This is a genomic window from Streptomyces sp. NPDC091376 (assembly GCF_044757085.1).
GTDB lineage: Bacteria > Actinomycetota > Actinomycetes > Streptomycetales > Streptomycetaceae > Streptomyces > Streptomyces pratisoli.
On the sequence record NZ_JBIVUF010000002.1, the window covers coordinates 279,013 to 335,376 of the forward strand.

Annotated in this window: 55 protein-coding genes and 1 pseudogene (2 of these 56 cut by a window edge); 39 read left to right on the forward strand and 17 right to left on the reverse strand. The window is 71.0% G+C overall.

The genetic code is table 11. From position 1 onward, the window contains the following. Positions 1-471: the final stretch of a UDP-glucuronic acid decarboxylase family protein gene (locus tag ACIQMR_RS05550; protein WP_401383202.1), read on the forward strand. 510 nt of this gene lie to the left of the window's left edge; 471 of the gene's 981 nt are visible here — the last part of the coding sequence; its start codon lies off the left edge, out of view; its stop codon occupies positions 469-471. An 88-nt stretch (positions 472-559) separates the two neighbouring features. Here the strand turns inward: ACIQMR_RS05550 and ACIQMR_RS05555 are convergent, their stop codons facing one another. Continuing rightward, on the reverse strand, positions 560-1,555 hold the full coding sequence (locus ACIQMR_RS05555) for a LuxR C-terminal-related transcriptional regulator (protein ID WP_401383204.1): 996 nt from the start codon (positions 1,553-1,555) through the stop codon (positions 560-562). A gap of 218 nt (positions 1,556-1,773) precedes the next feature. On the opposite strand from ACIQMR_RS05555, the gene ACIQMR_RS05560 reads away from it, so the two are divergent. The 8 genes from ACIQMR_RS05560 to ACIQMR_RS05595 all read left to right on the forward strand — a co-directional run bounded on the left by ACIQMR_RS05560 (position 1,774) and on the right by ACIQMR_RS05595 (position 10,195). Continuing rightward, positions 1,774-2,097 carry a hypothetical protein gene (locus ACIQMR_RS05560; protein ID WP_401383207.1) on the forward strand — a complete coding sequence of 108 codons (324 nt, stop codon included), beginning with the start codon at positions 1,774-1,776 and terminating at the stop codon, positions 2,095-2,097. A gap of 221 nt (positions 2,098-2,318) precedes the next feature. After that, the gene (locus ACIQMR_RS05565; protein ID WP_401383210.1) at positions 2,319-2,534 is read left to right on the forward strand and encodes a hypothetical protein; all 216 of its coding nucleotides are present in this window, start codon (positions 2,319-2,321) and stop codon (positions 2,532-2,534) included. Continuing rightward, entirely contained in the window at positions 2,522-4,558 is a 2,037-nt protein-coding gene (locus tag ACIQMR_RS05570) for a BTAD domain-containing putative transcriptional regulator (protein ID WP_401383212.1), read from the forward strand. The genes ACIQMR_RS05565 and ACIQMR_RS05570 overlap by 13 nt, the downstream gene beginning before the upstream one ends. 54 nt (positions 4,559-4,612) lie before the next feature. Continuing rightward, a complete protein-coding gene (locus ACIQMR_RS05575) occupies positions 4,613-4,843 on the forward strand; it encodes a hypothetical protein (RefSeq protein WP_401383214.1) in 231 nt (76 codons plus the stop codon). A 71-nt stretch (positions 4,844-4,914) separates the two neighbouring features. Further along, positions 4,915-6,228 carry a UDP-glucose dehydrogenase family protein gene (locus ACIQMR_RS05580; protein ID WP_401383217.1) on the forward strand — a complete coding sequence of 438 codons (1,314 nt, stop codon included), beginning with the start codon at positions 4,915-4,917 and terminating at the stop codon, positions 6,226-6,228. A gap of 149 nt (positions 6,229-6,377) precedes the next feature. Continuing rightward, on the forward strand, positions 6,378-6,626 hold the full coding sequence (locus ACIQMR_RS05585) for a hypothetical protein (protein WP_401383220.1): 249 nt from the start codon (positions 6,378-6,380) through the stop codon (positions 6,624-6,626). 228 nt (positions 6,627-6,854) lie between these two features. Then, the gene (locus ACIQMR_RS05590; protein WP_401383222.1) at positions 6,855-8,987 is read left to right on the forward strand and encodes a SpoIIE family protein phosphatase; all 2,133 of its coding nucleotides are present in this window, start codon (positions 6,855-6,857) and stop codon (positions 8,985-8,987) included. Between the two features lie 290 nt (positions 8,988-9,277). Continuing rightward, entirely contained in the window at positions 9,278-10,195 is a 918-nt protein-coding gene (locus ACIQMR_RS05595; RefSeq protein WP_401383224.1) for a hypothetical protein, read from the forward strand. Here the strand turns inward: ACIQMR_RS05595 and ACIQMR_RS05600 are convergent. Together ACIQMR_RS05600 and ACIQMR_RS05605 are read right to left on the reverse strand one after the other, a co-directional pair. Continuing rightward, positions 10,154-10,768 carry a flavoprotein gene (locus ACIQMR_RS05600; protein WP_401383227.1) on the reverse strand — a complete coding sequence of 205 codons (615 nt, stop codon included), beginning with the start codon at positions 10,766-10,768 and terminating at the stop codon, positions 10,154-10,156. The two genes, ACIQMR_RS05595 and ACIQMR_RS05600, sit on opposite strands and share 42 nt — an antisense overlap. 53 nt (positions 10,769-10,821) lie before the next feature. Then, a complete protein-coding gene (locus ACIQMR_RS05605) occupies positions 10,822-11,244 on the reverse strand; it encodes a hypothetical protein (RefSeq protein WP_401383230.1) in 423 nt (140 codons plus the stop codon). 434 nt (positions 11,245-11,678) lie between these two features. On the opposite strand from ACIQMR_RS05605, the gene ACIQMR_RS05610 reads away from it, so the two are divergent. The 4 genes from ACIQMR_RS05610 (at position 11,679) to ACIQMR_RS05625 (ending at position 16,408) form a co-directional block, all read left to right on the forward strand. After that, positions 11,679-13,631, forward strand: a complete 1,953-nt coding sequence (locus tag ACIQMR_RS05610) for an amino acid transporter (RefSeq protein ID WP_401383233.1) — start codon at positions 11,679-11,681, stop codon at positions 13,629-13,631. A gap of 129 nt (positions 13,632-13,760) precedes the next feature. Next, complete coding sequence (locus ACIQMR_RS05615) at positions 13,761-14,216, forward strand: hypothetical protein (protein WP_401383234.1); 456 nt, start codon at positions 13,761-13,763, stop codon at positions 14,214-14,216. 92 nt (positions 14,217-14,308) lie between these two features. Then, on the forward strand, positions 14,309-14,992 hold the full coding sequence (locus ACIQMR_RS05620; protein WP_401383237.1) for a DUF305 domain-containing protein: 684 nt from the start codon (positions 14,309-14,311) through the stop codon (positions 14,990-14,992). A gap of 378 nt (positions 14,993-15,370) precedes the next feature. Further along, complete coding sequence (locus ACIQMR_RS05625; protein WP_401383239.1) at positions 15,371-16,408, forward strand: serine hydrolase; 1,038 nt, start codon at positions 15,371-15,373, stop codon at positions 16,406-16,408. On the opposite strand, the gene ACIQMR_RS05630 is transcribed toward ACIQMR_RS05625, so the two are convergent. Continuing rightward, positions 16,356-17,417 (reverse strand): PucR family transcriptional regulator, encoded by a 1,062-nt coding sequence (locus tag ACIQMR_RS05630; protein ID WP_401383242.1) that lies wholly within the window; start codon positions 17,415-17,417, stop codon positions 16,356-16,358. The genes ACIQMR_RS05625 and ACIQMR_RS05630 overlap by 53 nt on opposite strands. Before the next feature lie 206 nt (positions 17,418-17,623). Here ACIQMR_RS05630 and ACIQMR_RS05635 point away from each other — a divergent pair, with 206 nt between their 5' ends. Together ACIQMR_RS05635 and ACIQMR_RS05640 are read left to right on the forward strand one after the other, a co-directional pair. Next, on the forward strand, positions 17,624-18,127 hold the full coding sequence (locus ACIQMR_RS05635) for a hypothetical protein (protein ID WP_401383245.1): 504 nt from the start codon (positions 17,624-17,626) through the stop codon (positions 18,125-18,127). 119 nt (positions 18,128-18,246) lie between these two features. Further along, entirely contained in the window at positions 18,247-19,677 is a 1,431-nt protein-coding gene (locus ACIQMR_RS05640) for a flotillin family protein (protein ID WP_401383247.1), read from the forward strand. Between the two features lie 123 nt (positions 19,678-19,800). Here the strand turns inward: ACIQMR_RS05640 and hisS are convergent, their stop codons facing one another. Next, positions 19,801-21,120, reverse strand: coding sequence for a histidine--tRNA ligase (gene hisS, locus ACIQMR_RS05645; protein ID WP_401383249.1), 1,320 nt, complete (start codon positions 21,118-21,120; stop codon positions 19,801-19,803). A 254-nt stretch (positions 21,121-21,374) separates the two neighbouring features. On the opposite strand from hisS, the gene ACIQMR_RS05650 reads away from it, so the two are divergent. After that, positions 21,375-23,162, forward strand: coding sequence for a sulfatase (locus ACIQMR_RS05650; protein ID WP_401383252.1), 1,788 nt, complete (start codon positions 21,375-21,377; stop codon positions 23,160-23,162). On the opposite strand, the gene ACIQMR_RS05655 is transcribed toward ACIQMR_RS05650, so the two are convergent. Further along, positions 23,092-23,868, reverse strand: coding sequence for a CDP-alcohol phosphatidyltransferase family protein (locus tag ACIQMR_RS05655; protein WP_401383255.1), 777 nt, complete (start codon positions 23,866-23,868; stop codon positions 23,092-23,094). The genes ACIQMR_RS05650 and ACIQMR_RS05655 overlap by 71 nt on opposite strands. A gap of 114 nt (positions 23,869-23,982) precedes the next feature. On the opposite strand from ACIQMR_RS05655, the gene ACIQMR_RS05660 reads away from it, so the two are divergent. The 5 genes and pseudogenes from ACIQMR_RS05660 to ACIQMR_RS05680 form a co-directional block, all read left to right on the forward strand. After that, positions 23,983-24,981, forward strand: a complete 999-nt coding sequence (locus tag ACIQMR_RS05660) for a zinc-binding alcohol dehydrogenase (RefSeq protein ID WP_401383257.1) — start codon at positions 23,983-23,985, stop codon at positions 24,979-24,981. A gap of 158 nt (positions 24,982-25,139) precedes the next feature. Further along, positions 25,140-25,538, forward strand: coding sequence for a 6-pyruvoyl trahydropterin synthase family protein (locus ACIQMR_RS05665; protein ID WP_401383259.1), 399 nt, complete (start codon positions 25,140-25,142; stop codon positions 25,536-25,538). Then, complete coding sequence (locus ACIQMR_RS05670) at positions 25,535-26,695, forward strand: glycosyltransferase family 4 protein (RefSeq protein WP_401383261.1); 1,161 nt, start codon at positions 25,535-25,537, stop codon at positions 26,693-26,695. Before ACIQMR_RS05665 ends, ACIQMR_RS05670 begins: the two co-directional genes overlap by 4 nt. After that, positions 26,692-27,567, forward strand: a complete 876-nt coding sequence (locus ACIQMR_RS05675; protein ID WP_401383264.1) for a methyltransferase domain-containing protein — start codon at positions 26,692-26,694, stop codon at positions 27,565-27,567. Before ACIQMR_RS05670 ends, ACIQMR_RS05675 begins: the two co-directional genes overlap by 4 nt. An 83-nt stretch (positions 27,568-27,650) precedes the next feature. Continuing rightward, positions 27,651-28,430: pseudogene (locus tag ACIQMR_RS05680) on the forward strand (lysylphosphatidylglycerol synthase transmembrane domain-containing protein); the annotation flags it as partial. A gap of 36 nt (positions 28,431-28,466) precedes the next feature. On the opposite strand, the gene ACIQMR_RS05685 reads toward ACIQMR_RS05680, so the two are convergent. Continuing rightward, positions 28,467-29,387 carry a RibD family protein gene (locus ACIQMR_RS05685; protein WP_401383266.1) on the reverse strand — a complete coding sequence of 307 codons (921 nt, stop codon included), beginning with the start codon at positions 29,385-29,387 and terminating at the stop codon, positions 28,467-28,469. Then, a complete protein-coding gene (locus ACIQMR_RS05690) occupies positions 29,384-30,199 on the reverse strand; it encodes a creatininase family protein (RefSeq protein ID WP_401383269.1) in 816 nt (271 codons plus the stop codon). Before ACIQMR_RS05690 ends, ACIQMR_RS05685 begins: the two co-directional genes overlap by 4 nt. Positions 30,200-30,395: 196 nt before the next feature. Here ACIQMR_RS05690 and ribA point away from each other — a divergent pair, with 196 nt between their 5' ends. The 5 genes from ribA (at position 30,396) to pstB (ending at position 34,923) form a co-directional block, all read left to right on the forward strand. Beyond that, positions 30,396-30,995: a GTP cyclohydrolase II gene (gene ribA / locus ACIQMR_RS05695; protein WP_266380799.1), complete on the forward strand. Its 600-nt coding sequence runs from the start codon at positions 30,396-30,398 to the stop codon at positions 30,993-30,995. 203 nt (positions 30,996-31,198) lie between these two features. Further along, on the forward strand, positions 31,199-32,173 hold the full coding sequence (locus ACIQMR_RS05700; RefSeq protein WP_401383272.1) for a PstS family phosphate ABC transporter substrate-binding protein: 975 nt from the start codon (positions 31,199-31,201) through the stop codon (positions 32,171-32,173). Continuing rightward, on the forward strand, positions 32,170-33,120 hold the full coding sequence (pstC, locus tag ACIQMR_RS05705; protein WP_401383274.1) for a phosphate ABC transporter permease subunit PstC: 951 nt from the start codon (positions 32,170-32,172) through the stop codon (positions 33,118-33,120). The genes ACIQMR_RS05700 and pstC overlap by 4 nt, the downstream gene beginning before the upstream one ends. Then, a complete protein-coding gene (gene pstA, locus ACIQMR_RS05710; RefSeq protein ID WP_401383275.1) occupies positions 33,117-34,019 on the forward strand; it encodes a phosphate ABC transporter permease PstA in 903 nt (300 codons plus the stop codon). The genes pstC and pstA overlap by 4 nt, the downstream gene beginning before the upstream one ends. Positions 34,020-34,068: 49 nt before the next feature. Continuing rightward, positions 34,069-34,923 (forward strand): phosphate ABC transporter ATP-binding protein PstB, encoded by an 855-nt coding sequence (pstB, locus tag ACIQMR_RS05715; protein WP_401383278.1) that lies wholly within the window; start codon positions 34,069-34,071, stop codon positions 34,921-34,923. Positions 34,924-34,930: 7 nt separating this feature from the next. Here the strand turns inward: pstB and pstS are convergent, their stop codons facing one another. Next, the gene (pstS, locus tag ACIQMR_RS05720) at positions 34,931-36,001 is read right to left on the reverse strand and encodes a phosphate ABC transporter substrate-binding protein PstS (protein ID WP_401384078.1); all 1,071 of its coding nucleotides are present in this window, start codon (positions 35,999-36,001) and stop codon (positions 34,931-34,933) included. 326 nt (positions 36,002-36,327) lie between these two features. Here pstS and ACIQMR_RS05725 point away from each other — a divergent pair, with 326 nt between their 5' ends. Together ACIQMR_RS05725 and ACIQMR_RS05730 are read left to right on the forward strand one after the other, a co-directional pair. Next, on the forward strand, positions 36,328-37,602 hold the full coding sequence (locus ACIQMR_RS05725; protein WP_401383281.1) for a PP2C family protein-serine/threonine phosphatase: 1,275 nt from the start codon (positions 36,328-36,330) through the stop codon (positions 37,600-37,602). Positions 37,603-37,760: 158 nt separating this feature from the next. Then, the gene (locus tag ACIQMR_RS05730; RefSeq protein WP_401383284.1) at positions 37,761-39,374 is read left to right on the forward strand and encodes an alkaline phosphatase family protein; all 1,614 of its coding nucleotides are present in this window, start codon (positions 37,761-37,763) and stop codon (positions 39,372-39,374) included. A 23-nt stretch (positions 39,375-39,397) separates the two neighbouring features. On the opposite strand, the gene ACIQMR_RS05735 is transcribed toward ACIQMR_RS05730, so the two are convergent. After that, positions 39,398-39,805, reverse strand: coding sequence for a YybH family protein (locus tag ACIQMR_RS05735; protein WP_401383286.1), 408 nt, complete (start codon positions 39,803-39,805; stop codon positions 39,398-39,400). Between the two features lie 90 nt (positions 39,806-39,895). Here ACIQMR_RS05735 and ACIQMR_RS05740 point away from each other — a divergent pair, with 90 nt between their 5' ends. The 3 genes from ACIQMR_RS05740 (at position 39,896) to ACIQMR_RS05750 (ending at position 42,020) form a co-directional block, all read left to right on the forward strand. Beyond that, positions 39,896-40,756: a maleylpyruvate isomerase family mycothiol-dependent enzyme gene (locus ACIQMR_RS05740; protein ID WP_401383289.1), complete on the forward strand. Its 861-nt coding sequence runs from the start codon at positions 39,896-39,898 to the stop codon at positions 40,754-40,756. Positions 40,757-40,835: 79 nt separating this feature from the next. Then, complete coding sequence (locus ACIQMR_RS05745) at positions 40,836-41,600, forward strand: DUF72 domain-containing protein (RefSeq protein ID WP_401383292.1); 765 nt, start codon at positions 40,836-40,838, stop codon at positions 41,598-41,600. 54 nt (positions 41,601-41,654) lie between these two features. Then, positions 41,655-42,020, forward strand: coding sequence for a PH domain-containing protein (locus ACIQMR_RS05750; protein ID WP_358663696.1), 366 nt, complete (start codon positions 41,655-41,657; stop codon positions 42,018-42,020). Positions 42,021-42,095: 75 nt separating this feature from the next. Here the strand turns inward: ACIQMR_RS05750 and ACIQMR_RS05755 are convergent, their stop codons facing one another. Beyond that, complete coding sequence (locus ACIQMR_RS05755; protein WP_401383295.1) at positions 42,096-43,397, reverse strand: phytase; 1,302 nt, start codon at positions 43,395-43,397, stop codon at positions 42,096-42,098. A gap of 223 nt (positions 43,398-43,620) precedes the next feature. Here ACIQMR_RS05755 and ACIQMR_RS05760 point away from each other — a divergent pair, with 223 nt between their 5' ends. The 5 genes from ACIQMR_RS05760 (at position 43,621) to ACIQMR_RS05780 (ending at position 48,300) form a co-directional block, all read left to right on the forward strand. Next, complete coding sequence (locus ACIQMR_RS05760; RefSeq protein WP_401383298.1) at positions 43,621-44,172, forward strand: DoxX family protein; 552 nt, start codon at positions 43,621-43,623, stop codon at positions 44,170-44,172. A 121-nt stretch (positions 44,173-44,293) separates the two neighbouring features. Continuing rightward, positions 44,294-45,463: a magnesium and cobalt transport protein CorA gene (locus ACIQMR_RS05765; RefSeq protein WP_401383301.1), complete on the forward strand. Its 1,170-nt coding sequence runs from the start codon at positions 44,294-44,296 to the stop codon at positions 45,461-45,463. A gap of 13 nt (positions 45,464-45,476) precedes the next feature. After that, positions 45,477-46,217 (forward strand): PP2C family protein-serine/threonine phosphatase, encoded by a 741-nt coding sequence (locus ACIQMR_RS05770; protein WP_401383304.1) that lies wholly within the window; start codon positions 45,477-45,479, stop codon positions 46,215-46,217. 329 nt (positions 46,218-46,546) lie between these two features. Further along, positions 46,547-47,029 (forward strand): tetratricopeptide repeat protein, encoded by a 483-nt coding sequence (locus tag ACIQMR_RS05775; RefSeq protein WP_401383307.1) that lies wholly within the window; start codon positions 46,547-46,549, stop codon positions 47,027-47,029. After that, positions 47,026-48,300, forward strand: coding sequence for a glycosyltransferase (locus ACIQMR_RS05780; protein WP_401383309.1), 1,275 nt, complete (start codon positions 47,026-47,028; stop codon positions 48,298-48,300). The genes ACIQMR_RS05775 and ACIQMR_RS05780 overlap by 4 nt, the downstream gene beginning before the upstream one ends. Positions 48,301-48,391: 91 nt before the next feature. Here the strand turns inward: ACIQMR_RS05780 and rfbD are convergent, their stop codons facing one another. The 6 genes from rfbD to ACIQMR_RS05810 all read right to left on the reverse strand — a co-directional run bounded on the left by rfbD (position 48,392) and on the right by ACIQMR_RS05810 (position 53,597). Further along, entirely contained in the window at positions 48,392-49,294 is a 903-nt protein-coding gene (gene rfbD, locus ACIQMR_RS05785) for a dTDP-4-dehydrorhamnose reductase (RefSeq protein ID WP_401383312.1), read from the reverse strand. Then, positions 49,291-50,265, reverse strand: coding sequence for a dTDP-glucose 4,6-dehydratase (gene rfbB / locus ACIQMR_RS05790; RefSeq protein ID WP_401383315.1), 975 nt, complete (start codon positions 50,263-50,265; stop codon positions 49,291-49,293). The genes rfbD and rfbB overlap by 4 nt, the downstream gene beginning before the upstream one ends. A 145-nt stretch (positions 50,266-50,410) precedes the next feature. Then, positions 50,411-51,265, reverse strand: coding sequence for a hypothetical protein (locus ACIQMR_RS05795; protein ID WP_401383318.1), 855 nt, complete (start codon positions 51,263-51,265; stop codon positions 50,411-50,413). A gap of 290 nt (positions 51,266-51,555) precedes the next feature. Further along, positions 51,556-52,188 carry a dTDP-4-dehydrorhamnose 3,5-epimerase family protein gene (locus tag ACIQMR_RS05800; protein WP_401383320.1) on the reverse strand — a complete coding sequence of 211 codons (633 nt, stop codon included), beginning with the start codon at positions 52,186-52,188 and terminating at the stop codon, positions 51,556-51,558. Beyond that, positions 52,185-53,117 carry a glucose-1-phosphate thymidylyltransferase RfbA gene (gene rfbA / locus ACIQMR_RS05805; RefSeq protein WP_401383323.1) on the reverse strand — a complete coding sequence of 311 codons (933 nt, stop codon included), beginning with the start codon at positions 53,115-53,117 and terminating at the stop codon, positions 52,185-52,187. Before rfbA ends, ACIQMR_RS05800 begins: the two co-directional genes overlap by 4 nt. 66 nt (positions 53,118-53,183) lie before the next feature. Continuing rightward, entirely contained in the window at positions 53,184-53,597 is a 414-nt protein-coding gene (locus tag ACIQMR_RS05810; RefSeq protein ID WP_266380734.1) for an STAS domain-containing protein, read from the reverse strand. 225 nt (positions 53,598-53,822) lie between these two features. On the opposite strand from ACIQMR_RS05810, the gene ACIQMR_RS05815 reads away from it, so the two are divergent. From ACIQMR_RS05815 to ACIQMR_RS05825, 3 genes are all read left to right on the forward strand, one after another. Continuing rightward, complete coding sequence (locus tag ACIQMR_RS05815; protein WP_401383327.1) at positions 53,823-54,230, forward strand: hypothetical protein; 408 nt, start codon at positions 53,823-53,825, stop codon at positions 54,228-54,230. 114 nt (positions 54,231-54,344) lie between these two features. Continuing rightward, positions 54,345-55,250, forward strand: coding sequence for a hypothetical protein (locus ACIQMR_RS05820; RefSeq protein WP_401383330.1), 906 nt, complete (start codon positions 54,345-54,347; stop codon positions 55,248-55,250). Positions 55,251-55,288: 38 nt separating this feature from the next. Then, positions 55,289-56,364: the 5' portion of a sulfite oxidase gene (locus ACIQMR_RS05825; RefSeq protein WP_401383332.1), read on the forward strand. The gene runs 64 nt beyond the window's last position; 1,076 of the gene's 1,140 nt are visible here — the first part of the coding sequence; it begins with the start codon at positions 55,289-55,291; its stop codon lies off the right edge, out of view.

Consider the following 56,364-nt stretch of genomic DNA (forward strand, 5'->3'; position numbering starts at 1 on the left):
ATCGTCCGGATCTTCAACACGTACGGGCCGAGGATGCGCGCCCACGACGGCCGCGCCGTGCCCACCTTCATCCGGCAGGCACTCGATCAGCAGCCGATCACGGTGGCCGGCGACGGCTCACAGACGCGCTCACTGTGCTACGTGCCCGACCTGGTCGACGGCATCGTGCGGATGGCGGAGTCGGAGGTGGCGGGACCGGTCAACCTCGGGAACCAGGAGGAGATATCGGTCCTCAGGCTCGCCGAGTGGATCCGGGAACTCACCGGATCCACCTCCGACATCGTGCACGTGCCACGCCCCACGGACGATCCGTCGCTGCGCCGGCCCGACACCGCGAAGGCGCGCGAAGAGCTCGGCTGGACGGCGCGGTTCACGACGGAACGCGGTCTGACCGAGACGATCGACTGGTTCCGTACCCGGCTGGACACCGGGCTTCAGGGCCTGCAGCTCGCCGGTGCAGAGGAAATGTAGAACCTGCTGGCACCGTTCGGCCCGAGGTTCAACCGGATCGGGGGCAGGCGTGGTGCGTCGGGCGTCGGCGGTCGTGGAACGGCAGCGGTCAGAGGTTCACCCAGCCCTTGCTGGTGGCGAGCACCCCCGCCTCGAACCGGCTGCGCGCTCCCAGGCGTTGCGACAGATCGGCGGTGACGCGCCGGATCGTCCGGACGGAAACGCCCAGTTGGCGGGCGATCGCCTCGTCCGTCATCCCCTCCGTGAGCAGATCGAGCACGGCCCGCTCCGGCGGGGTCAGGTCGTTGCCGCTGTCGGCCGCGGCCTCGGCCGCGCTCTCACCCAGCGGCTGCGCCTGCTGCCAGGTCAGATCGAAGAGGGCGAGCAGTGCGGTCAGCGCGCCGGTGCCGTCCAGCACCAGCGCCCCCATGTCGGCCGCGGCCGGGTCCATCGGCACGATCGCCCTGCTGCGGTCGTAGATGAGCATCCGCAGCGGCAGCCGGGGCACGGTGCGCACCAGACCACCGCGCTCCCCCAGCCAGGCCACGTACTCCCTGGTCGCAGGAGAGTTACGACAACTGTCGAGGAAGATGTACCGAAGGCGTACGCCTCGGTCGCTGGTCGAGGTGTCCAGCGGCCGGGCGGCCTCCAGATGTTCCTCGCTCTGGCCTCCGCCCGGGACGAACGCCGCTATCTCAGTGGTACAGGTTTCGGCCAGATGCTCGATCTTCGACTGGATCTGGTCCATGGACCGCAGCTTCTGCACCTCGGTGACGTCATGCCCGCCGGTGGCGCGGATGTCGGCGAGCATCCCCGCCACCGCGACCCGGCTCGCCCTGATCTGTCTCTCGCGCTCCAGGAGTTCGGTCTCCTGGCTGGCGAGCAGCGACGTCAGGCCCAGCTCGGGGTCGACGGGACGGTCCGGGCCGCCGTCCGCCGAAGGCCGTACGAGCGACAGTGCGGCCAGCCGGTCCAGGGCCGAACGCGCACGCTCCTCGGTCCACCCCAAAGCCTCGGCAAGGCCGGAAACCGCCCCCGGCCCGTCCTTGAGCATGACGCGATACACCGCTTCTTCATCCGGGCCGATCCCCAATCGACCAAGCATGATTCCCCTCCCCCAGGGTGGCGGTGGGTCGCACCGCACATCATTCCCGAGCCCGCGTCCGTGGTCGGGGACGCGGGCGCACACGATACGCGATGGCGGAAACCGGACGGCGCTGTTTCCGGCCTCGGCGACACGGTTGTTACCGCCGGTGCCGATGACGGAAACACGGGCGGCGTGGTGTTCGGGGAACCGGTCGGGGGCGGCACGGCGGGGCGGTCATGTATCTCGTAGACGTCCGGCTGGAGTCCACCGCGCGCCTCTCCCCGACCGACGTCCGCACCCTGCTCTCGGAGGCGGCCCGTCCGGACGACGGGGTGGAGCACATCTACGTCCAGCCGGCGCCCTCGCCCACGGGACCGCTCCCCCGGGGCGCTACGCCTTCCCTCGACGTGGTGCTCTTCCTCTCCCACCTCACGCTGACCGAGTCGGAACGGGCCGCGGACGCGGTGCTGAGGCGCTGCACGGTCCGGGGCCTGCGGTTCAGGAGGCTCTCCGCGATGCCGCTGACGCTGCTCGTGGACCTGCTGGCCCTGGAGGGCTGACGAGAGGGGCGCCTGGCTGCGCCGGGGCCGGTGGGCGTGTCCTCGTCCTGCCATTGCAGGTCCCTGACATGGGAAACCCCTGGGCAAAGCTTCCGGCTCCGAGCAGAGTGGTCTCACCGGGACAGAGCGCCGGTCAAGGGGTAAAGGCGCGCAAACCTGGCCGATGCGGTCGGCCGGGGGGCCCGGATCACTCTGCTCAGCCGATGTTTCCAGGGGGACCCATGCAGACTTCCATCCGTGCCAAGCGCAAGACGGCGTTCGCGGCCGCCACGCTCGCCGCCGTCCTGGTGGGGACCGGGACGGCGGCCGGGGCGCTCGCCACCGCGGCGACCGGCGCCCACGGAGGACCCACGGGACACCCGGGCACGATCGTGGCCGACGGCACGCACGGCAAGCCCTCCCACGAGGCGAGGAACGGCAACATATGGGGCCCGTGACCGCGGTGACCTCCGCGGAGACGCTTCATCTGAACCTCCTCGGGCCGGTCGAGGCCCACCGCGGCGGCACTCCGGTCAAGCTGGGCGGGCCCAAGCCCCGCACGATGCTGGCCGCGCTGCTCCTCGCCCGGGGCCGGGTGGTGAGCGACACCAGACTGACCGCCCTGCTGTGGGACGAGCGCCCGCCCACGACCTGCCCGGCCCAGCTCCACACGTACGCCTCCCGGGTGCGGCATCTGCTCGGCCCCGGCGTCGAGGTGGAGCGCCGCCGCCCGGGCTATCTCCTCGGACTCCCCGACCGGGGCGTACGCGTCGACCTGCTGGAGTTCCAGGAGCGGGCGGCGCGCGGCGCCGAGGCCCTGGCCGCGGGCCGTGCGGCGACCGCCGCCGACGAACTGCGCCGCGCCCTCGCCGTCTGGCGGGGCGTGGCGCTGGGCGGAGTCTGCGACGCGCTCGCCGATGTCGAGCGCGACCGGCTGGAGGAGGAGCGCCTGGTCACCCTGGAGCGGCGTATCGACGCCGATCTGGAGCTGGGGCGGCACGCCGCACTCATCCCCGAACTCATCGCGCTCATCGCCGCCGACCCTCTGCGTGAGGGACTGCGCGGCCAGCTGATGACGGCGCTGTACCGGTCGGGACGGCAGGCCGACGCGCTCGCCGCCTACCGGGCAGCCCGGGCTACGCTCGCCGACGAGCTGGGCCTGGAGCCATCGGCCGCACTGCGCCGCCTGCACCAGGCGTTGCTGTCCGGCGATCCGGCTCTGCCGCCGCGTGTCCCGCGGACCTCGCGGGGCGCCGCGCCGAAGACGTCCGCGAAGCCGGCTCCCACCGTGGCACCGACGGCGTGGGAGCCGGAACCGGCCGCGGTGGTGGCGGCGGCGACCGGGCGAGCGTCCGTTCCGGCAGGTCAGGTGCCGGCCACGGCCCCGGCGCCGCACGGGGAGCGTCCTCTCAAGCCGGCCGAACTGCCGCCCCCACCCGCCGACTTCACCGGACGGGACCAGGAAGTGATGCGGCTGGGCACCGCGCTGACCGCCCGCCGGCCTCGCCGCCCCGATCAGGCGGTCCACGTGGTGACCGGAATGCCCGGCATCGGCAAGACGGCCGTCGCGCTCCAGACGGCACACCGCGTCAAATCCTCCTACCCGGACGGGCAGATCCACCTCGATCTGCGCGGCTCCGGCCCGCGGCCGCTGGACACGGCGGACGCGGTCGCCGCACTGCTGCGGCTGCTCGGCGTTCCCGCGGCGCGGATACCGGGCACCCTCGACGAGCGCGTACGCGCCTGGCGCACCCGTACCGCGGACAGGCGAGTGCTCCTGGTGCTCGACGACGCGGCCGACGAACGCCGATTGCGTCCGCTGCTGCCCGTCACCGACGGGTGCGCGGTGCTCATCACCAGCCGCTCGGGTCTCTACGCGCTGGAGGGGGTGAGCCGCACGGTACTGGGGCCGCTCTCGCCGCCCGAGTCCCGGAGCCTTTTCGACAAGCTGGCGGGGCGCCTGCGCACGGGCGCCGAACCCGCCTCCGCGGCCGCCGTCGTCGACGCCTGCGCCGGGTTGCCGCTCGCCCTGCGCATCGCCGGCGCGAAGGTCGCGGCACGGGAGCACTGGCCCCTGTCCCGGCACGCCGACCGGCTCACCGACCCCGGCCGGACGCTGGCGGAACTGGCCTTCTCCGACCTGTCGTTGCGCGACCGTCTGATGGAGGCGTACCACCGCCTCACGCCCTCCGCGCGCCGGGCCCTGCGATTCCATTCCGAGCTGGGCCCGCATCCGGTGCAGGCCCGCACGGCCGCCCGCGCCCTGGGGACCGGCCACGAGGAGGCCGAAGAACTGCTCGCCGACCTCGCGGCCGCCCACTGGGCCGACGTGGTCCGGCAGCCCGGCGGCTACGCGTACCGGATGCACCCCTTGGTCCGGCTCTTCGCCCGCGACATGCTGGCCGACGAGGAAGGCGCCGTCCCCCACGTGTTGCCGGTGCGCTCCTCCTGGGCACTGGCCAGAACAGGCGACACGGCCTGACGTCCGGTCCGCGAGCCCACCGAAGAACCCCCGAGAAACGAGGCAGGTCCGCTCATGCCAAGCCCTTCCGGTTTCAGCTATGAAGCCCGCGCCGACGGCACGATCGTCATCACCCATCGCGGCCGGAAGGCCGCGACACTGCGCGGCGACCGTGCCGCGCAGTTCGCCGCGGAGGCGGAGTCCGGCGACGCGCAGGAGGTGATGGCGCGCTGGACGGGCTCGTACAAGTTCGGCAACGAGCGCACCGCCCGCAACCACCCCAGGAACAAGGGACGTCGTGCCTGAACCGCCCCGGCGGCGCGGGCGGTCCCACCCGGACAACGGTGTCCACCGGAACAAGAGAATGGAATCGATTGATGACTGGCACGTCCCGCAGAATCGCCGTCTTCGGTGCGGGCTACATCGGCCTGGTCACGGGAGCGTGCTTCGCGGAGCTGGGTCACCGTGTCGTCGTACGTGACATCCGGCCCGAGCGGATCGGGCTGCTGAACTCCGGCGAAGTGCCCTTCTTCGAACCGGGCCTGGGCGACCTGATCAGCCAGAACAAGGAGCGGCTGGCGTTCACGCTGGACGTGCACGAAGCCGTACGCGACGCCGAGGTGGTCTTCGTCTGCGTCGACACCCCGCCCACCGCCTCCGGTGACGCCGACCTCTCGCGCGTCTGGGCGGTCGTCGACGCCCTCCGTGACGCCTCCCATCTCGTCGCGGTCGTCGTCAAGAGCACCGTGCCGGTCGGTACGGGTGCGCGCGTGCGCGCCGCCCTCGACGAGCGGGGGCTCGGCCACGTGGGATACGCCTCGAACCCCGAGTTCACCGCGGAGGGCAGGGCGGTCGAGGACTTCCTGCGCCCCGACCGCGTGGTGATCGGTGCCTCGGACGCCGGTGTCGCCCGGTGGGTGGCGGACCTCTACGCGGCGGTGGACTCCCCGGTCGAACTGATGGACGTCGCCTCGGCGGAGATGGTCAAACTCGCCTCCAACGCCCTGCTCGCCACGAGGATCACCTTCATCAACGAGATCGCGACCGTCTGCGAGGCGACCGGCGCGGACATCGGGCACGTGTCCCGCGCCGTGGGCCTCGACCACCGCCTCGGGCCCCACTTCCTGAAGGCGGGGCTCGGCTACGGCGGATCGTGCTTCCCGAAGGACTCACGCGCGCTGCGGGCCATGGCCAGCAACTCCGGCTACCCCTTCCAGTTGCTCAACGCCGTCATCGAGGTGAACGAGCTCCAGCCGAGGCGCGCCATCCAGCGGCTCAAGACCGAGCTCAACGGCCTGAAAGGCCGTCGGGTCGCGCTGCTGGGCATGACCTTCAAGCCGGGCACGGACGACATGCGCGAGGCCCCGAGCGCGATCATCGCCTCCCGCCTTCTCGCCGAGGGCGCCGCGGTCAGCTGCTGGGACCCGATGGCGCCGTACGCCGACGGCCGGCAGGAGCCCTGGTCCTCCACCACCCGCGTGCCGGACCCCCTCGGGGCGATGACCGACGCGGATGCGGCGATCCTGGTCACCGAGTGGCCCGAGCTGACCGATGTCGACTGGCCGGCCGCCGCCCGCCGGATGCGGAACCCGCTGCTCCTCGACGGCCGCAACCTGCTCGACCCCTCCGTCCTCCTGGCCGCGGGCTTCACCCACATGGGCGTGGGGCGGGCCACGCGATACCCCCGGTGACACACCCGGTCGTCCCGCTGCCCCAGGCTGTCGCCGGGCTGCCGGTACCGGACGACGCGATGCTTTCGTCGGTCCTGTGGGAGTGTCGGGCCGGCGTGCGGTCCGGCCGCGCGGTAGACGTCAAAGGGTGAGCGAACCCGAAGCCGGCGGTGAGGCTCCGCGACGCGCGGTCGACTACGAGGCGGTCTTCCGCGCGTCCCCCGGACCCGCGCTGCTGCTCACCCCCCGTCGAACGCCGCGACGAGGGCATCGGCGCGGGACCGGAGCGCCTCGCCCGAAGCCCCGCCGGGCACGGCGGCCTCGCGCCCGACAGCCTCGCCGACGCCCTGTTCGTCGTCCTTCCTCCCGCCGCCGACGGCCCTGATGACGACACCGCTCTCGTCGTCGTACGGCTCTGATCAGTGGCGTGACCATCACGCCGCCCGCGTGAGCGAGCGCCCGAGGCCCGGGAGCCGGAGCCGCGGGGGCCGGGACGGGCTCGTTCGTTCGTGCCACCGCGGCGAACGTCCCGCCGGTAACTCCGACGGTCGGCGCCGGTGGCGATCGACGGTGATGCGGTGGTTTGCTCGTACTGGTCGGGACGGATGTCCGGCACCGGCGTCCGTGAGGGAGAGCAGGCGTACGTCGTGAGTACTCCGCAGCACTCGTCGGGTCCTGCAGGGCCGCGCCTGGACGAGGCCGTGCTGGCGGCGCTCTTCTCGCAGTCGCCGATCGGCCTGCACATCATGGACACCGAGCTGCGGCTCGTACGGGTCAACGCGGCCGCACGGTTCATCCGGGAGATTCCCCTCGACCGGATGCTCGGCCGGCCGCTGCGGGACGTACTGGACGCCTTCGGCGTCGAGAACGCCGAGCACATCGACAGCCTGGCCCGCAGCGTGCTGGAGACCGGAAGGCCCCTGCTCGATCTGCGGTTCCGCGTGCGAAGCCCCCGGATCCCGTCCGTCGAGCGCATGGTCTGCGCGCACTGCTTCCGCATCCAGGACACCGACGGCACCGTGCTCGGTCTGGCCAGCGCCCTCACCGACATCACCGAGCGGACCAGGGCCGAGCGGCGGCTGAAGCTGCTGAACCGCGCCGGAACCTCGATCGGGACGAGCCTGGACGTCTTCCGCACCGCCGCGGAACTGTGCGAGGTGGCCGTGCCGGAGCTGGCCGACTCGGTCGCCGTGGACGTGCTGGACTCCGTCCTGCACGGCCAGGCCCCGACTCCCGGCACGGTGCCCGGGAACCTCACGCTGCGGCGCGCGGGTTTCCGCTCCTGCGCCGACAAGGCCCGGCACGGGGTGCCCGAGGTCGGAGAGGTGAGCGCCTACCCCCTCGGCAGCCCGTTCCGGGACGCCATGTCGAGTCTGCGGCCGTACCTCGGCCACCTGGATGCCGACGCCCCCTGGCTGGACCCGAAGCGCGACCGCGACGCACGGCTGCTCGCGGCGCGTGCCCACTCGATGCTGGTGGTGCCGATGTGCGCCCGCGGAGTGGTGCTCGGGCTCGCCTGCTTCTACCGATGGCGCAACACGACCCCGTTCGGCGAGCAGGACCTGGCGCTCGCACAGCAACTGGCCGCCGGCACCGCACTGTGCCTGGACAACGCCCGCCTCTACAGCCGCGAACGCTCGGTGGCGGGATTCCTTCAGCGGGGCCGGCGCTCCTCGGAGCTCCAGACGTGCACGGCCGTGGAGACCGCGCAGAACTCCCTGCCGGCCGGGGCGGGCAGCACCTGGGCGGACGTGATCCCGCTGTCCGGAGCCCGGGTCGCACTCGCCACGGGCGGCACCGCCGAGCACGGCATCGAGGCCGTCGCGGCCACGGCGGAACTGCGTGCCGTGATCACGGCGCTGTCCGACCTGGAGCTGCCGCCGGACGAGCTTCTGGAGCGGCTGCACGACCTGGTGAGCAGACCGACGCGGGGCTCCCGGGGTGATCCCGACGATCGGGCCCCCCGTCCCCTCACCTGTCTGTACGCGGTCTACGATCCGGCGACCCGTCGCTGTGCGATGGCCCGGGCCGGGCACCCCGCACCGGCCGTCGTGCACCCCGGCGGCGGCGTGGAACTCGCCGACATGCCCGAAGGCCCGCCCCTGGGTGAGGGGCTCGCCCAGTACACCGTCGCCGAGTGCGAACTCCCGGAAGGCAGCTCCCTGGTCCTCTACAACGAGGCCATGCTCCCGGCAGGCCCTGACGGTGCACGGCTTCCGCTGGACCGGGTACGCCACGCCGTCCGGTCCGCGGCACCCCGGGAGTCACTGCAGCAGATCTGCGACGCGATCTTCGACGAGGTGTCCGCTGCGCACCCCCGGCAGGACGCCTTCCTGCTCCTGGCCCGCACCCGGGCGCTCGACGCCGACCACACCGCCTTCTGGTCGCTGCCCAACACTCCCGAAGTCGTCGCCACGGCACGGAGACTCACCGTCGGCCAACTCGGCCGGTGGGGCCTCACGGACCGGGCGGACACCACCGCGCTGATCGTCAGCGAACTGGTCACCAACGCCGTACGGTACGCCGACGGCCCCATCGAACTGAGACTCGTCCGCGACCGGGCACTGACCTGCGAGGTCACCGACGACAGCAGCACTGCCCCGCATCTGCGCCGCGCCCTGGACAGCGACGAGGGCGGACGCGGCCTCTACATCACCGCGCAACTCACCGACCGCTGGGGCATCCGTCCCGGCCGCCGCGGCAAGACCATCTGGGCCGAACAGGCAGTGCCGGACGCCGCTCCCGGCCCGGGCACCGACGCCGATCCCGCGGGCGGGTGACCTACGTCCCCGGCCCTGAGGCGTCACGGCCGGGAACCGCGGTCATGACCGAAGTGTGAGGGGCCCACGGACGCCGCACCTTCACGTCCCGTCTCTCATCCCGGCATTCGTGACGACATGTCCGGGAGCACGGGATGCCACCGGCGGCAAACCTTCGCAGCAGCGTCACAAGCGCTGCGCAACAACGCCGGGGGCCGCCAGTAGCGTTACTGCCCACTCGATCCCGCGTGCGAACGCGAAACAGGTCGTCGGCGTCCCTGGCGACGCAGTCGGACCAGAAGGATTCGCAGATGGACTACTGCTCCACGTGCCGCCGGAACCTCAACGGGGCACTCGTGTGTCCGGGGTGCGGCGCATACGCTCCGGACATCGCCCCTGTCGGCGCTCGCCCCCACGGCGGGTTCGCCGACACCGGAACGGCGCGGCAGGCATGGCGTCCGCAGGAATTCCCTGCTTCGGATCCCTACTTCGGCACTCGTCATGCCGGCGCCGCACCGACCGGCCTCAGCGCATTCGACGACACGGAGGAGCAGGCTGGGCCGGCGGCGTCGCGCACCGATTCGGACGACGGCGACGGCCTCGATGGCACCGCGTCCACCGGCCAGGGCCGGGCGGCTCGGCGCCGGCAGCTGGCCCGCTGGAAGAAGAACCGGCGCCGGGCCCTGGCGGCGACGGCCGTCGCCCTCGTCGGCGGCGGCCTGACCGTAGCCGCGCTGCCGTCCGGCAAGCCCTCCACCAGCCACGCGCACGCGGCTCCGCCGCCGGAGCCGGTGACCGCGGAGACGTCCCGGACCGTGCCCACCGGCTCGTCGACGGAGCAGCCGGACACCACGGGGGCGCGGCATCCCGGCAGTCGGCCGCCGACCACGACCGGCCGGCAGCAGAACGCGACCGGCGTCACCCCGCCCTCCGCCGCGGCGACGAGCCGTCAGCAGGACACCGGCGCCACGGTCCTGCCCACGGCGCCGGCGGGCACCGGGCAGCACACCACACCCTCGCCGGCGCAGGGAACGCACGCGGGCAACGCCGAGGCCCCGGCGGCCGTCACGACCCCGGCTCCCGAGACGACGGCACCGGCGGGGTCCGACGACGCCCCCGGCACCGGCACCGGCACCGGCACACCGATCCTGGGCATCCTGCCGACATCGCCGCCGGGGCAGCCGTCCTCACCGGTGCAGGTGTGCCTGATCGGTGTGTGCATCGGCTGAACCGAGGTCCGTGGGGCCGGCCGGCGCAGGACGACCGGGCCGGAGGCGCGGTGCCAGCAGTTCGAGCGCCTGCTCCCAGCGGAAGTGGCCGGCGCCGCCGGCTGCCTCGGGCAGGCCGCGCTCATGGTCTCCGATCAGGACGCCCATCTCGCGCAGCCCGTCCAGGCTCCGCCGGTACGCGGGGTGGGCGGCCTGCGCCGCGTTCAGACACGGCAGCGCGGCGATGGGGACGCCGACGCCGTACGCCTCGCACAGGATGCCCAGCGCGAGGGTGTCGGAGATGCCGGCCGCCCACTTGTTGATCGTGTTGAACGTGGCCGGTGCCACCGCGATGGCGTCCGCCGGCGGCAGCGGCCGCGGGTCGCCGGGCCTGCGCCAGGCGGAACGGATCGGGTAACCCGTCTGCTCCTCGACGGCGGTCCGGTCGAGGAAGCCGAGACCCTGCGGGGTGGCGACGACGCCGACGTCCCAGTCCCGCTCCTGCGCGGCGGTGATGAGCGTGCCGACGTCCCCGGCGACACCGGCCGCGCACACCACGACGTACAGGAACGGCTTCTTCGGCCGATCACTCACGCGGCGACTCCCTTCGACGTCCTCAGCGGGCTGTTCGGTTCGGTGCGGGTCGGTCAGGGCGTGCCGACGCCGCTGAGGTAGAGCGCCCAGAGGACCGCGTACGGGACGAGGAGCAGGCCGGCCGCGCCCAGGCACGAGCGCAGTCGGCGTCCCGGTGCGAGCGGCAGCGCGAGGTTGACGAGCACCGCAAGGGCCAGGACGAAGACGCCGGTCAGCAGCAGGAGCATCATCATCGGACCGGCGTGGTCGAGCGTCTGGTAGTCGCAGTTCGTCGCCACGGGCACGTCGGCGGAACTGCGGCAGTCCATCGGCAGGTACTCGATGAGCAGCCACTGGACGCAGTACAACGGGGCGAGCGCGGGCACGCCCAGCACGAGGTTGGCCAGGGCGGAGGCCCACGGCGCCCGCCGTCGCGGCGTGCCCTCACCCGCTGCCGCCTCGCCAGGCGTCCGCACGGTGCGGTTCGTTGCCCTCATCCGCTCCCCCTCCGCCCGCGTCCCTGGCCGGTACTGATGATCCAGCATGTTCGGGCATCCGCGGTCGGCAGGACGTCACATCGGAACCACCGGTGGACCTATGAGCGCGATTGCGCCATATGTGCGCCCTCGCGGGAATCCCTAACGCTTTCTTGACACCCTCCCGAATCGCGGGATCGGGCGTACGGCGCGGCCACACACGCGCCGATCACCGACAGCCGCGAGGCGGCGCTATGCCCGGAGTTGAGGCGATTCATCGGCCTCGTAGCCCTCCTCCTCGCCCTTCCGCACCGTCTCACGCCTCCTCGCGGGCGCCCGGCATCCGCCCCTCGGCCCACGTGGGCTCACGTGGGTCGGCGAAGCCATCCCTGCCTACGCTGATCGAGCCGTCTTCCGCGATGGCCGAAAACGTTCGTCGTAGGTCAGGAGCACCGATGGCCACGCCCCTCCCCACTCGTACGAGCCGCTTTCGTGCGTGGATGCTGGAAGGCCTGTCCGACATGGCCAGGCACCAGAAGGGAGTGCCCGCCGCCGGGCCGCCGGCCGCGCACAAGGGGCAGCGGTGGTGGCGGGTCATGTGCCTGACCGGCGTCGACTACTTCTCCACGCTCGGCTACCAGCCGGGCATCGCCGCGCTCGCGGCGGGCCTGCTGTCGCCGATCGCCACCATCGTCCTGGTCGTCGTGACCCTGGCGGGCGCACTGCCGGTGTACCGGCGGGTGGCCGAGGAAAGCCCGCACGGCCAGGGCTCGATCGCCATGCTGGAGCGGCTGCTGTCGTTCTGGAAGGGCAAGCTGTTCGTCCTGACCCTGCTCGGCTTCGCCGCCACCGACTTCCTCATCACCATCACCCTGTCGGCCGCCGACTCCTCCATCCACCTGGTGGAGAACCCGCATGTGCCCGGCTTTCTGCACGGGCAGCAACTGCTCGTCACCCTGCTGCTGATCGCCCTGCTCGGGGCGGTGTTCCTCAAGGGCTTCCTGGAGGCGATCGGCGTCGCCGTCGCGCTGGTGGGGGCCTATCTGGCCCTGAACGCGGTCATCGTGGTGGTGGGCCTGTGGCACATCGCCACCGAGTCCCATGTCGTCACCGACTGGTCCACCGCCCTGACCACCCAGCACGGAAACGTTCTGGCCATGATCGGAGTGGCGCTGATCGTCTTCCCCAAGCTGGCGCTGGGCCTTTCCGGCTTCGAGACCGGTGTGGCGGTCATGCCGCACGTCGAGGGCGAGCCCGGCGACACCGAGGAGAAGCCCGCCGGCCGTATCCGGGGCACGAAGAAGCTGCTGACCACCGCCGCGCTGATCATGAGCGTGTTCCTGATCGCCACCAGCTTCATCACCACCCTGCTCATCCCGGCGAAGGAGTTCGAGCCGGGCGGCCAGGCCAACGGACGTGCGCTCGCCTATCTGGCGCACGACTACCTCGGCAGCGCCTTCGGCACGGTCTACGACGTCGCCACCATCGCCATCCTCTGGTTCGCCGGCGCCTCCGCCATGGCAGGACTGCTGAACCTGATGCCCCAGTACCTCCCCCGCTACGGCATGGCCCCGCACTGGGCGCGCGCCGTACGCCCCATGGTGATCGTCTTCATCCTGGTGGCGTTCCTCGTCACCTGGATCTTCGACGCCGACGTCGACGCCCAGGGCGGCGCGTACGCCACCGGTGTGCTCGTGCTGATCTGCTCCGCGTCGATCGCGGTGACCATCGCCGCCCACCGCGCCGGGCAGCGCAACTGGACGATCGGCTTCGCCGTCATCTCGGCGGTCTTCCTCTACACCACCGCACTCAACATCGTCGAACGCCCCGACGGCGTGAAGATCGGCGCCTGTTTCATCGCCGGCATCATCCTGCTCTCCCTGGCATCGCGGCTCGCCCGCGCCTTCGAACTACGGGTCACGGGCATGACGCTGGACCCCATGGCCGAGCGGTTCGTCCGCGACGTCTCGAATCGCACCGCACGCTTCATCGCCAACGAGCCCGGCCCGCGCGACATCGCCGAGTACCGGGACAAGATCCGCCAGATCCGCGCCGACAACGACATCCCGGCCGAGGACGACCTCGTCTTCGTCGAGGTCACCGTCGTCGACCCCTCGGAGTTCGAGGCGCATCTGGCCGTACGCGGAGAAGTGCTCCACGGCCGCTACCGCGTCCTCACCCTGGAGAGCTCCTCCATCCCCAACGCCCTGGCCGCGCTCCTCCTGCACGTACGCGACGCCACCGGGCGGCGTCCGCACATCTACTTCGAATGGTCCGAGGGCAACCCGTTCACCAACTTCCTCCGCTTCTTCCTCTTCGGGCAGGGCGAGGTCGCCCCCGTCACCCGCGAGGTGCTCCGCGAGGCCGAGCCGGACCGCGCGAATCGACCTCGCGTCCACGTCGGCTGAGCCGCGCAGCAGCCCGACGAGCGGCGTCGGTTATCGTCGGCGGAGGCCTGCGTTCCTGCATGCGTGCAGGGAGGCAGGCAGGCGGCGGAGGTGAACGTGACGGTGCGGCGGTACGGGCGAGCGGTGGGCGTGACGACGCGCCTCCTGCTCGTCGTCGTGCTCGCCCTCGGCGTGTTCGTCATGCACACCGTCGGGCACCCCGGCGAAGGCTCCGGCTCGGGGATGTCCTCCGCCACGCACACGACTTCGCACACGGCCGCCACGGGTGCGGTGCCGGCGCACGGGCACCCTGCGGACGCCCCGGGCATCGCCGTCATCATTCCCGGCGGCGGTCCCGTCACGAGTCCCGTCACGAGTCCCCTCACGGACGCGCCGCGACATGAGCCCGGCGGCATGGCCATGGACATGGCCTCGCTGTGTCTGGCCGTCCTCGGCGCCTGGGCCCTCGCCGCACTGCTGCACGCCGCGTTCGCGGGCCGGCGCGACCGGCTCGCAGGGCTCGCCTCCGCAGTCGTCGCCCACGTACGCGCCGATCCACCGCCACGCGCCCCTGACCTCGCACAACTGTCGATTCTGCGGACATAGGCCGGTCTCCCTGCGCGGGCGGTCCCTTTCGGACTGCCCGCCGAGACGCCTTTCCCTCAACTCGTTCGGAATCGACCACGAGGTACACAGTCATGACCACGTTCAAGCGCGCCACTCTGTCCGGCCGTGCCCATCTGCCCCGTATCCCCCGTCCGGCCCGTCGCGCCCACCTTCGGCCACCGCACCGCCGCATGGTGGTGACGGCAGCCGTCGCCGCCGGGGCCCTGCTGCTCGCCGGCTGCGGCGGGGACGGGACCACGGACTCCCGCGCCGCCGCCCCGAAGGCCACCGCGCCGACCGCCGTCGGCGCGTTCAACGACGCGGACGTCGCGTTCGCGCAGGGGATGATCCCGCACCACCAGCAGGCTCTGGAGATGGCCGAACTGGCCCCCGGGCGCGCGTCCGACCAGGAGATCAGGACGCTGGCGCGAGCGGTCGAGAAGGCCCAGGACCCCGAGATCAGGACCATGCGGTCCTGGCTCGGCGCCTGGGGTGAGCCCGAGTCGTCCGGCTCGGAGCACGGGGACCACGGCGGCGCAGGCACGGCCGGGATGATGTCCGAGCAGGACATGAAGGACCTCGGCGCGGCCAAGGGCCCGGACTTCGACCGCACGTTCGCCCGGATGATGATCGACCACCACAACGGCGCCATCGAGATGGCGAGGACCGAGCAGGCCGACGGCCGCAATGCCGACGCCAAGAAGCTCGCCGACGCTGTCGTGAAGGCCCAGTCCGCCGAGGTCGAGCAGTTGCGGAGCATCCTCGACCGGCTCTGACACCGGTCTCCCGTCGCTGTTCCGGGCCTTCGGCACGAGGCCCCGGAAGCCCGGATGCCCGGATGCCCCGGATGCCCGGAACAGCGGCACCCCCCTCCACACCCGGCCGACCGACACCGGCCAGGCGTCGCGATCCCCGGCCCCGGTGCCTGACATTCGCCTGATCGGCCGCCTTGAAAAGGGCCGGTACACCTATTGGCTGGCCCGGCGGGCAAGGCGCGTACCCGGCTTGTAGCGTCGGGCCACAAGCGGTGAAACGACCGAATTCTCCAGTCGGTGACCACCCGGCCGGCAACGGATCGGAACGACCCGGACGTGCTGCGGTGCCCACAGCCTGTGGACCGGAAGCGGAAAGGGAGAGAGTTGACACTCAGCAGGGTGACTTCCGCGGCGACCTCTGGGGTAGTTGCCCTGGCGATCTTCGTCAACCCCGTGCTCCCGGTCGCCGTCAAGGCCGCTCCCGACCATGCCCGCAGAATCGAGACGGCGACGCAGCGGCTCAAGGGTCGGCTCATCGAATGCACCTCGGGAAAGACCGGCCTGGCCGGGTCTCTCGTGCGGAGCATGGCGAAGTCGTTGAAGAATCGGGAGAGTCGATCCTCGATCACGCTGTACGACCGGACCACCCGTACGTCGTGCACCTATCGCGCCGACGCGCACTACGACTCCGCGAGCACGGTCAAGCCGATCGTCCTGGGAGCTCTGCTCCTGGCCAGAGGCACGCGCCTGACCAGGAGCGAGCGGGAACTCGCCAGGGAAATGATCGTGAGCTCGGACAACGACGCGACGTACGCCCTGTGGAAGGTACTGGGGCGCCACCACATCCAGGAATTCCTGGACGAGGCGGGAATGGACGACACCGGTCTGAACAGGGCGGGCGTCATGGGACTGACTCAGATCACCGCGAGGGACCAGGCGAAACTGCTTCGTCTGCTCACCGGTGACGACGACTCGGTACTGGATTCCGAAGAGCGCGCCTACATCCTGCGCCTCATGCGCGATGTGCAGGACGACCAGCGGTGGGGAACTCCGGCAGGGGCGCCGCCGGACGCCGTCGTCCAGGTCAAGAACGGATGGCTTCAGCGTTCCGAAAGCGGGATCAAGAACCCCTGGGACCGCGGGGACTGGAAAGTCCACAGCATGAGCGCCGTCACCGGATCCTCGTACGACTACGGCCTGGTGATCCTCACCGAGAACAACAGGGTCCCTGAAGGCGAGTCGCCGGATGTCGGCTACGAATACGGCACGCGGACGATCGAGCGCGTGGCGAAGGCCATCCACCACGAACTGAACCCGGAGCGGACACCCGCGCTCCACCAGGCGTCACGGCCCGTGGGAGCGACGCCCTCCGCGGCCGCGACGGTCAGTCCTGGCCTGGGCCCTCAGCGGGCCAGTCGAGGAAGCGGGCGCCGATGACCGCGGTCTGCAGGGTGTAGCGCTGCATCGGGTCGGCCGGATCCGAGCCGGTGAGGCTGTGGATGCGCGCGAGGCGGTACGTCAGCGCCCTGACGCTGAGGTTCAGTCTGCGGGCCGCCTCCGCCGCGACACAACCGGCGTCGAAGTAGACGTTCAGCGTGTCGAGCAGCGGACCGGCGCCGCCGCGGGCCCGCTGGAGAGGCCCGAGGACGCTGCCTATGAGATCGATCATCGCTGTCCGGTCGCGAGTGAGGACGGGGAAGACGAGCAGGTCGGCGGCGCGCAGCACGGGTGAGTCCAGGTTCATGCGGCCGGCCAGGTCGAGGGCGTTGAGAGCTTCCTCGTACGAGTGGACCACGCCGCCGGGGCCGGGGTGGGGCCGGCCGATGGCGACCTGGCCGCCGTCCGTGGCGGCGTGCGCGTGCTTGGCGAAGAAGGCCAGGATCTCGTCCTGGTCGCCCGGGGCGATGCAGACCAGCCTGCCGTCCTTGGTGGTGAGCAGTATGCGGCGGTCGGCGAAGCGGGTGAAGACGGCCTGCTCCACCCGGCGCAGGACGGAACCGGTCTCGTCGTAGGAGGCCGGGTCACCGGCCACCGCGACGGCGTGGGCGTGGGAGAGCCACAGCCCGAAGCGCTCCGCGCGCTCGGCGAGGCGGCCCAGGTCGCTGCCGCCGTAGAGCAGGTCGTCGATGAACTCGCGCCGGGCGGCCTCTTCCTGGCGTACGGCGAGACGCTGCGCACGTTCGTAGCCTTCGGCGAAGGCGTCGATGGCCTGTTCCACTGCCACGAGGACCGTGTCGGCGGCGGTGTTCGGCCAGGCGGCGCGGGTGGCGGCGAGGTGTTCGCCGACGAGGGTTCGCAGGCTGTATCCGGCCTCCGCGGCCTTTTCACCGAGCGCTCGGCGGGACTGCAGCTCATCCCGGTTGGGCCGGCGGCCCGTTGTGGCGACCTCGGCCAGGATCCGGGCATAGCCGACGAGGTACTCCTCCGCAACGGACTGCCGTGTCACGCGTCCCCCTGAATCTTGATGCGCCGATGACGAGTTCCGGACGCGAGGTTTCACCAGGGTGTCAGACCGGCGGAGGCACGTCCCCGTTGCGACTGCGGCATCAAGAACGCGTAAAGATTGCCGGAACCAGGCAATGTTCGAACCACCCCTCCTGTGTCAGCATCGAGATGGCCTCGGGAGTCCACGAGTACGGGAGGCGGGGGGAAGTGGGCTGGTTTCTTGGTCTCGGCATCGCCGGGCTCGTCCTGCTGGTGCTGGCGCTGATCTTCGACGGGGTGCTCGAAGGGATCTTCGACGCGCCGGCAGGTCTCGACGGGCTGCTGTCTCTTCCGGTGATCGCCGGGTTCGTGTCGATGCTCGGTTTCACCGGCGCCCTCACGCTCGGCGCCACGGGCCTGGGGACGGCCGCCGCGTCAGGGATCGGGGCCGTGGCCGGAGCCGGGGCCGGCTGGGCGACGTGGCGGTTCAGCCGGGCGCTGATGAGCGACCGTGGCGCCGACGCGCCACGTGGCGAAGACCTCGTGGGCAGCACGGGCACGGTGGTCACGGGCATCCCTGCCGACGGATACGGCGAGGTGCTGCTGTACCACGGGGGCCGGCCCACGAAGTTCGCGGCGAGAAGCTCGGCACCGGTGGCCCGCGGCGCCGAGGTGTGGGTCGAGTCGACTCCGTCGGCGACGTCCGTCGTGGTGCGACCCGTCGAACACTGACCCGGCGCCGAAACCCGGCGCCGAACCCGGCTCGAGGGCCTGGGCCCTGCCCGGCCGACCCGGCCGACCCGGCCACTGCGGCCTTCTGTCCGAACCGTTCTTCACGCTAGGGGATTTGCATGAGCCCAGTTCTCGCCGCCGTGGTGGGCATCGTCGTACTCGCCGTACTGCTCGCCCTCGTCGTCATCACCCGCTACAAGGTCGCAGGCCCCAGCGAGGCGTTCATCATCACCGGACGCCGCGGCAAGAAGGCCACCGATCCGGCGACGGGCCGGGTCTTCACCGACAACAGCGGCCAGAAGGTCGTCGTCGGCGGAGGTGTCTTCGTCGTCCCCTTCGTCCAGCAGAAGTTCACGCTCGACCTGTCCAGCCGGCACATCCCCGTCGCCGTGCGGGGAGCGGTCACCCTGCGCGGTGTGAAGGCGAATCTGGAGGGCGTGGCGATCGTCAAGGTCGGCGGGACCGAGGACTCCATCCGGGCCGCCGCCCAGCGCTTCCTGATGCAACAGAACGGCATCGTCGGCTTCACCCAGGAAGTGCTCTCCGGCGCGCTCCGGTCGATCGTCGGCCGGATGTCGGTCGAGGACATCATCCGCGACCGTGCGGCGTTCGCCGGACAGGTCGCGGAAGAGGCCGAGGCGAGCCTGTCCGGGCAGGGCCTGGTGCTCGACGCCTTCCAGATCCAGGACATCACCACCGAGGGCTCCTACCTGGAGGACCTCGGCCGGCCCGAGGCCGCCCGCGCCAAGCAGGAGGCGGACATCGCCGAGGCCGTCGCACGGCGGGCCTCGGAACAGGCGCGGCTGAAGGCCGAGGAGGAGATCGCGATCGCGCAGCGGACGTTCGCGCTCAAGCAGGCCGAGATCAAGGCGGAGACGGACGAGGCGGCCGCGAGGGCCGCCGCCGCCGGTCCGCTCGCCGAGGCCGACCGCCAGCAGGAGATCCTGAGCCAGCAGGAGAAGGTCGCCGAGCGGCGGGCCGCGCTGACGGACCGAGAGCTGGACACCCAGGTGCGCAAGCCCGCCGACGCCGCCCGCTACCAGGCGGAACAGGAGGCGGAGGCCCGTCGTATCGCCCTGGTGAAGGAGGCGGAGGCGGACGCCCAGCGCGCCCGTCTGACGGGTGAGGGCGAGAAGGCCCACCGTGCCGCGCTCGCCGACGCCGTACGCATCGAGGGTGAGGCGCAGGCCTCCGCCATCGCCGCCAAGGGCTCCGCCGAGGCCGAGGCCATGCAGAAGAAGGCCGACGCCTTCGAGCGGTACGGCGACGCGGCCGTCCTCCAGATGCTGGTCGAGGTCCTGCCGCAGGTCGTCGGGAAGGCGGCCGAGCCGCTCGGCGCGATCGACAAGCTGACCGTCATCTCCACCGACGGCGCCGGCCAACTGCCACGCACGGTCGCCGACAACGTCGCCCAGGGCATGGAACTGCTCGGCGCGACCACCGGTGTCGATCTCGCCGAGCTGCTCAAGGGCCTGACCGCACGGTCGGGCGGCAAGGCCACCGCCTCGCCCTCGGCGAGCGCGAACGGGTCGATCGAGATCACCGGTTAGTCCGGCCCGACGGGGGACGGGGGATAGCGGGGGGACGGGGGAAGCCCGGGCCCGTGCGCACGCCGACGCGAGCGCACGGGCCCGACGCACACCCGCTGCGGCGGACACCCGACGGGACCGCCCTCAGGGGCGCCGCCAGGTCTCGACGTCGGACACGACCTGCTCGCCGGTCGCGAGGTCCTTCACCTCGTGCGGACGGCCCTGCGCGAACGGAGGGAACCACACGAACGGAATGCCCTTGCGCGAGGCGTACCGCACCTGCTTCGCCACCTTGTCCGGCTGGTGGTACAGCTCCACGTTGAGCCCGCGCCCACGCAGTCGGCCCGCAGCCTGCGCGGCGGCACCGCGCTGCTCGTCGTTCGGCACCACGACCAGCACGTCGCTCGGGGACGAGGGCCCCGTCTCGAGCAGTCCTTCCGCCAGCAGCTTGGCGAAGATGCGCGTCAGTCCGATCGACAGACCGATGCCGGGCAGGCTGCGGCGGATGAAGGAGCCCGCCAGGTTCTCGTACCGTCCGCCGGAGCAGATGCTTCCGTAGGCCGGCCAGTCGGTGAACTTTCCCTCGTAGACCGTGCCCGTGTAGTAGTCCAGCCCGCGGGCGATCGACAGGTCGGCCACCACGCTGCCGCGGGGCAGGTCGCCCAGCGAGTCCATGACGAAGGCCAGTTCGTCCAGGCCCTCGGAGAGCAGCTCCGAGCGGACGCCGATGGCCGTGATGTCCTCCACGACCTTCGCGTCGGTTCCCCGGAGCCCGGCCAGCTCCATGCACGCACCGATCTGCCTGTCGGTGAGACCGACCTTCTTGGACAGCAGCTCGCCGACGCCAGGGACCCCGATCTTGTCGATCTTGTCGACCGTACGGATCACCTCCAGCGGATCGTCGATGTCGAGGCCCTGGTAGAAGCCCTGCAGGACCTTCCGGTTGTTGACGTTGAGGGTCCAGGCCGGGAGGCCGAGGCTCGTCATGACGTCGTGGACGATGCGCGGCAGTTCGGCGTCGAAGTGCAGCGGCACCTGGTCGACGTTGATGACGTCGATGTCGCACTGCGTGAACTCCCTGAAGCGCCCTTCCTGGGCGCGCTCGCCGCGCCAGACCCGCTGGATCTGGTAGCGCTTGAAGGGGAAGACCAACTCGTTGAAGTGCTGGGCCACATATCGCGCGAACGGCACCGTCAGATCGAAGTGCAGGCCGAGCCTGGCGTCGGACCGGTCGTCCGCGTCCTCCTGGAGCCTGCGCAGCGTGTAGACCTCCTGCGAGGTCTCCCCTTTCGCCATCAGCGCGTCGAGGGACTCCACGGACGGGGTCTCGACGGAGCAGAAGCCGTACCTCTCGAAGCCCGCCCTGATCTGATCGAGCCAATGCTGTTCGACGATCCGCACCTGGGGGAGCCATTCCGGGAAGCCGCCGATAGCCGCGGGGCGTACCACCTGCTGGTCGGTCATGCGCTGCTCTCCTTGATACCGGGACGAATGGCCATGCTACGGGGCAGTGTTCCGCCGGACCGGCCGTCGAGCCCGCCGTCGACCGTGCGCCGGATCCGCGTGCGGATCGCACAACTCCCGCCGGGGTGAGGGAAGCTGGGAGGCGTTTCCCGGCGCTTGAACTGAAACCGCCTCTGGGCCGTACAGGTAACCGCGGCCCCGGCGTCCCGAGCCGCCCGCGCCAACCACCGGGCCCCGCGCGGAAGGACCTTCGGGTGTCGCTCTTGACACGCTCTCGCCAGGTACTGGACACCGACACGGACAGGGACACGGAGGCCGGGAAGGAGAGCCCACCGCCGCAGCGCCGCCTCACGGTGGGGCGCCTGACCACGGCACTGGCCGTGCTGCTGGTGCTGCTCGCCCTCCTCCTGCCGAACAAGCTCCCCTACATCACGCCCGGCGTCTTCACGCGCATCCCCGTGGAAGGGCTCTTCGGCACCGCCTTCCTGCTCGTCCTGCCACCGCGGGCGCGGCGCGGCGTGGCGGTGCTCGCCGGCGCGGGGCTGGGCGTGGTGACCGTCCTGAAGTTCCTCGACATGGGCTTCTTCTCCGTCCTCGGCCGGCCGTTCGACCTCGTGCTCGACTGGGCGCTGCTCGACGACGCCGAGTCGTTCCTCGAGGACGCCATCGGCCCGGCCGGCGCGATCGGCGCCGAGATCGGGCTCGTGGTGCTCGTCCTCGCCCTGCTCATCCTCATCGCGCTGGCGGTCGTCCGGGTGAGCGATCTCGTCGTCCGGCACAGCGCCGTCGCGGCCGGGGGCACTCTCGTACTCGGAACCGCCTGGATGGCCTTCGCCGCCCTCGGATTCCACACGGCCGTCGGGCTGCCGATCGCCTCCGGGAGCACGGCCGGCCAGGTCCAGGACCGTGTGCACCAGGTACGGGCGGGCCTGCGGGACACACAGGAGTTCGCCGAGGAGTCCGCCGCCGACGCGTTCCGCGACACCCCGCCCGACCAGCTGCTGACCGGGCTGCGCGGCAAGGACGTCATCTTCGCCTTCGTCGAGAGCTACGGCCGCAGCGCGATCCAGGACCCGGAGATGGCGCCGGAGGTCGACGCGGTGCTCGCGGACGGGAACCGCCGGCTGCGCTCGGCCGGGTTCTCCTCCCGGAGCGCCTTCCTCACCTCCCCCACGTACGGGGGTCACAGCTGGCTGGCCCACTCCACCTTCAACTCGGGCCTGTGGATAAGCAACCAGCAGCGCTACCGCACCCTGACCTCCAGCGACCGCCTCACCCTCACGAGCGCCTTCCGACGCACGGGCGCCTGGCGGACGGTCGGCATCATGCCGGGTGTGACCCGGTCCTGGCCCGAAGGGAAGTTCTACGGCCTCGACAACGTCTACGACTCCCGGCAGCTCGGGTACGAAGGCCCCAAGTTCAGCTGGACACCCGTACCCGACCAGTTCAGCCTGGCGGCGTTCGAGCGTCTTGAGCACGGCAAGCCCGGACACCCGCCGCTGATGGCCGAGGTCATCCTCACCTCCAGCCACAACCCCTGGGCGCCGATCCCCAGGATGATCGGCTGGGACGAACTCGGGGACGGCTCCGTCTACGACTCCATCAAGGAGGAGGGCAAGGACCCCACGGAGGTGTGGAAGGACGACGCGCAGGTGCGCACCGAGTACCGGCGCTCCATCGAGTACTCGCTGAACAGCCTCATCTCCTACGTGGAGAAGTACGGCGACGAGAACACCGTCCTCGTCTTCCTCGGCGACCACCAGCCCGTCACGACCGTCACCGGCGGCAGGCTCGGGCGGGACGTACCGGTCTCGGTCCTCGCGCGCGACCCGGCCGTGCTGGACCGGATCGCCGGATGGGGCTGGCACGACGGGCTGGGGCCCGGCCCGGACGCCCCGGTCTGGCGCATGGACACCTTCCGCGACCGCTTCCTGGCGGCGTACGGCCCGGGCGGCGCCACCGGCTCCGGGGTCACACCCGCTCGTGCGTCACGGCCCGGGCCACGGCCGGCCGGGCCAGCGGTGCCCCCTCACGGACCCTGAGGCACCACAGCCCCCTGATGTCCCGTCCGAAGGACCAGACGAGCGACGCCAGCGCCGTGCCGACCGCCGCGTAGGCGGCCGGCATCGGGAGGATCCCGGCGGTGGCCACCAGCAGGACGATCCCCTGCACCGCGGCCACCGTCTTGCGGGCCATGCTCGGCGGCAGCGGCCCGTTGAGCCACGGCAGGGCCCGGGCCGCCACCACGAAGACGTACCGCATGGCGCCGATCAGGAGCACCCAGGCGCCCAGCGACATGGCCACGTGCACGCTCAGCACCAGGATGAGGAAGGCGTCCGCCTCCATGTCGAAGCGTGCGCCCAGGGCGGACTCCGTCCCGGTGCGCCGGGCGACCTGGCCGTCGACCGCGTCGAGGACCAGCGCCACGGTGGTCAGCGCGACCAGCGTCGCGACCGGGGGCGCGCTGACGAAGGAGTCCGCGACCAGCGCGGTCACACCGCCGACGAGGGTCGTACGGGCCAGGGTCACGCCGTTGGCGGGACCGAACGGCCGGGGCGGCCACGACCGGTGCAACGCGCGCGTGAGCAACGCCCAGGTGCCCACGGTGAACGCCAGCCCCGTCAGCCAGCCCACGGCCCCCAGTCCTGCCGAGGCGCCCAGAAGGAGCAGCAGCAGGGCCTGGGCGCCGGCCCCCGCAGCCGTCTCCGTGCGCCACACCCGTGTTTCGAAAGCGCTGCTCAGGGCCACCGTGTACCACCCTCCGGCTGAGTGACAGAGTCCATGACCGCCGCGTAGCGTGTGCGCGGTCTCATGATTTTCAGAACGTAAATCGACACCCGAGCGTTCAGCAGGAGGACGCCGATGGAGCTCGCCGCCCGTGCCTTCTGGCTCACTTCCCCGGGTCACGGCGTGATCCGGGACGTCGCCCTGCCCGAGCCCGGCGATGACGACGTGGTGGTGCGCACGCTCTGTTCCGGGGTGAGCCGGGGCACGGAAAGCCTCGTCTTCCGCGGCGGCGTACCGGAGAGTCAGCACTCGGCCATGCGGGCGCCGTTCCAGGACGGCGAGTTCCCCGGACCCGTCAAGTACGGCTATCTCAATGTGGGCATCGTCGAGGAGGGGCCGCAACATCTCGTCGGCCGTACGGTCTTCTGCCTCTATCCGCACCAGAGCCGGTACGTCGTGCCGGCGAGCGCCGTGACGCCGGTGCCGGACGCCGTCCCCGCCGGGCGGGCCGTGCTGGCCGGGACGGTGGAGACCGCGGTGAACGCCCTGTGGGACGCCGCGCCGCTGGTCGGCGACCGGATCGCCGTCGTCGGGGCCGGCATGATCGGCGCTTCCGTCGCCGCGCTGCTGGCCAGGTTCCCCGGCGTCCGCGTCCAGCTGATCGACGCCGAACCCGCGCGCGCCGCCGTGGCCACCGCGCTGGGCGTCGACTTCGCACTGCCCGAGGACGCCCTGGGCGCCTGCGACCTCGTCGTCCACGCGAGCGCCACCGAGGCCGGGCTCACGCGTGCTCTGGAACTCCTCGCCCCGGAGGGCACCGTCCTGGAGCTGAGCTGGTACGGCGACCGCCGGATCAGCGTGCCGCTCGGCGAGGCCTTCCACTCCGGGCGGCTGGTACTGCGCGGCAGCCAGGTGGGCAGGGTGTCCGAGGCCCGCCGCTCGCGCCGCAGCTTCGCCGACCGGCTGGCGCTGTCGCTCGAACTGCTCGCCGACCCCGCCTTCGACGCCCTGGTCACCGGCGAGTGCGCCTTCGAGGACCTGCCGAAGGCCATGGCCGAGATCGCGGCGGGCGAGCTTCCCGGGCTGTGCCACCGCGTGCTGTACGACGCGGCCGCCACCGGGGACCGGGCCTGACGCTCACCGGCGGTCACGCCTGACGCTCCACCGCGGACCGGGGTCCGACACGCCGCCGTGGATCACGCCTGACACGCGGATGAACACGCGGCATGCTCCAGCCGTAGTGAAGGGCAGGAACCGCAGGCCAGATCCATCGGACCCGGAGGTCACAGCCGTTGTTCAGCGTCACAGTCCGCGAACACCTCATGATCGCTCACAGCTTCCGCGGCGAGGTCTTCGGACCCGCACAGCGACTGCACGGAGCGACGTTTCTGGTGGACGCCACCTTCCGCCGCCCCGAGCTGGACGCCGACAACATCGTGGTCGACATCGGACTGGCCACCAGTGAACTGAACGGCGTGGTGGGCGCGTTCAACTACCGCAATCTCGACGACGAACCCGCCTTCGCCGACGTCAACACCTCGACCGAGTACCTGGCGAAGGTCATCGCCGACCGCCTGGCCGACCGGGTGCACGAGGGGGCGCTGGGCGAGGGAGCACGCGGCCTGACCGGCATCACGGTCACGCTGCACGAGTCCCACATCGCCTGGGCCAGTTACGAGCGGACTCTGTGAACGAGGCGGCCGGGACACCGGTGCCCGAGCGTTCGGTCCGGATCGTGATGCCCGGCACCGTCGACGACCCGGCCGCGCCGAGCGGAGGCAACACCTACGACCGCAGGGTGTGCCGGGAGCTGCCCCAGCTCGGCTGGCAGCTCCACGAGCACACCGTCACGGGCGACTGGCCACGGCCCGGAGCCGGCGCACGCGCCGAACTGGCCCGGGTGCTCAGCGAGTCGCCGGACGGCGGCCTCGTCCTTCTCGACGGACTGGTCGCCTGCGCGGCGCCCGACATCGTCGTCCCCGAGGCCGAACGGCTGCGGCTGACGGTGCTGGTGCATCTGCCGCTGGGCGACGAGACCGGGCTCGCCCCGGAGTCGGCGGCGGCGCTGGAGGCCGGGGAAGGCAGGACGCTGCGGGCAGCCGCGGCGGTCGTGGCGACCAGCGAATGGGCGGCGCGCAGGCTCGTGGAGCTTCACGGGCTCGCCCCCGGCCGGGTCCATGTCGCCGCCCCGGGAGCTGATGTCGCGCCCCTGGCGAACAGCACGAACGGCAGTCCGGCCGGTGCCCCGTACGACGACGCCGACAGCGCCGCCCCACGACTGCTGTGCGTCGCCTCGGTGACCCCGCGCAAGGGACAGCACGAACTGGTGGAAGCCCTGGCGGCCGTCGCCGGCCTGGCGTGGAGCTGCGTACTCGTCGGCAGCCTGGGCCAAGCCCCCGACTACGTCGCCCGGTTGCGGGAGCTGGTCGACGAGCACGGCCTCGGCGACCGGGTACACCTCGTCGGCCCCCGGACCGGACCCGAGCTGAACGCGAGCTACGCCGCCGCCGACCTCCTCGTGCTCGCCTCGCACAACGAGACGTACGGCATGGTCGCGACCGAGGCGCTCGCGCGGGGCGTTCCCGTACTCGCGACGGCCGTCGGCGGACTCCCGGAAGCGGTCGGGCGGACACCCGACGGCAGCGTGCCGGGCGCCCTCGTACCGCCGCAGGACCCGCCGGCCCTCGTGGCGGCGCTGCGTCACTGGCTCGCCGAGCCCGGCGAACGCCACCGTTCGAAAACGGCCGCGCGCCGGCGGCGCACCGCCCTGGCCGGCTGGGAGACGACGGCGCGGAGCCTGGCCAAGGCGCTGGAACAAGTCCGGCTGAACCCCCTGGAGGCCGTGTGAGCGCCACCGATGTCACCCGTTTCGCCCCGGAATGGCTGGCGCTGCGGGAGGCCGCCGACGCCGCGGCCCGCGCCGTCGAGCTCCTCGATCCGCTGCGGCAGGGTCTGCGGGTTCCCGCGGACGCTTCGCGGCTGCCGGACGAGGACGCGACGCTGGTGATCCGCGACCTCGGCTGCGGCACCGGTTCCATGGGGCGCTGGCTCGCTCCCCGGCTGCCAGGCCCCCAGCACTGGATCCTGCACGACCACGACCCGGCGCTGCTCGAACTTGCCGCGACACGGCTGCCCCGTACGGCCGACGACGGCAGTCCCGTGACCGTGACGACGGATCGCGGTGACGTCGCCCGGCTGACCGCGGAGGGTCTCGCCGGCACCTCGCTGGTGACGGCCTCCGCCCTGCTGGACCTGCTCACCCGCGAGGAGCTGGACGGGCTCGTCGCGGCCTGCGCCGGCGCCGGCTGTCCGGCACTGCTGGCGCTGTCCGTGGTGGGACGGGTCGATCTCGCCCCGGCGGACCCGCTGGACGCCGAGATCGCCGACGCCTTCAACGCCCACCAGCGCCGGGTGGACCAGGGCCGCCGGCTCCTCGGACCCGACGCCGTCGCGGCGGCCTCCGTGGCCTTCGCGCGGCGCGGCATGACCGTACAGGTGCAGGCGAGCCCGTGGCGGCTCGGGCCCGAAACGGCGCCGCTGACGGCGCAGTGGCTCCGGGGCTGGGTCGGCGCCGCCGTCGAGCATCGGAGCGACCTCGCGTCGCGCGCCGACGCGTACCTGCGACGCCGTCTGGAGCAGTGCGAGGCGGGCGAGTTGCGGGTCACGCTGCACCACAGCGATGTGCTGGCCCTGCCCCGGCCGGCGGGCGGCACCTCGTGATCCGGGCGGACGGCGCGGTCCGGGCCGTACGGGCGCTGCGCGCACGGCTCGGCATGCTGGCCGGGGCCGCCATCCTCGTGGCGATGCTGTGGTGGCAGGGCACCGGCGCCTTCCTGGACGGCCTGCACGGCATAGACGGCCCCACGCTCCTGGCGGCCCTCGGGCTCGGTCTGTTCACCACCGTGCTCAGCGCCTGGCGCTGGTGCCTGGTGTCACGGGCCCTGAACATGCGGCTGCCGCTGGGCCGGGCCGTCGCGGACTACTACCGTGCCCTGTTCCTGAACGCGGCGCTGCCCGGCGGCGTCCTCGGCGATGTGCACCGTGCCGTACGGCACGGCCGGAGCACCGGTGCCGTGGGCCGGGGCGTCCGCGCGGTCCTGCTCGAACGGATCGCTGGCCAGGGGGTCCTCGTCGCGGCCGGTGTGGCGCTGCTGATCGCGCACCCGTCCCGGCCCCTGGTGGAGGCCGGCCGCTTCGCTCGACACCTCGTCACGACACCGGCCACCGCGGCGTTGCTCGCCGTGCTGTGCGGCGCGGCGGCCGCGGCCGTCGTCCGCCTCCGCGGGAGGCGGGGCACCTCGCGCTGGCGCCGGGCGGTCCGCACCACGCTGACCGAGGCACGGCTCGGGCTGCTCGCCCGGCGCAGCTGGCCGGGGGTGCTGATCTCGTCCGTGGCGGTACTCGCCGGCCATCTCGGCATGTTCCTCCTCGCCGCCAGAGCCGCCGGATCGACGGCGCCCGCGGCCGACCTGCTGCCGCTGATGCTGCTGGCGCTGCTGGCTATGGCGCTGCCGCTGAACGTCGGCGGCTGGGGACCCAGGGAGGGCGTCACCGCCTGGGCCTTCGGAGCCGCGGGTCTGGGCGCGGCCCAGGGGCTGACGACCGCCGTCGTGTACGGGCTACTGGCCTTCGCCGCGAGTCTGCCCGGCATCGGGGTGCTCGCCGTCCAGTGGTTCGCCGGGATGCGGCGTCCGCAGATCGAACTCGAAGAGGGTGTCCTCGCCGAGGAAGGCGCGGCGCGTCGGCGGACGGAGCGCGTCCCCCATCAGTTCGGGGCCGGGGAAGCCCAGTCCCGGGACGCCGTCGCCGATCAGGACCGGTGCGACGGTGACGTAGAGCCGGTCCAGCGCACCCTCGTGGAGGAAACGCGACACGGTGACGCCGCCGCCCTCGACCAGCACCCGGCCGAGGCCGCGCAGCGCGAGCTCGTGCACCAGGCGGCCCGGGGCGAACGCGGCCCTGTCGGGGAGGGTCAGCACGTCGACTCCGGGCATCCGCTCGGCGTCAGGACCGGCCTGCCCGCGCTCGCTGTCGGCGCCCACCACCCACAAGGTGGGAGCCGCGCCGTCGGTGAACACCTGGCGCCGCAGCGGCACCCGGCCGTGCGGGTCGAGGACGACGCGCACCGGGTTCGGTCCGGTGCAGGCACGCACCGTCAGCCGGGGATCGTCCGCGACGGCGGTACCGGCACCGACGACCACCGCGTCGGCGAGCGCGCGCAGACGGTGCAGATGCTCGCGGTCCTCGGCTCCGGTGACGTAGTCGGCGTCGCCCTTCCGGGTCGCGATGAAGCCGTCCAGGCTCTGGCCCAGCTGGGCGAAGGTGAAGCGGGGGCCGGCCAGGCACAGCGACAGATAGCGGTCGGCGAGGACGTCCGCCTCGTCGGAGGCGTTCCGCCATACGTGCCGGCCGTCCGTGTCGCGGTGCAGTCCGGCGGCGTCGGCCCGCTCCTGGGACCGTATGGCGAGCAACTGTTCCCAGGCGCCCGGCGCGTCCAGCGGTCCGGCGCCGGAATCCTGCCCGGCGGCGCGGCCGGTCACCGGGTCACCTGCCGGGCGGGGGCCGGGGAGTCGGCCGCGGTGGCAGGCTCCGCCGGGAACGCGCCCGAGGACTCCGCCGGGACCATGAGCGAGAAATACCCGGCGAAGGAATCCACGAGTCCGGCCAGCAATTCCTTACCCTTCTCGGCCGATGCCAGGGACGGACGGCCGACCACGCCGGTCTCCGTGTAGGCCCGCAGACCAAGGGTGAGCAAATGCTCCCGGTCGTCGGCGAGGAAATCGGAGGTCATATGTCCGGGGCGAACGAGTTCCGGCTGCTCGTGCAGCAGGATCGACGTCTCCACTTCACCGGCATGCATATCGCTGTGCGACGGCGTCCGTACACCGGCCCGGTCCCGCGCCGCACTCCAGTCGGCCGAACCGGGAAAGAGCGCCATTCGGGTGCCGCTGCCCGCGGATTCCTGAACCACGTTGCGCAGCACGTAGTTTCCACCATGTCCGTTGATCAGAATCAGATTGCCGATTCCGGAGCGGCGAAGGGATTCGGCGATGTCCCGTACGACAGCATGGAGCGTCGTGGCGGAAATGCTGACGGTGCCCGGCCAGGCCGCGTGCTCGTGCGAGCAGGAGATCGTCACCGGGGGAAGCCGCAGGACCGAGTACGCGGCGGCGACCTCCCTGGCGATCGCGCAGGCGATGACCGTATCCGTCAACAGAGGGAGGTACGGACCGTGTTGCTCGAAACTGCCGATGGGAAGGACGGCGGCATCGGCACGCAGCGAACCGGCGTCCGCCGTCGTGTCCCACGGCAGCAGTCCCGGCTCCGGCGGTCGCACATGCGGGCCGCTCATGTTCCCGCCCCTTTCCTTCTTCGCTCTTTATTCGTTCCACGAGATACGGCCGGTCCGAACCGGCTGAATCGACAGACCGGTTGAGATCTCCTCACCGATTCCGAGTTCCCCACCAGAGGCTACCCGATAGGATCCGGCCATGACAGACAGCGATGGCACGCTCCGCGAAGGCGTGAGTTCAAAAGACACCGAACGCATGGCAACTGTCCAACTCTCCACCAAATACGGTGTTTTCCTTGCCATCGGCTACCTGGATCGCATTCGCGGTGACGAACAAATAGCGTTGGTGTACGGCGACATCGAGGGTGACGACGCGCTCACCCGCCTGCATTCGGAGTGCCTGACCGGGGACGCCTTCGGCTCCCGGCACTGCGAGTGCGGGGACCAGCTGTCCGCCGCGCTGCGGGCCATCGTGAGCGAGGGACGCGGCGTCCTCGTCTACCTCCAGGGCCACGAGGGCCGGGGGATCGGCCTGCTGGCCAAGCTCCGGGCGATGCAGCTGCAGGCGGAGGGGCTCGACACCGTGGAGGCCAACCTCGCGCTCGGGCTGCCGGTCGACGCCCGCGACTACGGGGTGGCGGCGGACATCCTGCACGACCTGGGCGTGCGGTCCGTACGGCTGATGTCGAACAATCCGCGCAAGCGTGAGGCGCTGCAGCAGCACGGCATCAAGGTCACCGAACAGGTTCCGCTGCTGACGCAGCCGAGCGAGGAGAACATCTTCTATCTCCGGGCCAAGCGCGAGCGCCTGGGCCATCACCTGCCGCACCTGGACCGCGCCGCCGACCAGTCGTGAGCCGGCGCGGCTCCGCCCGTCGCGCCGGGCGGGCCGCCGCGGCGAACCGTTCGCCGGCACGATTCGCCGCCCGGGGCCGCCGGGGCCGCCGTCGATGATCACTCCGGCGGCCGAACACCCGGCGGCCGCACCACTCCCGGTGACCTTATGGGGTACTTTGTCCATCTATGAGGCGAGTGCGCACATGAGGATCGAGAGTTGACGTGAACATCCTCCCCTCACCGCGCCGGGCCATCGCCCCCGCGGCCCTGGCGGCGGCCGTCGTGCTGGCCGCCGGCGGGTGCGGCGGTGCGGACGCGGGCTCCCAGAGCGGCGGCAGCAAGCTCTCCGGCACGATCAGGGTGGACGGCTCCAGCACGGTGGCCCCGCTCTCCACGGCGGCGGCCCAGCTCTTCCAGCAGCAGAATCCCGGCGTCCGGGTCACGGTCGGCACCTCGGGTACGGGCGGCGGCTTCGAGAAGTTCTGCAACGGCGAGACGGAGATCTCCGACGCCTCCCGCCCGATACAGCCCGAGGAGAAGGCCCGCTGCGACAGGAACGGCGTGAGGTTCGAGGAGTTCCAGGTCGCCAACGACGGCCTGTCCGTGGTGGTCAACAAGGACAACGACTTCGCCGAGTGCCTGACCGTCGAGCAGCTGAGGAAGATCTGGGAGCCCGGCTCCGAGGTCACCAACTGGAACCAGGTCGACCCCGCCTTCCCGGACGTCGAGCTGGAGCTGTTCGGCGCCGGCACCGACTCGGGCACCTTCGACTACTTCACTCAGGCCGTCAACGGTGAAGAGGGCCGCTCCCGCACCGACTACACACCCAGCGAGGACGACAACGTCACCGTCCAGGGCGTCTCCGGCTCCAAGGGCGGCATGGGCTACTTCGGCCTGTCGTACTACGAGGAGAACCAGGACAAGCTGAAGGTCCTGAAGATCGACGGCGGCGACGGCTGCGTCGAGCCCAGCCGGACCACCGTCCAGAACGGCACGTACAAGCCCCTGTCGCGTCCGCTGTTCATCTACCCGAACGCCGCCGCGCTCGACCGGAGGGAAGTCGAGGCGTTCGTCGAGTACTACGTCGAGAACAACGCCGACATCGCCAAGGCCGCCCAGTTCGTGCCGCTCAACGCCCAGCAGGAGGCCGAACTGGGCAAGGCCCTCCAGAGGCTGCGCGAGCAGCACAGGCCATGAGCTCCCCGGCGCCTCGGAACCGAGCCGCACCGGGAAGCCCCGGCTTCCTGAGGCGGTCCCAGCCGCGCTACGGGGAGAAGGCCGTCAAGGCGCTCCTGGTGATCGCCTCGCTCGTCTCGCTGCTGACCACGGTCGGCATCGTCATCGCGCTGATCCCGCCGGTCGTCGCGTTCTTCGGCAAGGTGAGCTTCGGGGAGTTCATCACCGGAACCGACTGGTCACCGCTGTTCGAGCCACCGCACTTCGGTGTCATCCCGCTGGTGACGGCCACGCTGGTGGTCACGTGCATCGCCCTGTTCGTGGCGGTCCCGCTCGGCCTGGGGGCGGCCGTGTATCTGAGCGAGTACGCGGGCCGCCGGGTACGCGGCGTCTTCAAGCCCGTGCTGGAGGTCCTCGCCGGCATCCCGACGGTGGTCTACGGATTCTTCGCCCTCAAGGCCATCACGCCGTTCCTCCAGCAGATCTGGCCCGGCGACGACCCCCCGCAGGTCTTCAACGCCCTCTCGGCGGGCTTCGTCATGGGCATCATGATCATCCCGACGATCGCCTCGCTCGCCGAGGACTCCATGACCGCGGTGCCCCGCGCCCTGCGCGACGGGGCGTACGCCCTCGGCTCCTCGCGCATGCAGGTCTCCACCAAGGTCGTTTTCCCCGCCGCGCTGTCCGGCATCGTCGCCGCCATCGTGCTCGGCATCTCCCGCGCGATCGGCGAGACGATGATCGTGGCCATCGCGGCCGGCGGCCGGCCGAACCTGACCTTCAACCCCCTCGAAGGCATGCAGACGATGACCGCGTTCATCGCCGCGGCCGGCATCGGCGATCTGCCCACCGGCTCCACCGGCTACCAGACGATCTTCGCGGTGGGCCTGCTGCTCTTCGCCATCACGCTGGTGATGAACCTGGTCAGCATCCGTCTGGTGCGCAGATACCGGGAGGTGTACGAATGACCACCGGCACCGCCCTCCCGACGGCCACGCCCGGTGCCCCCCGGCTCAAGGGCCGCGGCACGCCCCTGCGGGAGCGGCTCTTCCGGGCCGGCCTGTGGGCCTCGCTGGCCATCGGGGTCGTCTTCCTCGTCGGTCTGCTCACCTACGTGGTCGTCGAAGGCTGGTCCCGGCTGACCCCGAAGCTGTGGACCAACTTCCCCGACATCATCGACCCTTCGAACGCCGGCGCCCAGTCGGCGATCACGGGCACGATCTGGGTCATCGCCTTCACGGCGCTCTACTGTCTGCCCACCGGCGTCCTCACCGCGATCTACCTGGAGGAGTACGCCGACCGCGGCCGCTGGTGGAACCGGGCCATCGAGATCAACATCCAGAACCTGGCAGCCGTCCCCTCGATCGTCTACGGCATCCTCGGCCTGGGCGTGATCTCCCGCGGCCTGGGCTTCGGCCAGACCGTGCTCACCGCGTCGCTCACGCTGTCCCTGCTGGTGCTGCCCATCGTGATCATCTCCTCCCGCGAGGCGATCCGGGCCGTTCCGCAGTCGATCCGGCAGGCGTCCCTCGCCCTGGGCGCCACCCGGTGGCAGACCGTATGGCGCCAGGTGCTCCCGGCGGCCGTGCCCGGCATGGCCACCGGGTCGATCCTCGCGCTGTCCCGCGCCATCGGGGAGGCCGCGCCGCTGCTGCTGCTCGGCGGGCTGACGTTCATCACGTTCAACCCGACCGGGGTGCACAGCCAGTTCACCGTCCTGCCGATCCAGATCTTCAACTGGATCAGCCAGTCCCGCGCCGAGTTCACCGCGCTCGCCTCCGCGGCGATCGTCATCCTGCTGGTGATCCTGCTGGCCATGAACTCGCTCGCGATCTGGCTGCGCAACCACTTCTCCCGCCACTGGTGAGCGCCGTGGCACCGCTACCGACCCCGAGGTCCCCCAGGTGGAGAACGCGATGACCCCTCCCCCCGGCCACGCCTCCGGCGGCACCCGGCCGCCGGACGTCGCCCACCGCGACGCCGCGCCACCGCTGGCCGGCCCGGTCTTCGAGGTCGGCAGCCTGTCCGTCTTCTACGGCGACCATGAGGCCGTGCGCGACGTCAACATGAACATCGGGGCCCGCCAGATCACGGCGATGATCGGCCCCTCTGGCTGCGGCAAGTCCACCGTGCTGCGCTGCTTCAACCGGATGAACGACCTGCTGCCCGACGCCCGGGTGGTCGGCAAGATCCGCTACCACAACGAAGACCTCTACGGCCGCGACGTCGACCCCATCGAGGTCCGCCGCCGCATCGGCATGGTCTTCCAGAAGCCCAACCCGTTCCCGAAGTCCATCTACGACAACATCGCCTACGGCCCCCGGGTGGGCGGCTTCAAGGGCAGTCTCGACGACCTGGTCGAGGAGACCCTCACCCACGCCGCCCTGTGGGACGAGGTCAAGGACAAGCTCAAGACCTCCGCGCTCGCCCTCTCCGGCGGCCAGCAGCAACGCCTGTGCATCGCGCGCACCATCGCGGTCAAGCCCGAGGTGATCCTGATGGACGAGCCGTGCTCGTCCCTCGACCCGATCGCCACCGCGAAGATCGAGGACCTGATGGAGCATCTGGCCCAGGAGTTCACGATCATCGTGGTCACGCACAACATGCAGCAGGCGGCCCGGGTGTCCGAGCGAACCGCCTTCTTCTCCGCCGACGTCGACAAGAACGGCGTACGGCACGGGCGTCTGGTCGAGTACGACGAGACGGGCAACCTCTTCAGCAACCCGTCCGACCAGCGCACCGAGGACTACATCTCGGGCAGGTTCGGCTGAAGCGCCCTCAGGACAGGGCGGCGATGACCTTCCGCACCTTGGCGGCCACGCCGTCCGGCAACGGCGCGTAGTGGATCGAGGGCAGCAGCTTCTGCCCCTCCTCACCGGCGGTGTACGCCAGGAACGACTTCAGCGCCGTCAGGCTCGACGGCTGGTTTCCCGTGTCGCACACGACCTCGTACGTCACGAGGACGATCGGGTACGCGCCGTCGGCGGACGTCTTGTAGTTGAACTTCAGCTTCATGTCGTTGCCCTTGCCGACGTCCTTGGCCTGGGCGATGCCTCGCGAGGCGCTCTCGGCACTGGGCTCGACGGGCTCGGACGCGCCCGTCGCGATCCGGACCGTGTCGATCTTCTGGGTGGCCGCGAAGGACAGCTCGAAGTAGCCGATCGACCCCTGTGTCCCCGCCACGGCCGACGAGACACCGTCCGAACCGGACGCCGAGTGACCGCCCTTGGCCTGCCACGCCTTCTTCGCCTCGTACGGCCACTCGTCGGCCGCCGCGCCCGACAGATACGCGTTCAGGTTCTGCGTCGTGCCCGAGTCGTCCGAGCGGTGCACCGCGGTGATCGCCAGATCGGGCAGCTTGGTCCCGGGGTTGAGGCGCTGGATGTCGCGGTGGTTCCACATGGTGATGCGCGTGTCGAAGATCTTCGCGAGGGTGGGCGCGTCGAGGACCAGGTCGTGGACGCCGGTAAGGCTGTAGCCGACGGCCACGGGGCCACCGACCATCGGCAGGTCGATGGCCCGCCCGCCGGGACAGAACGTCCGGGAGATCTCGACGTCCTGCTCGCCCAGGGCACTGTCCGTTCCGCCGAAGGCGGTCGCTCCCCGCAGGAACTGCGCGACGCCGGCGCCCGATCCGATCGGGTTGTAGGCGATCCGCACTCCGGGGCAGGCCCGCTGGTACTGGTCGATCCAGCGCTTCATCGCGTTCTGCTGGGCGGTCGACCCGGAGCCCTGCACCATGCCGGCGGCGGCGCAGTCGATGTTCATCGCGACGGGCTTCGGCTCGGGCCTGTCGTCCTGCGGCTCTTCCCCTCCGCACGCGGTCAGCAGCAGCGCGCCCGTGACCATGGCCACGACCGGGCCGGTCCACCGGGTCCATCGGTCGACGCGTCGTGTGCGTCTCGTACCTCTGCTGCCTCTGCGCTGCACCGTCATTCCCTTCACGCCGTCCGCTGGCAGAGATGCTCGTCAATGTTTCGGGGAGACGGGTGACGTCGAGGCGAACATCAGTCGACGTACGGCCGTCCGCCACGTGAGCGCGGACCCGGTCGCCGTGGCGGGAAGCCCGGCGCGTGCGGGCCGCCGGGCGGCCGCATACTGAAGAGCGAGGGCCGACCGCGCAGGCCGGCCGCTGTACCGCGCACGGCGGCAGGCCGCACGCAGGGCGGTGGTGGGTGGTGAAGGATGCCGAGTACGGGTCGCTGCTGGCCAGGATCCTGGAGGAGTCCCATCAGACCGAACCGGGTCAGCTGCCGGTGCTCGTCGAACGGGCCGCGGCGGCGCTGGGCCTGCGCAGTGCCCGGATCCTCCTCTCGGACATCCAGCAGCACCGGCTCGTACCGCTGATCCCGCCGGGCCGGACGGACGAGCGGAACGACCGGCACCACGAACCGCGCGAGGAGCAGGGGCAGGAGCAGGAGCAGGGGCAGCGGTCTGCCGGCTCCGGTGAGGAGGGCGGCGCCCTGGCCGTGGACGGGACCCTGGCCGGATGGGCGTACCGGACGGTGTCGATGCGGCTCAGCCAGTCGGAGGGGGCGCTGAAGGTGTGGCTGCCCCTCGTCGACGGCATCGAGCGCATCGGTGTCCTGGAGATCGTCTGCGAATCCCTGGACCCGGCCCTTCTGGAGCGCTGCAAGGCCCTGGCCGATCTCAGTGCCCTCATCGTGGTCTCCAGGACGGAGTACAGCGACGCCATCCTGCAGACCGTGCGCAGCCGCCCGATGAGCCTGGCCGCCGAGATGGTGTGGGCGTTCCTGCCGCCCCGCACGCTGGGCACCGGCCGGGTGACCTCCAGCGCGGTGCTGGAGCCCGCGTACGAGATCGGCGGGGACGCCTTCGACCACAGCCTCATGGACGGCCGTCTCCATCTGTCCGTGGTCGACGCCATGGGCCACGACCTGGCCTCGGGGCTGGCCTCCGCCGTCGCCATGGCCGGCTGCCGCTGTGCCCGCCGGGCCGGGAAGTCGCTGGACGGCGTCGCGGTCACGGTCGACGAGGCGCTCGGCCGCTGGATCCCGGACCGGCTGCTGACCGCGGTCTTCGCCGATCTCGATCTGGACGCGGGCACGTTCACGTGGATCAACTGCGGGCACCCGCCGCCCCTGCTGATCCGGGGTCAGCACGTCATCACCGGCGCCCTCCAGCGGGAGTCCGAGCTGCCCCTCGGCCTCGGGCCCGCGCACGCGGACGCCCCGCGCACCGTGCACACCGCACACCTGGAGCCGGGCGACCGGGTGCTGATCCACACCGACGGTGTCACCGAGGCCCACTCCCCGGACGGCGACTACTTCGGGGAGCAGCGTCTGGCCGACCACATCGTGCGCGCGACGGCGGCGGGCGAGAAGTCGCCCGAGGCGCTGCGCCGTCTGATCCACACGATCCTCGAGCACCAGCACGGGCGCCTGGACGACGACGCCACGATCGTCCTGGCGGAGTGGCATCCCCCGTGACGGCTTACGGAGCGGCTGCCCGGTCCGAGATCCGCACAGTCGCAGCACGACAGGACGCGTCCGGGCTGCGCTTCGGCCCGGAAAGGGGCCGATCGGGCCGGTTTTGACAGCTGTGTCCGGCCGGAGAAGAGTGGAATGGACTTCGCGGGGCGGGGGCCATGTTCCCGGATCGGAGGTCGCCGGTGCCTACCACCGACCGTAGCGACGCCCTGGAACACATAGTCGTACTGATGTTTGAGAATCGGTCGTTCGACAACCTTCTCGGTCGGCTGTACGGGCCGGGCGAGGTCGCCGCCTTCGAAGGCGTCCTCGGAAAGGACCTGTCGAATCCGATCCCGGACTGGGCCGAGGACGACAACGGCCGGCAGACGGTGCCGTACGGGACCGCCGAGACGATGGACACGCCGAGCCCGGATCCGGGCGAGGAGTACCCGCACGTCAACACCCAACTGTTCGGGGTGATCGACCCCGAGGACAACCGGGGGGTGGCGGCCGAGCGGATGGCCGCCCCGTTCAACGCGCCACCTCCCGGGCGTGGGCCGACGATGGACGGGTTCGTCGCCGACTACATCAGCGCGTTCCGGGCGGAGATGGGCCGCCGGCCCAGGTACGACGAATACGCGCAGATCATGGCGGGCTACACCCCGGACCAGTTGCCTGTGATGTCCGCGCTGGCACGTGGTTTCGGCACGTTCGACCACTGGTTCGCCGAGGTGCCCTCTCAGACGTTCACCAACCGCTCGTTCTTCCACGCCGCGAGTTCGTCGGGCTTCGTCGTCAATGCGCCATATCGCACGTTCCCGCTCGAGAACACCGCCGAGACGGTGTTCGAGCGGCTGGAGGCCGCCGGTCTGACCTGGCGGGTGTACGTGGACGCGCCGAGCCCGCTCCCGTTCACCGGGCTGATCCACGGTCCGCGGCTGCGGCAGCGGTTCGCCACGCATTTCGTCACGACGGACCGTTTCCTGGAGGATGCCGCGGCCGGCAGGCTGCCGACGTACTCGTTCATCGAGCCGAACATGTGGCACGGCCACAACGACATGCACCCGCCGATAGCGGCGCTGGCCCCGGGGTTCTCCTTCGACGCGCCCTCGTCCCTGCTGGGCGGCGAGGCGCTGCTTGCCAAGATCTACAACGCCGTCCGTTCGTCGACCTCGTCCAGCGGTTCGAACGCACTCAACACGCTGCTGATGGTCGTCTTCGACGAGCACGGCGGCACCTACGACCACGTGCCCCCGCCCGCCGCCGTCGCCCCTGACCCCGCTGCGCCGCCCGGGCAGATGGGCTTCACCTTCGACCGGCTCGGCGTCCGCCTGCCCGCGATCGCGATCTCCGCCTGGCTGCCCGCAAGGACCGTCGTCAACGGTGTGCACCACCACACGTCGGTCATCCGCACACTCCGCGAACGCTGGAACCTCGGCCGGCCCCTCACGGCCCGGGATGCCGACGCCCCCGACCTCGCCGCCGTCCTGAGCCTGGACCGCCCACGCGACCCGCAGGACTGGCCCGACGTCTCCGCCCGGCCGGTCCCCGGGTTCGACCAGGCCCTGGTCCCGCCCGACGCGCCGCTCACCCCGCTGGCCACCGCCATGTTCCACGGCTACCTGGCACTCGTCGAGCAGCTGGGCGCCACCGTGCCCGTGATCGATGAAGGGGCGGAGCTGAAGGGCCAGGAAGCGATGGCGATCGTGCACGAGAGCGCACACACCCTCTTCCCCGGCCTTCGAGCACCGTCAGGCCGGCCCGCCGCTGACACCGACCGGCCGCAGTGACAGCACTAGGGGCCGGACACCCCCTAGGTCCCGACGGAGGTGTCGGGGAACGAGTGGTGCTCGTGTGCGACGACCCAGCTGCCCCGCTCCTTGCGCAGGCCGAGCGTGAGCCGCAGGCGCAGGTCCGGCTGTTCCGCGAGTTCCCGGGGGGTGCCGCAGCGCAGCAGGGCGTGGGCGTAGGCGACGTCGTCGCCGGCGGTGATGTCCAGCGACACGATCTCGAACGAGGCTCCCTGCCGCTGCCACGCGAAGAACGGCGGCCATGACGCGCGGTAGGCGTCGATGCCGCGGACGCCTTCGAAGGGCGGCGGCACGTCGAACATCACGATGTCGTCGGAGTGGTGCGCCAGGACGCCTTCGAGCTCGGCCGCGTGCACCGCGGCGGCCCAGTCCTCGATCAGGGTCCGGATCTGTTCCTCGTCGTGGGACACGGCCGATCACACTCCTCGTCGCTTCGCTCTTGCCACGGCCTCCCGCCACCTGGTTGGGTACCGCGGACCCGAGGACGAGCAGGGAGCGCCATGACAGCGGCCGCAGGGCAGGAGAGGCAGGAGACACAGGGCACTCTGCCCGAAGGTCTCGCTGACGCGATACGCGACACGGCCGAGGAGATCGCCGCGCTGCTGCACGGGAGCGCCGACACGGGTGTCCCGGTGCCCGGGTCACGGTGGACCCTGGGTGAGGCGGCGGCTCATCTGGCGCAGGCCAACGCGCTGATGGCCGACCTCGCTGCCGGGATCGAGCGCCCCCACGGAGACGGCACCGCGCAGAGCCTGGCCGCCGCGAACGAGCGGGTGCTCGCCGAGTTCGGGGAGCGCGGGGCCGGCCCGCTGGCGCGGATGATCACGGATCGGGCCGGCGCGTTCCTCGACGCGGTGAACGGGACCGCGGCGCGGGGAACGCTCAGCACCCCGCTGGGCCCCATGGATCACGCGACACTCGGTTCGTACCTGCTCACGCACATGCTCGGCCACGGTTACGACCTCGCCCGCGCGCTGCGCCTGCCGCACATGATCGACCGCGGCAGGGTGGAACTGACCCTGCCCTTCATGACCACGGCCATGCCACGCGTCGTCAACGCCCCGGCCGCCGCCGGGCTGACGGCCCGTTACACGATCCGGCTCCGGGGCGGCGCGGCGTTCGCCGTCGCCTTCGCCGACGGCACGCCGACCGTAGGGACGCCGACCGTAGGGACGCCGACCGTGGGCACGCCACCCGGCCGCCGCCCGGACTGCACCATCCTCATCGAGCCGGTCACGTTCCTGCTCATGGCGCTCGGCCGCCGCGAGCCGTGGGGCGCGATCGCCTCCGGCCGGATTCTGGCCTGGGGCCGCAAGCCCTGGCTCGCGCCCCGGTTCCCCACGCTCTTCACGGCGCCCTGAGATCCGGCGGCGCCGCGTACGGGTGCCACCGGACCGCCACCGCGATACGTCCCGTCGCCCTCCGGGCACGGATCCGGCCATGCCCTTGCTCGTCGGAACCTCAGGGTGGCAGTACAAGGACTGGCGCGGCGTGCTCTATCCGCCCCGGCAGCCGCAACGGCTGTGGCTGGAGGAGTACGCACGCCGGTTCGCCACGGTGGAGAACAACAACGCCTTCTACCGGCTCCCCACCAGGGAGGTCTTCGCCTCCTGGCGGGAGCGCACGCCGGACGGATTCGTCATGGCGGTCAAGGCCAGCCGCTATCTGACGCATCTGAAACGGCTGCACGACCCCGAGGAACCGGTGGGCCGGCTGATGGACCGGGCCGAGGGCCTCGGCGGCCGGCTGGGACCCGTCCTGCTGCAACTGCCGCCGAACTTCCGCGAGGACACCGCCGCCCTGGACGCATGCCTGCGCTGCTTCCCCGGCCGCGTCCGGGTCGCCGTCGAACTGCGCCACCCCTCCTGGTGGGACGCCGAGCGGGAGCTGCGTTCGGTGCTCGAACGGCACGGCAGCGCGCTGTGCTGGGCGGATCGGGGGTCGCGTCCCGTGGCTCCGCTCTGGCGTACCGCTCCCTGGGGATACGTGCGCTTCCACGGCGGCCTCGCCCAGCCCCCGCCGCGCTACGGCCGCCGGGCCCTGACGTCCTGGGTCGGGCGCATCGCCGAAGCCTGGCCCGACGAGGCCGACGTGCACGTGTACTTCAACAACGACGTGGGCGGTGCGGCCGTCGTGGACGCCGTGGCCTTCGCGCGGGCCGCGGCCACGGCGGGCCGAACGGTGACCCGTACGCCCCCTACCTGACCTTCCGTACTACAGTGCGAAGATCGTGCAACTTCAATGAGTGGGGGGCCTCTCATGGCACTGTTCGGAAACGCGCACACCGTCGATCCGGCAAAGGCACAGCAGGACTTCGCGCGGCTGCTGGGGCAGGGGGAGCAGGTGCACGCCGCGTTCCTGCTGATCCGCGACACCATCCTGTTCACCGACCGCCGGCTCATCCTCGTGGACAAGCAGGGGATCACCGGCAAGAAGGTGGAGTACCACTCGGTGCCGTACAGGAGCATCACGCACTTCGCGGTGGAGACCGCGGGCACGTTCGACATGGACGCGGAGCTCAAGATCTGGATCTCGGGCAGCCCCGCGCCGATCCAGAAGACCTTCACCAAGGGCGTCGACATCTACGAGGTGCAGGCCATCCTCACGCAGTTCGTGGCGCGCTAGTCGCCGGCGGTGCGAACGGGCGCCCCGGCCTGCCGGGGCGCCCTCGCCGTACCGTCACGCACGGCCGTCGTGAGGTCAGTCGTCGATGCGCTTCATGACCTCGCCGAGGTCGACGAACTTGAAGCCCGTGGCCTCGCGGTCGCCGTCGCCCGGGGTGTCGTGCCCGTCCTGGACGACGAGCAGCCCCTTCGGGTACTTCGCGCCGAGGGGCGCGTTGAGCACGGCCGCGCCGTCGGACTCCTCGGAGCCGTCGAGGGCGGCCGAGGCGGCGGTGACGCGGAAGCCGCCCTCGTAGTCGTTGCCGTCGCGCGGGTCGCGGTCGTACACGGCGAAGGTGTTGTCGCCCTGGCTGGAGGCCAGGAGGTAGCCGTCGCCCTCGGGCTCGGTGAGCAGCGTCAGCCCCTCGACGTCGGCCGACAGGCGCTTGCCGCCGAAGCCCGGGTCGGCGCCGGGGACGCACTCCTCGGTCTCCTCGTCGTAGACACCCGGGACGCCGTACTCACGCACCTTGTCGACGAGCTTCGGCGTGCCGGTGAGATCGGCCCGTACGCGCCAGATACCGACATCCTCCTGGCCCGCGTAGAGCATGCTGTTCGCCGGGTCGACGACCATGCCCTCGACCTGGGCCTGCTCGCCGGGTTCGCCGCACGGCGCCCAGGTGGTGCCGTTCGGCAGCCGGAACGAGGCCGGGAGGTCCAGGGTGCGGACCGTGCGGTACGTGACCGTGCCGGCGGCCGTGGCGCGGAGCTCCAGCAGGGCGAGGCCGGTGCGGTTGCGGCGGCTGACCAGGGCGTACGCGCGGCCGCTCGCCGGGTCGGTCCAGGTGGCCAGGCCGTAGGCGGTCCGCTGCTCGTTGATCTCGTCCTGACCGGTGGAGAAGACCGGCGGCGCGGCGGGGTCGGTGATGTCGGTGAGCGGCCCGCCGGGGCGCCCGCGGTCGATGCGGTGGAAGCGCAGGCGGTCGTGGCCGCGGTCGGTGGTCACGGCGATGTCCGCCCGTCCGGACGGCAGCCGCAGCCGGTGCACCAGATCCACGTTGTTGAAGCGACCGGGCGCGTCACCCGGACGGGCGGACGGGGGCGCCGGGATCGACTGCACCAGGCGGGCGTCGAGGTCGTAGACGCGCAGTCCGCCTTCCTTGGCCGTCGCGATCACCAGGCTGCGGCCCGGGTCGGCGGTGTTGCGCCAGATCGCGGGGTCGTCCGCGTTGGCGTTGCCGCCCGCCTCGTCGTCGTACAGCGTGGGCGCCTCGGCCCGGGGTGTGACGGCCGGCAGCGGAGCGGGGGTACCCGCCACGGCCGGCATGGCCGCACCGGACGCCACGAGAACCAGGCCCAGGGCGACGGTGACCGCCCGGGCGGGATGGGGCCTGCTCACAGAGCACTCCTCCATGTCGGGAACATGACGACTTCCCGGTGAGCGTGGAAGCGGGAGGTGACCGCACGGCGTCCGGCACACGGTGACCGCGTGTGCACGTCGTGAACTTGGCCCGCTTCCGCCGCGGGGGGCAGTATCGGTGGTGAGGCTCCGACACCTGGCGCACGACCGCCGGAGCACGACCGCCGGGACCCGCGGTCCCGGCGCAGGAGGTGACACCACCATGAAACCCCCCACCGAGCGTGCTCGTCATTCCGGCGGCCCCGGCACGGGCGCCGCACCGGCGGCGCCGAGCGCCACCGATGCCGGGATGCTGCTGCTCCGGCTCGCCGTCGGCGTGATCCTGGCAGGGCACGGGGCCCAGAAGCTCTTCGGCTGGTTCGGCGGGCCTGGCCTGGACGCCACGGCCAAGGGATTCGACCAGATCGGCTACGACCCCGGCATCTTCTTCGCCGCGCTGGCCGGGATCTCCGAGTTCCTCGGCGGCCTGGGGCTGGCCGTGGGGTTCCTGACCCCGCTCGCCGCTGCGGCCTCGGTCGGCGTCATGATCAACGCGATGTCGGTGGCTCCCGACATCGCGCTGTGGTCCGCCGCCGGCCCCGGCTTCGAGTACCCGATGACCCTGGCCGTCAGCGCCCTCACGATCGCCGCCGTGGGCCCGCGCCGCCTCTCGCTGGACGCCCGCTTCCCGTGGCGGGACGGCGGCTGGCTCCCGGCGGGATTCGCCCTGGTCGCCGGAGTCGTCGGCGCCGTCATCGTGCTGGCGCTGAAGTAGCCCGCCGGGACCCAGTGATCGCGCCGCGGCACTTCAAGAAATAGGCTGTTCTGTGCCGACTCGTTGATGAACGCCGGTTGCGCCGGCTACCAAGGAACCCCCGTCAGGCGAGGTGCAGGTGATGTCCGACTGGCGTGCACGCGCGGCACGGGCAGGCAGATGGCCGCTCCGCCCGCCCGCTCACGGGACCGGGCAGCAGCCCGACCCGGCCCCCGAGCACTCGATGGATCCATGGACGGAGCACGGCCCCCAGGAGCCCGTGCCGCTGGAACGCAGCGTCGTGGACGCCGCGATCTACCGCGACGGGCAGCGGGTGGAGACGCCCTCCTCGCTGGCCGAGATCTACGACCGGCTTCCGGGTGAGCCGGGCACCATGGCCTGGATCGGGCTGTTCCGCCCGTCGCCCGCGCAGCTGTGGGAAGCCGCGGAGCAGTTCGGACTGCACGAGCTGGCCGTCGAGGACGCCATCGTGGCCCATCAGCGCCCCAAGCTGGAGCGGTACGGCAAGACACTCTTCGTGGTGCTGCGCTCGGCCCGCTACATGGACGAGGTCGAGGAGGTGGACTTCGGGGAGATCCACATCTTCGTCGGCCCGGAGTTCGTGCTGACCGTACGGCACAGCCAGGCCCCGGACCTCGCGGTCGTCCGCCGGCGCCTGGAGGGCGATCCGGAGCTGCTGGCGCTCGGCCCCGAGGCCGTGCTCTACGCGATCCTGGACGCGGTGGTCGACGGGTACGCGCCCGTCGTCGCCGGTCTCCAGCACGACATCGACGAGATCGAGACCGAGGTGTTCGGCGGCGACCCGAAGGTGTCCCGCCGGATCTACGAGCTGTCGCGCGAGGTCGTCGACTTCCAGCGCGCCACCCGGCCGCTCCTGACGATCATGAACGGGCTTCAGGCGGGCTTCCAGAAGTACCGCACCGACGAGGAACTGCAGCGCTATCTGCGGGACGTGGCCGACCACGCCACGACGGTGGCGGAGCGGGTGAACGGCTTCCGGCAGATGCTCGGCGACATCCTCACCGTCAACGCCACGCTGGTCTCCCAGGCGCAGAACGAGGAGATGAAGATGCTGGCGGAGGCCGGCCACGCACAGAACAACGAGATCAAGAAGATCTCCAGCTGGGCGGCCATCCTCTTCGCGCCCACCCTGATCGGCACCGTCTACGGCATGAACTTCGTCAACATGCCCGAGCTGGACTGGCGGTTCGGCTACCCGTTCGCCCTCGCGCTGATGATCCTCGTGTGCATCAGCCTGTACGTCGTCTTCAAGCACCGGGACTGGCTGTGAGACGGGGCCCACGATGCCGTACATAGCCGTGACCGCCCTCAGCGATGTCGGGCTGATCCGCGAGCACAACGAGGACAGCCTGGTCATCGGTCCCTGGACGCTGTGCGGCACCGTGACCGAGAACCCGCAGACGCTGCTGTTCCCCCTGGGCACACCTCTCGTGGTCGCGGTCGCCGACGGGCTCGGCGGACAGCCTGCCGGGGAGGTGGCGAGCGCGCTGGTCGTCCGCCGGCTGGCGTCGCTCGGCGCCTCACTGACCGGCGAGGACGCGGTCCGCGAGGCCCTGAACCTGTGCAACCGCCTCGTCTACTCGGCCGCCGAGGGCGATCCGGACCTGGTCACGATGGGCACGACGATCGCGGGCACCGTCGTCCTCGGCGAATCGATGCTGACGTTCAACGTCGGCGACAGCAAGGTGTTCCACGCGGCGAAGGACGAGCTGCGTCAGGTGAGCGTGGACGACAGCCCGCCGCCGCGACCGGGACACCGCACCACGTCGGCGGTCACCCAGACGCTCGGCGGCGGCAACGCGTACACGGCCATCACACCCCATGTCTCGGCCACCGCGCTGAACACGGGCGACCGCTATCTGGTGTGCACGGACGGCCTGACCGACCCGGTGCCGGACGAGGACGTCCACAGCCTGCTGCGGGTGCACGACGACGGCCGGGCCGCCTACGAGCTGTGGAAGGCGGCGATCGAGGCCGGGGGCCCGGACAACATCACCCTCGCGCTGGTCCGCATCGGCGAGTAGCCAAGAAGCCACAGATACCCCGGAATCCACGGGACACCACATCCAGGATGCGTACGTTCGGGTGGTATGTACGGCCCAACTCCCGGGCGACAGGTGACGACATAACGGTCACCTCGTAACTTTGGCGGCAATGACGGTGGTTCGGACTCCGGTTCACCATCCCCTCCCGACCCCTGAGATGTGACCCAGTGAAACGTAGGCGATTGTGGGCAGGGCTCGGCGCAGCGGCCGTGATTGCCGGCGGAGCTTCCGTCTGGGCGGTCCAGTCCCGGCCGGACGCGAACTCGCTCTCCGGATCCGACTCGGCACCTGCCCGCAAGGCGACGCGGGTGAACGTGCTCCTGGAGACCGGTCTCGCCCAGTCCCGGTACCAGGACCGCGAAGGTGCGGAGAGCACCTTCAGACGCGTGCTGAAGCTCGATCCCCGGAACAAGATCGCCTGGTACAACCTGGGCGTCCTGGCTCACCAGGACGGCAACGCGACCGACGCCCGCGACGCCTACGACAAGGCGTTGAAGATCGACCCCACGTACACATCCGCCCTGTTCAACGAGGCGGTGCTGCTCGAATCGAGCGAGCCCGAACGGGCCGTCCAGCTTCTCAGGCGCGCCATTGCCGTCAACCCGAAAGCCTCCACGGCCCATCTGCGCCTCGGGCTGGCACTGGCGAAGAAGGACCAGGAGGACGACGCGCGGGACTCGTTCCGCCGCGCCGTCGCGCTCGATCCGTCGCTGCACTCCCAAGTACCGGAACCGTTCAAGGATTCCGCCAGCCCATCACCCTCCACGAGCCAAGCAGGTAGCACCAGATGACGTCGACTGCGACACCTAGGTTCTCCGTCTTCACCCCCAGTCACCGGCCGCGTTTTCTCGACGAGTGCCTCACGACCTTGCAGGCACAGACCTGTTCGGACTGGGAGTGGATCGTCCTGCTCAACAACGGCGCCCGCTGGCGGCCGGAACAACCCGACGACCGGGTCCGTGTGGAGATCGCGGACGACGTCCGCGGCGTCGGGGCCGCCAAGCGGCGGGCCTGTGAGATCGCCCGCGGCGAGATCCTCGTGGAGCTCGACCACGACGACCTCCTGGCGAAGGACTGCCTGGCCCAGCTCGCCGAGGCGTTCGACGAGCACCCGGACACCGTCTTCGTCTACAGCAACACCGCGCAGATCACCGAGGACGGGGAGCGGGACGACTCCCGCTTCAACGAGGCGCACGGCTGGCAGTACGAGGAGGTGACCGTCGACGGCCGCAAGCTGCTGGCCGCGATGTCCATGGCCCCGACGCCGCACAACGTGGCCTACATCTGGTACGCGCCCAACCACGTAAGGGCGTTCCGCAAGGACGCGTACGAGAAGGTCGGCGGCTACGACGCCACCCGCACCGTCCTCGACGACCAGGACCTGATGTGCCGGCTCTTCCAGGCCGGGGACTTCCACCACATCCCGCGCTGCCTCTACCTCCAGCGGATCCACCCCGCCAACACCCAGCGCGATCCGGAGATCAACGCGCACATCCAGCGCGAGACGGTGGCCCTCTACGACAAGTACATCGAGGCCAACGCACTCGCCTGGACCCAGCGCCGCGGTCTGCTCGCGCTGGACCTCGGTGCGGCCCACCGCAAGCCGCCGGGCTACCTGGGCGTGGACCAGTACCCGGGAGAGGGCGTCGACATCGTCGCGACCCTGCCCGACCGGCTGGACCTGCCCGACAACTCGGTCGGGCTGATGCGGGCGGTGGACTTCCTGGAGCACGTGCCCGCCAAGGTGCCGCTGATCAACGAGCTGTACCGGCTGCTGGCGCCCGGCGGCATGCTCCTGACCATGACGCCCAGCGCGGACGGCCGCGGCGCGTACCAGGACCCGACGCACGTCGCGTTCTACAACGAGAACTCCTTCTGGTACTACACCGACAACCAGTACCGGACCTTCGTCCCCGAGATCGAGGCGAGGTTCCAGAACTCCCGGCTGGTCACGTACTACCCGACCGACTGGCACTCCAAGAACAACATCTCCTACGTGGTGGCGAACCTCATCGCGATGAAGGACGGCGCGGCCCGCTGCGGCGGGCCGCTGCGGGTCTGATCGCCAGTACCTGACGCGGAGGCGCCCGTTGGAAGCTGTCAGCTTCCACCGGGCGCCTTCGCGTGTCGTCGTGAGCCGGGCCGCCGCCGGGTCAGCCGCCGGTGCGTGCCGTGGCGGCCAGAGCGGCGAAGGCCGGGGTGTCCAGGGCCGCTGTCAGCTGCTCGTCCCACCGCGGCAGGGGCGCGAGCCCGGTACGCGACCAGCTCTCGTGGCCGAGGACGCCGAACGCCGGGCGGGTGGCGGGGCGCGGGAACGCCCCGGAGCCCACCGGCCGGATCCGCTCGGGATCGAGGCCGCTCAGCCGGAAGGTCTCCCGGGCCAGGCCGTACCACGTGGTGCGGCCTGCCGCGGTGCCGTGATAGACGCCAGCCGGTGCCCGGCCCGCCAGCGCGGCGCGGCCGAGCGCGACCAGTTGCCGGGCGAGCGCGCGGGACCAGGTCGGCTGGCCGTACTGGTCGGCCACCACGTCCAGGGTCTCGCGCCGGGCGGCGAGCTGGAGCATGGTGCTCACGAAGTTGCGGCCGTGCGCTCCGTAGAGCCAGGCGGTGCGCACGGTGTAGCCGGTGCGGGGCAGCAGCTCGGCCACCGCCCGCTCCCCCGCCAGCTTGCCCCGCCCATAGGCGTTGACGGGGCCGGTCGGCGCGTCCTCGACGTACGGCTGCCGGGCATCGCCGGGGAAGACGTAGTCGGTGGAGACGTGCACCAGGACGGCACCGCCGCCGGCGCAGGCCCGTGCGAGATGGCGCACGCCGGTGCCGTTCACGGCGGTGGCCGCCTCCTCGGCCGACTCGGCGCCGTCGACGTCCGTCCAGGCCGCGCAGTTGACGATCACATGGTGGCCGGCCACGGCCGCGTGCGCGGCCACCGGGTCGGTGATGTCGAGCCGGTCGCGGCCCGCTCCCGTCGCCACTGCGTCCCGATCGGCGGCGAGTTCCGCCAGCACGTCCCGGCCGAGCATCCCGCCCGCACCCGTCACCAGCCAGCTCGTCGTCATCCGTGCGACGCCCTCCCCTTGAGCGGCTCCCACCACGAGCGGTGCTCGCGGTACCAGGCGACGGTGGCGGCCAGGCCCTCCGCGAAGTCGACCTGCGGGGCGTAGCCCAGCTGTTCACGGATCTTGCTGTCGTCGAGTGAGTAGCGCAGGTCGTGGCCCTTGCGGTCGGCCACGTACTCGACCCGGTCCCAGCCCGCGCCCACCGCGTCCAGCAGCAGGCCGGTCAGCTTGTGGTTGCTCACCTCGGTCCCGCCGCCGATGTTGTAGACCTCCCCGGGCTTCCCGCCACGCAGGACCAGTTCGATGCCCCGGCAGTGGTCGGAGACGTGCAGCCAGTCACGGATGTTGCGGCCGTCCCCGTACAGGGGGACCGTGCTCCCGTCGATCAGGTTCGTGATGAACAGCGGAACGACCTTTTCCGGGAACTGGTACGGCCCGTAGTTGTTGGAGCAGCGGGTGACCACGACGTCCAGGCCGTGGGTGCGGTGGCAGGCGAGCGCCAGCAGATCGGCTCCCCCCTTGGACGCGGAGTACGGCGAGTTCGGCGCGAGCGGCCACTCCTCGGTCCACGAGCCCTCGCTGATCGAGCCGTACACCTCGTCGGTGGAGACGTGCACGAAGCGTCCGACGCCGTGCCGGTGGGCCGCGTCGAGCAGCACCTGGGTACCGAGCACGTTCGTGCGGACGAAGGGACCGGCTCCCTCGATCGACCGGTCCACGTGCGACTCTGCCGCGAAATGCACCACCGCGTCCTGGCCCGCCATGACGTGGTCGACCGTTTCGGGGTCGCAGATGTCGCCCCGGACGAACCGGTAGCCCGGATGTCCCGCCACGGACGCGAGATTGGCCTCGACCCCGGAATAGGTGAGTTTGTCGAGGACCGTGATCCGCGCCGCCGGATCCGAATTCAGCTGCCTCCGGACGAATTCCGAACCGATGAAGCCGGCACCGCCGGTCACAAGGATGCGCATGGTTCTCCGAATTCTTTGTCGTCTTCTGCCGTTCACCGATTCCACGGGAAACGGCGACGGTGCCCCGAAGCCGAAGCCCGGGGCACCGTCAATCGTTCCATCACGGGGAGCCGACGGCCGGTTGCGCACCGCCGCTCACACGTTCCTACTCGTCGTGGCAGACCGCGTAGACGGTGAACGTGCCCTGCACACCGACCGCGCCGGTGACTCGGGCCTGCCAACCGGTGGCAACGTCACCGGCCAGCACCGGAGCGCTCTGCTCGGCATTGACGCCGAGGCCGAGCGTGTAGTCGACGCTGTAGCCACCGCCGGTGGCGACGTCGTCACCGATGCAGTCGACGGTCGCCGTGGCCTGGACACCCACGAGGGGGAGGTCCTCCGTCGCGGTCACCACGTAGGTGTCCAGCTCGGCCGCTCCCTGCACGCCCTGGGCACCCTGCACGCCCTGGACACCCTGCGGGCCCAGCTCACCCGGGGCACCGTCGGCGCCGTCAGCACCCTGAGTACCCTGCGGGCCCTGGGCGCCGTCGTCGCCGTCGACACCCGGGAGACCCTGCGGGCCCTGGGCGCCGTCGTCACCGTCAACGCCCGGAAGGCCCTGCGGACCCTGCGGACCAGGACCACCGACGCCGTCGTCACCGTCGGTGCCCTGCGGTCCCTGCGGACCCTGGGCGCCGTCCTCGCCGTCGACACCCGGGGTGCCCGGAACGCCCTGGAAGCCCTGCGGGCCGCCGAAGGCGCCCTGCGTACCCTGCGGACCCTGGACGCCCGGCGTACCCGGAACACCCTGCGGACCCTGGATACCCGGCCTGCCCTGCGGCCCGCGGTCGCGGTCCTTGTCCTTGTCGCGGTCCGCGGTCATGGCGCCGTTGGGGCCGGGCAGGCCCATGCTGTGCTCGGTGCCGGACCGGTTGATCGCGTCGGCGACCGCCACGGTGCTCGGAACCACGTTGAGCGCAACGGCAAGGACGCCCGCCGAAACCAGCGTTGCAGATTTCATACGGGAACTTCGGATGGTTTTACGGCTCACCAGAGAACCTTTCCTCACAGAACTTGGCGTGACCACAGCGCAGGCGCACGCACTCCATCAAGCGCGTTCAATTCGCATGCGGGTCACATCGCCCATAGCCACGGACAAGGCTCATTCTTCACTCTCCGCGATTTCATGATTACGAGCCGAGCCCGTGTCGCAGTAGAGATCACCCGAGCGGCGGCGATTGCGCGGGCAAACTTGTGAACCAGTGAGTGAAATTGCAGTTGCAGAAAGAAAGAAAGAACGCCGCACATGTGCTACGCCGGTGTCACCACCGCCGACCGTCCCGGCGATCCACCGGCCCGCAGCTCACGGCGATGGGCGACGCACTCCTCGTAGGAGGGCAACAGCCCCTGCCGCTCGGCCTCCACGAGCGTGGGCGCCGCTGCGTCCTTCTCGGAGAGCTCGGGCACGAGACCGTCGGGCCAGTCGATGGCCAGCGTCGGATCGAACGGGTGGATCCCGAACTCGCGCTGCGGCGCGTATCCCTGGGAACACAGATAGACGACGGTGGAGTGCTCCTCCAGCGCCATGAAGGCGTGGCCCAGTCCCTCGGAGACGTAGACGGAACGGTGGTCCGCGTCGTCGAGACGAACCGCCTCCCAGGCGCCGAAGGTCGGGGAGCCGGTACGGATGTCGACGATCACGTCGAGGACGGCGCCGCTGACGCAGGTGACGTATTTGGCCTGCCCGGGCGGGACCGAGGCGTAATGAATGCCGCGCAGAGTGCCGCGCACGGAGCGGGAACAGTTCGCCTGCTCCAGCCGGAGTTCCTGGCCGGTGACCTCACGGAACCGGTCGATCCTGAACCACTCGTGGAAGCGGCCCCTGTGGTCGGGGAAGACCCTGGGTGTGTCCACCCAGGCCCCCTCGATGCCGAGCGGTCTCACGAGACGGGCTCCTTCCACAGGTGGCGGGGCGATCCGCTTCCCCGCTGGGGCATGACCGTGCACCAGGAGTCGTCCAGCAGACCCAGCAGGTACTGTCCGTACCCGCTCTTGAGCAGTGGCTCGGCAAGTGCCCGGAGCCGGTCGTCGTCGATCAGGCCGGCCCGCCAGACCGCCTCCTCGACACAGCCGATCTTGAAGCCCTGACGCTCCTCGATCACGCGGACGAACTCCGAGGCCTGCACCATCGACGCGAAGGTTCCGGTGTCGAGCCAGGCGGTGCCCCGGTCCAGCCGGGTGACCTGCAGGGTTCCCGACCTCAGATAGACCTGGTTGAGGTCGGTGATCTCCAACTCGCCCCGTGCGCTGGGACGCAGGCTCCGGGCGATGTCCACGACATGATTGTCATAGAAATAGAGTCCGGGCACGGCGTACCGGGATTTCGGCCGGGCCGGCTTCTCCTCGATGGACAGCGCCCGGCCCAGCTCGTCGAACTCCACCACTCCATAGGCGGAGGGATTGGCGACCTGATAGGCGAACACCCTGCCGCCCGTCATCCCCTCGTGGTGGGCGAGCCGCGTGCCCAGGCCACTGCCGTGGAAGATGTTGTCACCGAGGATCAGGGCGACGGACTCATCGCCGATGAAGTCCGCGCCCAGCAGGAACGCCTGGGCGATGCCCTCCGGGCGTTCCTGCGTCATGTAGGAGAGCCGCAGCCCCAGCTGGTCGCCGTCCCCGAGCAGCATCCGGAACTGCTGCTGATCCTCGGGAGTGGTGATGATCAGGATCTCGCTGATCCCCGCCATCACCAGTGTGGAAAGCGGGTAATAGACCATGGGTTTGTCGAAGACCGGCAGCAGCTGCTTGGACACCGAGCGGGTCAACGGCCACAGTCGCGAGCCGGTGCCGCCGGCCAGAAGAATTCCGCGCATGGCGTCACCATAGGTCCACCGCTGCCGCTTAAGGGCCCGCCACGCACCACGGCCCGGAATTACCCTTCATCGCCCCATCAGATCCAGCGCCTGTTTGACCGAAAGCGCGCAGATGAAAAGCCGCCGGGAAATCTCGGTCGCAATCAGATTGCAAACCGAACGGGACGGATGGACGAGGACGATATTCCGCCCGTTGCGCTTCCAGGAGAGAAATAGTTCGAGCAGCTCCTTGTCGCACTCCGTGATGTCCGCGCAATCCACCACGAGACGCGTGTAGCCGGACTTCACGCCGACCGTCAGCATCAGCCGCAAGGGGTACACGCTGTCCTCGTCGATCACGCCTCGGAGGGCAATGACGAGCGTGCGGTCGATCGTCCGGCAGTCGGAGATCGCCGGCAGGCCGTTCCGCCGGTCGGGCGCGCCGCATCGGCCAGGATCGGTCGGACCTGAATGCACCGCTACCGATTCCGCAACGTTCACACTATTGCACCCCTTCGCGGTATGCGCCCAAATGCCGCTCTACAACTACCGTAAAAGTGCGGTGAACTGCACCCGGGTTCGATCCAAACGGGTGACGCCCGGGCAGTTCCTTTCGGTCCCGCCGCGCGATCTGCTTTCCCTATCAACTGGCCTCGTCAACGGCCACCCTATGGTGCGCTCAGGGGGCCGACGTGTCCATCGGCACGGGAAATCGTTTCGTCATTGATGAATTCTTCCAGCACTTCACCGGTCTCTTCCGACGGCCCGAATCCCCTCGCCCCGCCCGCTCCCCAGACGGGGATCCGCGTCTGGGAACGCCGCCCGGCCCACCCGGAAGCCTCCCTGCCTCGCCCCTACAGCCCGGGCGAAGTCACGCAGACACCGCTGTACGTACAGCTGGTGGCCGAATGGCGGGCGCGCGGAGCCATGCTGCCCGGCGCACGCGATCTGCAGTGGGACAGGCTCGCCTCCAGCAGGGCCTTCGAGGAGGACACCCAGCGGACCCTGTGCATGCTGCGACTCGAACGGGACCCCGCGCCACCGGCGCGCGGGGACGAGGCGGAGACGGGGTCGGGCAGGCGCGGGCGGCCCATCCCGCCGAACGCCCTCGGGCGCCTCCCGAGACCCCGGTAGTGCGCCGGCTCCTGTCTACGGCACGGAATCGCGAAAACTTGAGCCATTGGAGCTCTTCGTGTGAATTCTGGCGCCACCGCGAGTCTCGCGGGTAGGAGGAGCGTTTGTGCGTATGTGGAACCGCGTGAGTTGTGGGAAAGAAATACAGTCCTTGCGAATGCCTTCTGCACCAGCGACGACCGGGTGCGACTGGCGCAGAGCGCACTCGACGAGGCGCAGGCCGACCGTACGAGGATGCTGGCCGCATTCGCGGTGGTCGTCGGCGACGACGGCACCGTCGCCGGCATGATGGGCCTGGCGGAACGCGAGGTCAGGGTTGCCCGCAGAACGGTCGGCCGGGAAGGGGCGCGCACCGTGGCGGCTAATCTGCTGACGCGAATGTCGGACTCGTCTGCCGATATGAACGGTGAACCCGGTCAGCCGGGCCCGGAGGTTCAGGTGCCGTTTCCCCGGACCGACCCGAATCCGGCGCCGGCGTCGCCTCCCTACCCCGCACCGCCGTCCCAGATGGGCACTTCCTATTCTCAGACAGGCAGTTCCTATTCCCCGACGGGCAGTTCATATTCCCAGCCGAGCAGTTCATATCCCACTTCCACCACCTCGTATCCCGCCGCGCCCCCCGAGGAGCCGATCTGGGCCGAGCCGGCTCAGACGGCAGGGCCCGTCTGGTCGCCCTCGATGGACTCGGTCCTGGTCTGGAGCTGGCACTCGGGCCTGGATCTGCAGGTCGTCGCGAACGAACTGGGTCTTGAGCTGAGAACGGTTCTCCAGCGCGTGCAGACCCTCGCGGCGGAGGGCCAGCTGGCGAAGTCCGACCAGGTGGCCCCCAGGGACTACTCGACCACGTCGAGGGACTACCCGACCCCCTCCAGGGAGTACGCGGGGGCGTCTTCCCGGGAGTACGCGGGCGGCACCCGCGAGTACTCGGGCCGCCACCGCCGCAACGACGAACCGATGGAGTTCTCCGACACGGGATCGTTCGGCCTGGGTGGCCTGTTCTCCACCGCTTCCTGGTCATGACTTCTGCCGCGCACGTCCCGGCGGCGCACCATGAAGGCATGGACGTGGACAGGGACACGGCCCGGGACGTAGAGGGCTTCAGCACCCCCGGGCGCGTCGCCGAACCCGGCGAGGGCATCAGCCTGGAGGAGCTGGCGCTCGCGGCCCGCAACCACGGAATGCCTCTGGAAGCGCTGCGGTACGGGCTGACGCCCGCGGGACTGCACTACGTCCTCGTCCACTACGACATCCCCGCGGCCGAGGCGGCCGACTGGCGCCTCACCGTCGGCGGGCGGGTGCGGACACCGCTGCTGCTGGACGTGATCGCCCTGAGGTCGTACCCCTCCGTCACCCATCGCGTCACGATGGAGTGCGCCGGCAACGGCCGCGCCCGTCTCACCCCGCGGCCGGTGAGCCAGCCATGGCTGGTGGAGGCGGTCGGCACGGCGGAGTGGACCGGTGTGCCGCTGCGCGTGCTGCTCGAAGAGGCCGGTGTGGAGCCGGACGCCGTCGAAGCGGTCTTCACGGGCGCCGACCACGGCGTGGAGCGCGGCGTGGAGCAGGACTACCGGCGCAGCCTGCCGCTGCCGGTGGCCACCGGTGACGATCCGGAGGTGCTGGTGGCGTACGCGATGAACGGCGCGCACCTGCCGCCGCAGCACGGTCACCCCGTGCGGCTGGTCGTACCCGGCTGGTACGGCATGGCCCATGTGAAATGGCTGCGGGACATCAGCCTGACCAGTACCCCCTTCACCGGCTTCCAGCAGTCCGTCGCGTACCGCTACAAGCAGTCCGCCGACGACCCCGGTGAGCCCGTCACACGCATCGCGCCCCGCGCCCTCATGATCCCGCCGGGCTTTCCCGACTTCATGACCCGCGCCCGCGCCGTACGCCCGGGCCGGATCGGGCTGGAGGGTCGGGCCTGGTCCGGCCACGCTCCGGTCGTACGGGTGGAGGTCAGCACCGACGACGGCCGCACCTGGCACGACGCCGCGCTCGCCGCGCCCGAGGGCCACCCCTGGGCCTGGCGCCACTGGCACACGGCCTGGACGGCCACCCCCGGAAACCATGTGCTGGTGGCCCGCGCCACCGACGGCGAGGGCCGCACCCAGCCCGTCGAGCAGCCGTGGAACCG

Excerpts from the sequence above, each read along its gene's own strand:
- pstB (WP_401383278.1), top strand. The coding sequence starts at position 34,069 with ATGACCCCTCCCCCCGGCCACGCCTCCGGCGGCACCCGGCCGCCGGAC.
- ACIQMR_RS05660 (WP_401383257.1), top strand. The coding sequence starts at position 23,983 with ATGGAGCTCGCCGCCCGTGCCTTCTGGCTCACTTCCCCGGGTCACGGC.
- ACIQMR_RS05765 (WP_401383301.1), top strand. The coding sequence starts at position 44,294 with ATGTCCGACTGGCGTGCACGCGCGGCACGGGCAGGCAGATGGCCGCTC.
- ACIQMR_RS05745 (WP_401383292.1), top strand. The coding sequence starts at position 40,836 with ATGCCCTTGCTCGTCGGAACCTCAGGGTGGCAGTACAAGGACTGGCGC.
- ACIQMR_RS05565 (WP_401383210.1), top strand. The coding sequence starts at position 2,319 with ATGCAGACTTCCATCCGTGCCAAGCGCAAGACGGCGTTCGCGGCCGCC.
- ACIQMR_RS05620 (WP_401383237.1), top strand. The coding sequence starts at position 14,309 with ATGACCACGTTCAAGCGCGCCACTCTGTCCGGCCGTGCCCATCTGCCC.
- ACIQMR_RS05580 (WP_401383217.1), top strand. The coding sequence starts at position 4,915 with ATGACTGGCACGTCCCGCAGAATCGCCGTCTTCGGTGCGGGCTACATC.
- ACIQMR_RS05760 (WP_401383298.1), top strand. The coding sequence starts at position 43,621 with ATGAAACCCCCCACCGAGCGTGCTCGTCATTCCGGCGGCCCCGGCACG.
- ACIQMR_RS05780 (WP_401383309.1), top strand. The coding sequence starts at position 47,026 with ATGACGTCGACTGCGACACCTAGGTTCTCCGTCTTCACCCCCAGTCAC.
- ACIQMR_RS05770 (WP_401383304.1), top strand. The coding sequence starts at position 45,477 with ATGCCGTACATAGCCGTGACCGCCCTCAGCGATGTCGGGCTGATCCGC.
- ACIQMR_RS05575 (WP_401383214.1), top strand. The coding sequence starts at position 4,613 with ATGCCAAGCCCTTCCGGTTTCAGCTATGAAGCCCGCGCCGACGGCACG.
- ribA (WP_266380799.1), top strand. The coding sequence starts at position 30,396 with ATGGCAACTGTCCAACTCTCCACCAAATACGGTGTTTTCCTTGCCATC.
- ACIQMR_RS05750 (WP_358663696.1), top strand. The coding sequence starts at position 41,655 with ATGGCACTGTTCGGAAACGCGCACACCGTCGATCCGGCAAAGGCACAG.
- ACIQMR_RS05595 (WP_401383224.1), top strand. The coding sequence starts at position 9,278 with ATGGACTACTGCTCCACGTGCCGCCGGAACCTCAACGGGGCACTCGTG.
- ACIQMR_RS05730 (WP_401383284.1), top strand. The coding sequence starts at position 37,761 with ATGTTCCCGGATCGGAGGTCGCCGGTGCCTACCACCGACCGTAGCGAC.
- pstC (WP_401383274.1), top strand. The coding sequence starts at position 32,170 with ATGAGCTCCCCGGCGCCTCGGAACCGAGCCGCACCGGGAAGCCCCGGC.
- pstS (WP_401384078.1), bottom strand. The coding sequence starts at position 36,001 with ATGGTCACGGGCGCGCTGCTGCTGACCGCGTGCGGAGGGGAAGAGCCG.
- rfbD (WP_401383312.1), bottom strand. The coding sequence starts at position 49,294 with ATGACGACGAGCTGGCTGGTGACGGGTGCGGGCGGGATGCTCGGCCGG.
- ACIQMR_RS05605 (WP_401383230.1), bottom strand. The coding sequence starts at position 11,244 with ATGAGGGCAACGAACCGCACCGTGCGGACGCCTGGCGAGGCGGCAGCG.
- ACIQMR_RS05610 (WP_401383233.1), top strand. The coding sequence starts at position 11,679 with ATGGCCACGCCCCTCCCCACTCGTACGAGCCGCTTTCGTGCGTGGATG.
- ACIQMR_RS05690 (WP_401383269.1), bottom strand. The coding sequence starts at position 30,199 with ATGAGCGGCCCGCATGTGCGACCGCCGGAGCCGGGACTGCTGCCGTGG.
- ACIQMR_RS05640 (WP_401383247.1), top strand. The coding sequence starts at position 18,247 with ATGAGCCCAGTTCTCGCCGCCGTGGTGGGCATCGTCGTACTCGCCGTA.
- rfbB (WP_401383315.1), bottom strand. The coding sequence starts at position 50,265 with ATGCGCATCCTTGTGACCGGCGGTGCCGGCTTCATCGGTTCGGAATTC.
- rfbA (WP_401383323.1), bottom strand. The coding sequence starts at position 53,117 with ATGCGCGGAATTCTTCTGGCCGGCGGCACCGGCTCGCGACTGTGGCCG.
- ACIQMR_RS05560 (WP_401383207.1), top strand. The coding sequence starts at position 1,774 with ATGTATCTCGTAGACGTCCGGCTGGAGTCCACCGCGCGCCTCTCCCCG.
- ACIQMR_RS05570 (WP_401383212.1), top strand. The coding sequence starts at position 2,522 with ATGGGGCCCGTGACCGCGGTGACCTCCGCGGAGACGCTTCATCTGAAC.
- ACIQMR_RS05815 (WP_401383327.1), top strand. The coding sequence starts at position 53,823 with ATGAATTCTTCCAGCACTTCACCGGTCTCTTCCGACGGCCCGAATCCC.
- ACIQMR_RS05795 (WP_401383318.1), bottom strand. The coding sequence starts at position 51,265 with ATGAAATCTGCAACGCTGGTTTCGGCGGGCGTCCTTGCCGTTGCGCTC.
- ACIQMR_RS05740 (WP_401383289.1), top strand. The coding sequence starts at position 39,896 with ATGACAGCGGCCGCAGGGCAGGAGAGGCAGGAGACACAGGGCACTCTG.
- hisS (WP_401383249.1), bottom strand. The coding sequence starts at position 21,120 with ATGACCGACCAGCAGGTGGTACGCCCCGCGGCTATCGGCGGCTTCCCG.
- pstA (WP_401383275.1), top strand. The coding sequence starts at position 33,117 with ATGACCACCGGCACCGCCCTCCCGACGGCCACGCCCGGTGCCCCCCGG.
- ACIQMR_RS05555 (WP_401383204.1), bottom strand. The coding sequence starts at position 1,555 with ATGCTTGGTCGATTGGGGATCGGCCCGGATGAAGAAGCGGTGTATCGC.